Origin of the sequence: Pseudoblastomonas aquimaris (assembly GCF_035481675.1) — a bacterium.
In the GTDB taxonomy this organism is placed as follows: Bacteria; Pseudomonadota; Alphaproteobacteria; order Sphingomonadales; family Sphingomonadaceae; genus Alteriqipengyuania_B.
In genome coordinates this window covers 169,884-222,941 of sequence record NZ_JAYJJW010000002.1, presented here as the reverse complement: position 1 = coordinate 222,941, position 53,058 = coordinate 169,884, and the positions used below count along the sequence as shown (strand labels likewise).

Annotated in this window: 63 protein-coding genes and 1 tRNA gene (2 of these 64 running past the window's edge); 23 read left to right on the top strand and 41 right to left on the bottom strand. The window is 66.0% G+C overall.

Going from position 1 to position 53,058, the window contains the following annotated elements:
• The 5 genes from maiA to VCJ71_RS11110 all read left to right on the top strand — a co-directional run.
• Window positions 1-596 carry the 3' portion of a maleylacetoacetate isomerase gene (maiA, locus tag VCJ71_RS11130; RefSeq protein WP_324641200.1) on the top strand. It extends 58 nt beyond the left edge of the window, so the window shows 596 of its 654 coding nt (coding positions 59-654); its start codon lies off the left edge, out of view; it ends in the stop codon at window positions 594-596.
• A gap of 144 nt (window positions 597-740) precedes the next feature.
• Window positions 741-1,001 carry a 30S ribosomal protein S20 gene (gene rpsT, locus VCJ71_RS11125; protein ID WP_290134305.1) on the top strand — a complete coding sequence of 87 codons (261 nt, stop codon included), beginning with the start codon at window positions 741-743 and terminating at the stop codon, window positions 999-1,001.
• Between the two features lie 517 nt (window positions 1,002-1,518).
• Entirely contained in the window at window positions 1,519-2,931 is a 1,413-nt protein-coding gene (gene dnaA / locus VCJ71_RS11120) for a chromosomal replication initiator protein DnaA (RefSeq protein ID WP_290136887.1), read from the top strand.
• A 61-nt stretch (window positions 2,932-2,992) separates the two neighbouring features.
• The gene (locus VCJ71_RS11115; RefSeq protein WP_324641199.1) at window positions 2,993-3,778 is read left to right on the top strand and encodes a HesA/MoeB/ThiF family protein; all 786 of its coding nucleotides are present in this window, start codon (window positions 2,993-2,995) and stop codon (window positions 3,776-3,778) included.
• 74 nt (window positions 3,779-3,852) lie between these two features.
• Complete coding sequence (locus VCJ71_RS11110) at window positions 3,853-5,403, top strand: catalase (RefSeq protein WP_324641197.1); 1,551 nt, start codon at window positions 3,853-3,855, stop codon at window positions 5,401-5,403.
• Window positions 5,404-5,406: 3 nt separating this feature from the next.
• Here the strand turns inward: VCJ71_RS11110 and VCJ71_RS11105 are convergent, their stop codons facing one another.
• Entirely contained in the window at window positions 5,407-6,108 is a 702-nt protein-coding gene (locus VCJ71_RS11105) for an NAD-dependent deacylase (protein WP_324641196.1), read from the bottom strand.
• A gap of 35 nt (window positions 6,109-6,143) precedes the next feature.
• On the opposite strand from VCJ71_RS11105, the gene dapB reads away from it, so the two are divergent.
• From dapB to VCJ71_RS11090, 3 genes are read left to right on the top strand one after another with little or no spacing between them, the layout of a single operon-like run.
• Window positions 6,144-6,887: a 4-hydroxy-tetrahydrodipicolinate reductase gene (gene dapB / locus VCJ71_RS11100; protein WP_324641195.1), complete on the top strand. Its 744-nt coding sequence runs from the start codon at window positions 6,144-6,146 to the stop codon at window positions 6,885-6,887.
• Between the two features lie 16 nt (window positions 6,888-6,903).
• Window positions 6,904-7,560 carry an endonuclease III gene (nth, locus tag VCJ71_RS11095; protein ID WP_324641193.1) on the top strand — a complete coding sequence of 219 codons (657 nt, stop codon included), beginning with the start codon at window positions 6,904-6,906 and terminating at the stop codon, window positions 7,558-7,560.
• Between the two features lie 47 nt (window positions 7,561-7,607).
• Window positions 7,608-8,045: a hypothetical protein gene (locus tag VCJ71_RS11090; RefSeq protein WP_324641192.1), complete on the top strand. Its 438-nt coding sequence runs from the start codon at window positions 7,608-7,610 to the stop codon at window positions 8,043-8,045.
• Between the two features lie 8 nt (window positions 8,046-8,053).
• Here VCJ71_RS11090 and VCJ71_RS11085 read toward each other — a convergent pair whose 3' ends face one another.
• The 11 genes from VCJ71_RS11085 to VCJ71_RS11035 form a co-directional block, all read right to left on the bottom strand.
• Complete coding sequence (locus VCJ71_RS11085) at window positions 8,054-8,377, bottom strand: hypothetical protein (RefSeq protein WP_324641191.1); 324 nt, start codon at window positions 8,375-8,377, stop codon at window positions 8,054-8,056.
• Window positions 8,367-9,602: a dicarboxylate/amino acid:cation symporter gene (locus tag VCJ71_RS11080; RefSeq protein WP_324641190.1), complete on the bottom strand. Its 1,236-nt coding sequence runs from the start codon at window positions 9,600-9,602 to the stop codon at window positions 8,367-8,369. The genes VCJ71_RS11085 and VCJ71_RS11080 overlap by 11 nt, the downstream gene beginning before the upstream one ends.
• Window positions 9,603-9,621: 19 nt before the next feature.
• Window positions 9,622-10,755 carry a succinyl-diaminopimelate desuccinylase gene (gene dapE, locus VCJ71_RS11075; protein WP_324641189.1) on the bottom strand — a complete coding sequence of 378 codons (1,134 nt, stop codon included), beginning with the start codon at window positions 10,753-10,755 and terminating at the stop codon, window positions 9,622-9,624.
• A complete protein-coding gene (locus VCJ71_RS11070) occupies window positions 10,752-11,669 on the bottom strand; it encodes a S1/P1 nuclease (protein WP_324641188.1) in 918 nt (305 codons plus the stop codon). The genes dapE and VCJ71_RS11070 overlap by 4 nt, the downstream gene beginning before the upstream one ends.
• Entirely contained in the window at window positions 11,630-12,295 is a 666-nt protein-coding gene (locus VCJ71_RS11065; RefSeq protein ID WP_324641187.1) for a glutathione S-transferase family protein, read from the bottom strand. The genes VCJ71_RS11070 and VCJ71_RS11065 overlap by 40 nt, the downstream gene beginning before the upstream one ends.
• Window positions 12,296-12,372: 77 nt before the next feature.
• The gene (yihA, locus tag VCJ71_RS11060; protein WP_324641186.1) at window positions 12,373-13,026 is read right to left on the bottom strand and encodes a ribosome biogenesis GTP-binding protein YihA/YsxC; all 654 of its coding nucleotides are present in this window, start codon (window positions 13,024-13,026) and stop codon (window positions 12,373-12,375) included.
• Window positions 13,027-13,030: 4 nt separating this feature from the next.
• Entirely contained in the window at window positions 13,031-14,803 is a 1,773-nt protein-coding gene (gene yidC, locus VCJ71_RS11055; protein ID WP_324641185.1) for a membrane protein insertase YidC, read from the bottom strand.
• Between the two features lie 62 nt (window positions 14,804-14,865).
• Window positions 14,866-15,075, bottom strand: a complete 210-nt coding sequence (gene yidD, locus VCJ71_RS11050) for a membrane protein insertion efficiency factor YidD (RefSeq protein ID WP_290134293.1) — start codon at window positions 15,073-15,075, stop codon at window positions 14,866-14,868.
• On the bottom strand, window positions 15,072-15,458 hold the full coding sequence (rnpA, locus tag VCJ71_RS11045) for a ribonuclease P protein component (protein WP_324641184.1): 387 nt from the start codon (window positions 15,456-15,458) through the stop codon (window positions 15,072-15,074). Before rnpA ends, yidD begins: the two co-directional genes overlap by 4 nt.
• Window positions 15,459-15,593: 135 nt before the next feature.
• The gene (rpmH, locus tag VCJ71_RS11040) at window positions 15,594-15,728 is read right to left on the bottom strand and encodes a 50S ribosomal protein L34 (RefSeq protein ID WP_108788882.1); all 135 of its coding nucleotides are present in this window, start codon (window positions 15,726-15,728) and stop codon (window positions 15,594-15,596) included.
• A 132-nt stretch (window positions 15,729-15,860) separates the two neighbouring features.
• A complete protein-coding gene (locus VCJ71_RS11035; protein WP_324641183.1) occupies window positions 15,861-16,580 on the bottom strand; it encodes an alpha/beta hydrolase in 720 nt (239 codons plus the stop codon).
• A gap of 122 nt (window positions 16,581-16,702) precedes the next feature.
• On the opposite strand from VCJ71_RS11035, the gene VCJ71_RS11030 reads away from it, so the two are divergent.
• Both VCJ71_RS11030 and VCJ71_RS11025 read left to right on the top strand, forming a co-directional pair.
• Window positions 16,703-18,211: a YifB family Mg chelatase-like AAA ATPase gene (locus VCJ71_RS11030; RefSeq protein WP_324641182.1), complete on the top strand. Its 1,509-nt coding sequence runs from the start codon at window positions 16,703-16,705 to the stop codon at window positions 18,209-18,211.
• Between the two features lie 31 nt (window positions 18,212-18,242).
• Window positions 18,243-18,731: an MgtC/SapB family protein gene (locus VCJ71_RS11025; protein WP_324641181.1), complete on the top strand. Its 489-nt coding sequence runs from the start codon at window positions 18,243-18,245 to the stop codon at window positions 18,729-18,731.
• Window positions 18,732-18,743: 12 nt separating this feature from the next.
• Here VCJ71_RS11025 and VCJ71_RS11020 read toward each other — a convergent pair whose 3' ends face one another.
• Together VCJ71_RS11020 and VCJ71_RS11015 are read right to left on the bottom strand one after the other, a co-directional pair.
• On the bottom strand, window positions 18,744-19,058 hold the full coding sequence (locus VCJ71_RS11020; RefSeq protein ID WP_324641180.1) for a hypothetical protein: 315 nt from the start codon (window positions 19,056-19,058) through the stop codon (window positions 18,744-18,746).
• Window position 19,059: 1 nt separating this feature from the next.
• A complete protein-coding gene (locus VCJ71_RS11015; RefSeq protein WP_324641179.1) occupies window positions 19,060-19,563 on the bottom strand; it encodes a winged helix-turn-helix transcriptional regulator in 504 nt (167 codons plus the stop codon).
• A gap of 185 nt (window positions 19,564-19,748) precedes the next feature.
• Here VCJ71_RS11015 and VCJ71_RS11010 point away from each other — a divergent pair, with 185 nt between their 5' ends.
• The gene (locus tag VCJ71_RS11010) at window positions 19,749-20,084 is read left to right on the top strand and encodes a CC_3452 family protein (RefSeq protein ID WP_324641178.1); all 336 of its coding nucleotides are present in this window, start codon (window positions 19,749-19,751) and stop codon (window positions 20,082-20,084) included.
• 85 nt (window positions 20,085-20,169) lie between these two features.
• Here the strand turns inward: VCJ71_RS11010 and VCJ71_RS11005 are convergent, their stop codons facing one another.
• From VCJ71_RS11005 to galE, 3 genes are all read right to left on the bottom strand, one after another.
• Window positions 20,170-20,784, bottom strand: a complete 615-nt coding sequence (locus tag VCJ71_RS11005; protein WP_324641177.1) for an HAD family hydrolase — start codon at window positions 20,782-20,784, stop codon at window positions 20,170-20,172.
• An 88-nt stretch (window positions 20,785-20,872) separates the two neighbouring features.
• On the bottom strand, window positions 20,873-20,998 hold the full coding sequence (ykgO, locus tag VCJ71_RS11000) for a type B 50S ribosomal protein L36 (RefSeq protein ID WP_007165381.1): 126 nt from the start codon (window positions 20,996-20,998) through the stop codon (window positions 20,873-20,875).
• Window positions 20,999-21,084: 86 nt separating this feature from the next.
• Window positions 21,085-22,116: a UDP-glucose 4-epimerase GalE gene (gene galE / locus VCJ71_RS10995; protein WP_324641176.1), complete on the bottom strand. Its 1,032-nt coding sequence runs from the start codon at window positions 22,114-22,116 to the stop codon at window positions 21,085-21,087.
• A 64-nt stretch (window positions 22,117-22,180) separates the two neighbouring features.
• Here galE and VCJ71_RS10990 point away from each other — a divergent pair, with 64 nt between their 5' ends.
• From VCJ71_RS10990 to VCJ71_RS10980, 3 genes are all read left to right on the top strand, one after another.
• Window positions 22,181-22,765, top strand: a complete 585-nt coding sequence (locus VCJ71_RS10990) for a hypothetical protein (RefSeq protein ID WP_324641174.1) — start codon at window positions 22,181-22,183, stop codon at window positions 22,763-22,765.
• On the top strand, window positions 22,765-23,898 hold the full coding sequence (locus tag VCJ71_RS10985) for a M14 family metallopeptidase (RefSeq protein ID WP_324641173.1): 1,134 nt from the start codon (window positions 22,765-22,767) through the stop codon (window positions 23,896-23,898). Before VCJ71_RS10990 ends, VCJ71_RS10985 begins: the two co-directional genes overlap by 1 nt.
• A 217-nt stretch (window positions 23,899-24,115) precedes the next feature.
• On the top strand, window positions 24,116-24,838 hold the full coding sequence (locus tag VCJ71_RS10980; RefSeq protein WP_324641525.1) for an energy transducer TonB: 723 nt from the start codon (window positions 24,116-24,118) through the stop codon (window positions 24,836-24,838).
• On the opposite strand, the gene VCJ71_RS10975 is transcribed toward VCJ71_RS10980, so the two are convergent.
• Genes VCJ71_RS10975 through VCJ71_RS10965 form a run of 3 tightly spaced genes read right to left on the bottom strand, consistent with a single transcriptional unit; the run spans window position 24,835 to window position 26,511 of the window.
• On the bottom strand, window positions 24,835-25,245 hold the full coding sequence (locus VCJ71_RS10975; protein WP_324641172.1) for a cytidine deaminase: 411 nt from the start codon (window positions 25,243-25,245) through the stop codon (window positions 24,835-24,837). The genes VCJ71_RS10980 and VCJ71_RS10975 overlap by 4 nt on opposite strands.
• 30 nt (window positions 25,246-25,275) lie before the next feature.
• Entirely contained in the window at window positions 25,276-25,980 is a 705-nt protein-coding gene (locus VCJ71_RS10970; protein WP_324641171.1) for a glycoside hydrolase family 25 protein, read from the bottom strand.
• Between the two features lie 21 nt (window positions 25,981-26,001).
• Window positions 26,002-26,511, bottom strand: a complete 510-nt coding sequence (locus tag VCJ71_RS10965) for a UPF0262 family protein (protein ID WP_290136804.1) — start codon at window positions 26,509-26,511, stop codon at window positions 26,002-26,004.
• Window positions 26,512-26,636: 125 nt separating this feature from the next.
• Here VCJ71_RS10965 and VCJ71_RS10960 point away from each other — a divergent pair, with 125 nt between their 5' ends.
• Window positions 26,637-28,163, top strand: coding sequence for a replicative DNA helicase (locus VCJ71_RS10960; protein ID WP_324641170.1), 1,527 nt, complete (start codon window positions 26,637-26,639; stop codon window positions 28,161-28,163).
• On the opposite strand, the gene VCJ71_RS10955 is transcribed toward VCJ71_RS10960, so the two are convergent.
• A complete protein-coding gene (locus VCJ71_RS10955) occupies window positions 28,160-29,332 on the bottom strand; it encodes a phospholipase D-like domain-containing protein (RefSeq protein WP_324641169.1) in 1,173 nt (390 codons plus the stop codon). The genes VCJ71_RS10960 and VCJ71_RS10955 overlap by 4 nt on opposite strands.
• Window positions 29,333-29,450: 118 nt before the next feature.
• Between VCJ71_RS10955 and rpoZ the strand changes: the two genes are divergently transcribed.
• Complete coding sequence (gene rpoZ, locus VCJ71_RS10950) at window positions 29,451-29,795, top strand: DNA-directed RNA polymerase subunit omega (protein WP_324641168.1); 345 nt, start codon at window positions 29,451-29,453, stop codon at window positions 29,793-29,795.
• Between the two features lie 76 nt (window positions 29,796-29,871).
• Here rpoZ and VCJ71_RS10945 read toward each other — a convergent pair whose 3' ends face one another.
• The gene (locus VCJ71_RS10945; RefSeq protein ID WP_290136800.1) at window positions 29,872-30,105 is read right to left on the bottom strand and encodes a DUF3072 domain-containing protein; all 234 of its coding nucleotides are present in this window, start codon (window positions 30,103-30,105) and stop codon (window positions 29,872-29,874) included.
• Between the two features lie 101 nt (window positions 30,106-30,206).
• Here VCJ71_RS10945 and VCJ71_RS10940 point away from each other — a divergent pair, with 101 nt between their 5' ends.
• Complete coding sequence (locus VCJ71_RS10940) at window positions 30,207-31,274, top strand: DUF3667 domain-containing protein (RefSeq protein WP_324641167.1); 1,068 nt, start codon at window positions 30,207-30,209, stop codon at window positions 31,272-31,274.
• Between the two features lie 60 nt (window positions 31,275-31,334).
• Here the strand turns inward: VCJ71_RS10940 and VCJ71_RS10935 are convergent, their stop codons facing one another.
• From VCJ71_RS10935 to VCJ71_RS10905, 7 genes are all read right to left on the bottom strand, one after another.
• Window positions 31,335-31,607, bottom strand: coding sequence for a hypothetical protein (locus tag VCJ71_RS10935; protein ID WP_324641166.1), 273 nt, complete (start codon window positions 31,605-31,607; stop codon window positions 31,335-31,337).
• A gap of 27 nt (window positions 31,608-31,634) precedes the next feature.
• Complete coding sequence (ftsH, locus tag VCJ71_RS10930) at window positions 31,635-33,599, bottom strand: ATP-dependent zinc metalloprotease FtsH (protein WP_324641164.1); 1,965 nt, start codon at window positions 33,597-33,599, stop codon at window positions 31,635-31,637.
• 54 nt (window positions 33,600-33,653) lie between these two features.
• A complete protein-coding gene (locus VCJ71_RS10925) occupies window positions 33,654-34,457 on the bottom strand; it encodes a class I mannose-6-phosphate isomerase (RefSeq protein ID WP_324641163.1) in 804 nt (267 codons plus the stop codon).
• The gene (locus tag VCJ71_RS10920) at window positions 34,454-35,494 is read right to left on the bottom strand and encodes a mannose-1-phosphate guanylyltransferase (RefSeq protein WP_324641162.1); all 1,041 of its coding nucleotides are present in this window, start codon (window positions 35,492-35,494) and stop codon (window positions 34,454-34,456) included. Before VCJ71_RS10920 ends, VCJ71_RS10925 begins: the two co-directional genes overlap by 4 nt.
• Before the next feature lie 86 nt (window positions 35,495-35,580).
• Complete coding sequence (gene galK / locus VCJ71_RS10915) at window positions 35,581-36,609, bottom strand: galactokinase (RefSeq protein ID WP_324641161.1); 1,029 nt, start codon at window positions 36,607-36,609, stop codon at window positions 35,581-35,583.
• A 1-nt stretch (window position 36,610) separates the two neighbouring features.
• The gene (locus VCJ71_RS10910; RefSeq protein ID WP_324641160.1) at window positions 36,611-37,696 is read right to left on the bottom strand and encodes a galactose-1-phosphate uridylyltransferase; all 1,086 of its coding nucleotides are present in this window, start codon (window positions 37,694-37,696) and stop codon (window positions 36,611-36,613) included.
• 132 nt (window positions 37,697-37,828) lie between these two features.
• Window positions 37,829-37,915, bottom strand: a tRNA-Leu gene (locus tag VCJ71_RS10905).
• 240 nt (window positions 37,916-38,155) lie between these two features.
• On the opposite strand from VCJ71_RS10905, the gene VCJ71_RS10900 reads away from it, so the two are divergent.
• The gene (locus VCJ71_RS10900; RefSeq protein WP_324641159.1) at window positions 38,156-39,148 is read left to right on the top strand and encodes a complex I NDUFA9 subunit family protein; all 993 of its coding nucleotides are present in this window, start codon (window positions 38,156-38,158) and stop codon (window positions 39,146-39,148) included.
• A 15-nt stretch (window positions 39,149-39,163) separates the two neighbouring features.
• On the opposite strand, the gene VCJ71_RS10895 is transcribed toward VCJ71_RS10900, so the two are convergent.
• Window positions 39,164-40,021: a dienelactone hydrolase family protein gene (locus tag VCJ71_RS10895; RefSeq protein ID WP_324641158.1), complete on the bottom strand. Its 858-nt coding sequence runs from the start codon at window positions 40,019-40,021 to the stop codon at window positions 39,164-39,166.
• A 139-nt stretch (window positions 40,022-40,160) separates the two neighbouring features.
• Here VCJ71_RS10895 and VCJ71_RS10890 point away from each other — a divergent pair, with 139 nt between their 5' ends.
• Window positions 40,161-41,585 carry an aldehyde dehydrogenase family protein gene (locus VCJ71_RS10890; protein ID WP_324641157.1) on the top strand — a complete coding sequence of 475 codons (1,425 nt, stop codon included), beginning with the start codon at window positions 40,161-40,163 and terminating at the stop codon, window positions 41,583-41,585.
• 3 nt (window positions 41,586-41,588) lie between these two features.
• Here VCJ71_RS10890 and VCJ71_RS10885 read toward each other — a convergent pair whose 3' ends face one another.
• Window positions 41,589-42,803 (bottom strand): FAD-dependent monooxygenase, encoded by a 1,215-nt coding sequence (locus tag VCJ71_RS10885; protein WP_324641155.1) that lies wholly within the window; start codon window positions 42,801-42,803, stop codon window positions 41,589-41,591.
• 33 nt (window positions 42,804-42,836) lie between these two features.
• On the opposite strand from VCJ71_RS10885, the gene VCJ71_RS10880 reads away from it, so the two are divergent.
• Entirely contained in the window at window positions 42,837-43,967 is a 1,131-nt protein-coding gene (locus VCJ71_RS10880) for a WD40/YVTN/BNR-like repeat-containing protein (RefSeq protein WP_324641153.1), read from the top strand.
• A 3-nt stretch (window positions 43,968-43,970) separates the two neighbouring features.
• On the opposite strand, the gene VCJ71_RS10875 is transcribed toward VCJ71_RS10880, so the two are convergent.
• The 5 genes from VCJ71_RS10875 to VCJ71_RS10855 form a co-directional block, all read right to left on the bottom strand.
• Window positions 43,971-44,624 (bottom strand): YceI family protein, encoded by a 654-nt coding sequence (locus VCJ71_RS10875; protein WP_324641151.1) that lies wholly within the window; start codon window positions 44,622-44,624, stop codon window positions 43,971-43,973.
• A 70-nt stretch (window positions 44,625-44,694) separates the two neighbouring features.
• Window positions 44,695-45,549, bottom strand: a complete 855-nt coding sequence (purU, locus tag VCJ71_RS10870) for a formyltetrahydrofolate deformylase (RefSeq protein WP_324641150.1) — start codon at window positions 45,547-45,549, stop codon at window positions 44,695-44,697.
• A 22-nt stretch (window positions 45,550-45,571) separates the two neighbouring features.
• A complete protein-coding gene (locus VCJ71_RS10865) occupies window positions 45,572-46,582 on the bottom strand; it encodes an NAD(P)H-dependent flavin oxidoreductase (protein WP_324641148.1) in 1,011 nt (336 codons plus the stop codon).
• Window positions 46,583-46,604: 22 nt separating this feature from the next.
• The gene (gene purT, locus VCJ71_RS10860) at window positions 46,605-47,762 is read right to left on the bottom strand and encodes a formate-dependent phosphoribosylglycinamide formyltransferase (protein ID WP_324641146.1); all 1,158 of its coding nucleotides are present in this window, start codon (window positions 47,760-47,762) and stop codon (window positions 46,605-46,607) included.
• A 106-nt stretch (window positions 47,763-47,868) separates the two neighbouring features.
• On the bottom strand, window positions 47,869-49,164 hold the full coding sequence (locus VCJ71_RS10855; protein ID WP_324641524.1) for an aspartate kinase: 1,296 nt from the start codon (window positions 49,162-49,164) through the stop codon (window positions 47,869-47,871).
• 52 nt (window positions 49,165-49,216) lie between these two features.
• On the opposite strand from VCJ71_RS10855, the gene ubiG reads away from it, so the two are divergent.
• Together ubiG and VCJ71_RS10845 are read left to right on the top strand one after the other, a co-directional pair.
• Window positions 49,217-49,966 (top strand): bifunctional 2-polyprenyl-6-hydroxyphenol methylase/3-demethylubiquinol 3-O-methyltransferase UbiG, encoded by a 750-nt coding sequence (gene ubiG / locus VCJ71_RS10850; RefSeq protein WP_324641145.1) that lies wholly within the window; start codon window positions 49,217-49,219, stop codon window positions 49,964-49,966.
• Window positions 49,963-50,466, top strand: coding sequence for a DUF2721 domain-containing protein (locus VCJ71_RS10845; RefSeq protein WP_324641143.1), 504 nt, complete (start codon window positions 49,963-49,965; stop codon window positions 50,464-50,466). Before ubiG ends, VCJ71_RS10845 begins: the two co-directional genes overlap by 4 nt.
• Window positions 50,467-50,469: 3 nt before the next feature.
• Here the strand turns inward: VCJ71_RS10845 and VCJ71_RS10840 are convergent, their stop codons facing one another.
• From VCJ71_RS10840 to VCJ71_RS10820, 5 genes are read right to left on the bottom strand one after another with little or no spacing between them, the layout of a single operon-like run.
• Window positions 50,470-50,817, bottom strand: a complete 348-nt coding sequence (locus tag VCJ71_RS10840) for an arsenate reductase (protein WP_324641523.1) — start codon at window positions 50,815-50,817, stop codon at window positions 50,470-50,472.
• Window positions 50,811-51,209 (bottom strand): hypothetical protein, encoded by a 399-nt coding sequence (locus tag VCJ71_RS10835; protein WP_324641141.1) that lies wholly within the window; start codon window positions 51,207-51,209, stop codon window positions 50,811-50,813. The genes VCJ71_RS10840 and VCJ71_RS10835 overlap by 7 nt, the downstream gene beginning before the upstream one ends.
• Complete coding sequence (ruvC, locus tag VCJ71_RS10830; RefSeq protein WP_324641139.1) at window positions 51,206-51,688, bottom strand: crossover junction endodeoxyribonuclease RuvC; 483 nt, start codon at window positions 51,686-51,688, stop codon at window positions 51,206-51,208. The genes VCJ71_RS10835 and ruvC overlap by 4 nt, the downstream gene beginning before the upstream one ends.
• Before the next feature lie 10 nt (window positions 51,689-51,698).
• Complete coding sequence (locus tag VCJ71_RS10825; RefSeq protein WP_324641137.1) at window positions 51,699-52,049, bottom strand: DUF3147 family protein; 351 nt, start codon at window positions 52,047-52,049, stop codon at window positions 51,699-51,701.
• Window positions 52,049-52,795, bottom strand: a complete 747-nt coding sequence (locus VCJ71_RS10820) for a YebC/PmpR family DNA-binding transcriptional regulator (RefSeq protein ID WP_324641135.1) — start codon at window positions 52,793-52,795, stop codon at window positions 52,049-52,051. The genes VCJ71_RS10825 and VCJ71_RS10820 overlap by 1 nt, the downstream gene beginning before the upstream one ends.
• Between VCJ71_RS10820 and VCJ71_RS10815 the strand changes: the two genes are divergently transcribed.
• Window positions 52,794-53,058: the 5' portion of a CPBP family glutamic-type intramembrane protease gene (locus VCJ71_RS10815; protein WP_324641133.1), read on the top strand. Its footprint extends 575 nt past the window's final position; 265 of the gene's 840 nt are visible here — the first part of the coding sequence; it begins with the start codon at window positions 52,794-52,796; the stop codon falls past the right edge of the window. The two genes, VCJ71_RS10820 and VCJ71_RS10815, sit on opposite strands and share 2 nt — an antisense overlap.

The window sequence follows — 53,058 nt, the reverse complement described above, 5'->3', positions numbered from 1 at the left end:
TGGCGCTGGCGCTGAAGGGCATCGATTACGACCAGCAGCCCATCGACCTGCGCGCCGGCGACCAGCTGGACGAGGGCTTTGCCGCCATCAACCCGCAGGCGCAGATCCCGGTGCTGGAGATCGACGGGGTGCGGTTGCACCAGTCTGTGGCGATCATCGACTACCTGGAGGCGACGCGCAGCGAAGTGCCGCTGTTGCCCACGGATCCGCAGGCCGCGGCGCAGGCGCGCGCCTTCGCCCTCACCATCGCGGCCGACATCCACCCGATCCAGAACCTGCGCGTGCTCAAATACGTGAAGAACGAATTCGGGCAGGACCAGGACGGCGTGGACGCCTGGGCGCGGCACTGGATCGCGCTCGGCTTTGCGGCGCTGGAACGGATGGCGAGCCCGCGCGGAACCTCCTATGCCTTCACCCACGAGGCACCGGCCTATGCCGAGTGCTTCCTTGTGCCGCAGGCCTATAATGCGGCGCGCTTCGGCGTCGATATGGGGCCCTTCCCGACCCTTGCGGCCATCGTGGAGCGCTGCGCCGACCATCCCGCCTTCGTCACCGCGCATCCCTCGCGCCAGCCGGATGCGCCGGCGGAGGAGTGAGAACGCACCTGCGCGCTTGACGATTCGCGCCCCCCGCCCTATGTGGCGCGCTTTCCGGCGGCCCTAGGGGCTGCCCATCCTGCTGACCGACAGAAATTTTGGGCCGATCCGGCAGGACGGCCGACAAGGGAACGAACGTACGATATGGCCAACACGCCGCAAGCCAAGAAGCGCATCCGTCGCAACGAGCGCCGCGCCGAAGTGAACACCGCGCGCACCAGCCGCATCCGCACCTTCATCAAGAAGGTCGAACTGGCGCTAGAAGGCGGCGACCAGAAGGAAGCCGCCGAAGCGCTGCGTGCCGCGCAGCCGGAAATCGCGCGCGGCGTCGCCAAGGGCGTGCTCCACAAGAACACTGCGGCTCGCAAGATGAGCCGCCTGAGCAAGCGCGTCGCTTCGCTCTGATTCGCCGATTCTTGCCGCGCGGCCATGGCCGGCGCGGAACGGATTGGGAACGCTAACGGAAACGGGCCGGTGCATTTCGCGCCGGCCTTTTTCGTTTGCGCGGCAGGCCCCGATGGTGCGCTGCAAAAACTCCAGTAGATTCCGCGATTCGCTCGGGCAATCAGCGTAAACCACTCATTAAACACACTATTAACGCAAGTCCGCGCCATAGACCCGAGTCAAGGCGATATATTTCAAAAAAGTTACGCAGGCCCACTGGACAGCAACGCTCGCGTCTTCTTATTACTTCTTACGTCGAGGCGAGAGGGCATCGGCACCCGAAAATCGCGATCGCAAGATTGGCCCGTCCGGATCGGGGGGATTCCGGATGTCGGGAGAGCTGACTCTCGCCTCCACGGGACGAAAACAGGCATCGGCGTCCGCCGGCGCCGGCAACAAAGCAGACGGGGCTATAATGATCAGGATGGGACCTCATGCCGAGCTTTCGAGCCAGGTACGAAAGCAGGCGGAAGACGACATGACCAATGAGGAAAAAGAAGCCATCGATCTCGCCGCGGACTGGGCGGACATAAGCCAGGGCCTGCGCAAGGACCTGGGCCACCAGCTGCACAGCCAGTGGATCAAGCCGATCCGCCTCGGCAAGTTCTGCAAGGAGACCGGCACGCTCGATCTCTACCTGCCGACCGAATTCTCCGCCAACTGGGTGCAGGACCGTTTCCACGACCGCCTGTCGCTCGCCTGGAAAATCGCGCGCGGCGAAGTGCGCCAGGTCAATGTAGCGGTCCACCCGGGCCGGCGCCAGCTGGGCGACCTGCCGATGGGGCAGGCCGGCGGCCAGCGCAGCGCCGCGAACGACGGTGCGCCGATCATGCTCGGCGGCGGCATGGTGGAAGACGGCTTCACCAGCTCGGTCGGCCTCGACCCGTCGCTGACGTTCGCCGCCTTCGTCACCGGCAGCACCAACATCCTCGCCTGCAACGCCGCGCAGCGCATGGCCGCGCCGGAACAGCCGCAGTTCTCGCCGCTGTATCTCAAGGCGGCGACGGGCCAGGGCAAGACTCACCTGCTGCACGCCATCGGCCACGCCTATCTCGCCAGCCATCCGCGCGCGCGCATCTTCTACTGCAGCGCCGAACGTTTCATGATCGAGTTCGTGCAGGCCCTGCGCGAAAACCAGATGATCGAATTCAAGGCCCGGCTGCGCGGTTTCGACCTGCTGCTGGTGGACGATATCCAGTTCATCATCGGCAAGGCGAGCGCACAGGAAGAGCTGCTCTACACGATCGACGCGCTGCTGGCCGAAGGCAAGCGGCTGGTCTTTGCCGCCGACCGCGCCCCGCAGGCGCTGGACGGGGTGGAACCGCGCCTGCTCAGCCGCCTCAGCATGGGGCTCGTCGCCGACATCCAGCCGGCCGATATTGAACTGCGCCGTGCCGTGCTGGAAGCCAAGCTGGCCAAGTTCGCCCCGCTCGATGTGCCGGGCGACGTGATCGAATTCCTCGCCCGCACCGTCAGCCGCAATGTCCGCGAACTTGTCGGCGGGCTCAACAAGCTGATCGCCTACGCCCAGCTGACGGGCCAGGAAGTCTCGCTCAACCTCGCCGAAGAGCAGCTGACCGATATCCTGTCGGCCAACCGCAAGCGGATCACGATCGACGAAATCCAGCGCACCGTGTGCCAGTTCTACCGCATCGACCGCAGCGAGATGTCGAGCAAGCGCCGCGCCCGCGCCGTGGTTCGACCGCGGCAGGTTGCGATGTACCTCGCCAAGGTGCTCACCCCGCGCTCCTATCCGGAGATCGGGCGCAAGTTCGGCGGGCGCGATCATTCCACCGTGATCCACGCGGTGCGCCTGATCGAGGACCTGCGCGAACGCGACGCCGACATGGACGGCGACGTGCGCAGCCTGCTCCGCCAGCTCGAAAGCTAAGCGCAACCGCAGCTACGGGGACTATCGACAGGCCTTCCACAGCCTGCCAACAGGCTTGCCCATGGCCCTGACACCAGCCCCGCTTACCCCGGCCCGCATCGATCGCTTCCAGCGCCAGATCATCGTGCCCGAAATCGGCGGCGCGGGGCAGGCGGCGCTGGCGGGGAAGCGCGTCGCCATCGTCGGGCTGGGCGGGATCGGAAGCCCGGCGCTGCAATATCTCGCCGCAGCCGGGATCGGCGCCCTGACGGTGATCGACGATGGCGACGTGGAGCTGTCCAACCTCCAGCGCCAGACCATCTATGCGCAGCGCGACATCGGCCATGGCAAGGCCGTGTCGGCCCGCCGCTGGCTCGCCAATTTCGATGCCGCGATCGACGTCGCCGTGCACGACGCGCGGATCGATGGTGGCAATGCGGACACGCTGCTGCAAGGCCACGACCTCGTGCTTGACGGGACGGACAATTTCGCCACCCGGCTTACCGTCTCGGATGCATGCGTGCGCACGGCCTTACCACTGCTGAGCGCCGCCGTCGGGCGCTTCCAGGGGCAGGTCGGCGCCTTCGCCGGGCATCTGGAGGGCGAGGCCTGCTACCGCTGCTTCGTGGGCGATGCCTTCGACACCGACGACTGCGACACCTGCGCGGACGACGGCATGCTGGGCGCCATGGTCGGCTGGGCAGGCACTTTCGGCGCGCTGCAGGCAATCCGTGTGCTGCTGGCCGGTCATGCCACTCTCGGCGCGCCCGACTGGGGCCGCGTCTTCCTCATGGACGGCCTGAAAGGCGAGATGCGCAGCTTCACAATCGCGAAGGACCCCGCCTGCAAGGTGTGTAACTCACTTTGATCCGATTTCGTCCGGTAGGCTAGGAACGGCCACTCCGGGCAAGGGTTGATGTCCTGCACAGCAGGAGAGTCGCGATGAGCAAGACCGTACCCCCGACCACAACCGATGCCGGCATCCCGGTCCAGAGCGACGAGCATTCCCTGACCATCGGGCCGGATGGCCCCATCGTTCTCAACGATCATTACCTCATCGAGCAGATGGCCAACTTCAACCGGGAGCGGATCCCGGAGCGACAGCCCCATGCGAAAGGGTCCGGCGCGTTCGGTTATTTCGAGACTACGCACGATGTCTCGCAATATACCAAGGCGAAGGTCTTCCAGAAGGGCGCGAAGACCGACACGGCCATGCGATTTTCGACCGTGGCCGGCGAGCGCGGCAGCCCGGACACGTGGCGCGACCCGCGCGGGTTCAGCGTCAAATTCTACACCGAGGATGGCAACTTCGACATGGTCGGCAACAACACGCCGATCTTCTTCATCCGCGACCCGCTGAAGTTCCAGCACTTCATCCGAAGCCAGAAGCGGCGCGCCGACAACGGCCTGCGCGATCACGACATGATGTGGGATTTCTGGACGCTGTCGCCCGAAAGCGCACATCAGGTCACATACCTGATGGGCGATCGCGGCGTGCCCAAGAACTGGCGCGAGATGAATGGCTACGGCAGCCACACCTACATGCTGATCAACGAGGATGGCGAGAAATTCTGGGTGAAGTTCCACTTCATGACCGATGTCGGCGAGATGAGCGGCAACGCACATTTGACGCAGGAAGAGGCGGTCAAGAAGGCTGGCGAGGACAGCGACTACCACCGCCGCGACCTGTTCGATGCGATCCATGACGGTGACTATCCCAGCTGGACCCTGAAATGGCAGGTGATGCCGTACGAGGACGCCAAGACCTACCGCATCAACCCCTTCGACCTCACCAAGACCTGGCCGCACGCAGACTATCCGCTGATCGAGGTCGGTAAGCTGGTGCTCAACGAAAATCCGGTGGATTGGGACACGCAGATCGAACAGCTCGCCTTCGAGCCCAACAATATGGTGCCTGGCATCGGCCTGTCACCGGACAAAATGCTGCTGGCCCGCGGGTTCTCCTATGCCGATGCGCACCGCCACCGGCTGGGGGTCAATTACAAGCAGATTCCGGTGAATTCGCCCAAGAACGCAGAACAGGTCAATTCCTATTCGCGCGCCGGCGCCATGCGGGTGAAAAACGCGGTCGATCCGGTTTACGCACCCAATTCATATGGCGGCCCTGCGGCGCAGCCACAGGTCGGCGGCGAGGCAACATGGATGTCCGATGGCGACATGGTGCGCCAGGCATACACCTTGCGCGAGGACGACGATGAGGTCAGCCAGCCCCGCGCGCTGATCAACGATGTTATGGACGACGCACAGCGCGACCGCTTCGTCGCCAACGTCGCCGGGCATCTTGCCGACGGGGTCAGCGAGGGTGTGCTGCTGCGCGCGTTCGATTACTGGCGGGCGGTCGACGAGAAGATCGCCGCACGCATTGAGAAAGCCGTTCGCGAAAAGCTCGGCGGAAAGTCCGACGCTCCCGGATTGGCCTCGGCCCTGTCGATCTCCGGCGGCGGCGACAGCCTGCGCGTGGCAGCCGAATAAGGCCTAACCGGCGAGTATCCGGTCGACCCATTCGGGGACAAGGACACTCGCCCGGCCCTGCCGCGATTCGTGGAACCAGTGCGAGCCTTCGCTGCGTTCGAGGTTCAACTCGAGGGTCTGCGCGCCCAGTTCGCGCGCATCGCGCACGAAGCCTGCCGCAGGGTAGACCGCGCCGCTGGTGCCGATGCTGACGAACAGGTCGGCAGCGCGCAGCGCGGCGTAGATGCGGTCCATCTCGTACGGCATCTCCCCGAACCAGACGACATCGGGGCGCAGGCTGCGCGATTCGCACATCGGGCAGGCGGGCCGATCGCGCATCGTGCCCTCGAACGGTGTGCGGCGTTCGCAGATCCGGCACAGGGCGCTCTTCAATTCCCCGTGCATGTGCAGTACGCGGCGGGCACCCGCCCGCTCGTGCAAATCGTCGACATTCTGCGTGACGATCAGCAGCTCGCCATCGAATTCGGCGTCCAGCCAGGCGAGCGCTTCATGCGCCGGATTGGGCGCAACCGTCGCCAGCGCGGCGCGGCGCATGTCGTAGAAATTGAGCACCAGGCCCGGGTCGCGTTCAAAGCCTTCCGGCGTCGCGACATCCTCGATCCGATGCTGTTCCCACAAGCCGCCCTCGGCGCGGAACGTGTCGATGCCGCTCTCCGCGCTGATTCCGGCACCGGTCAGGATCACGATATTGCGCGGGGCAGCCATGTCGCCCATGAAGCACGCAACACGAGGGGGTGGCAATGGCCGAAGACGCACTGCGCATTGGTATCATCGGGAGCGAGGGGCGCATGGGGCAGGCCATCCGCGCGGTCCTGGACGCGGGCGAGCACGTATTTGCGGGCGGGGTCGACCACGGCGAGCAGCCCGGTCCGCTGGCGACAGAATGCGATGCGCTGGTCGATTTTTCCGCGCCCGATGCGCTTGCCGCCAATATCGCCGCCGCCCGCGTCGCCGACATCCCGATCCTGATCGGCACCACCGGCCTCGGCGAAGAGCATCACCGGATGATCGACGAAGCGGCGGACGTGCTGCCCATCCTGCAGACCGGCAATACCTCGCTGGGCGTCACGCTGCTGGCGCACCTGGTCGAAGAGGCGGCGAGTAGGTTGGGGCCGGATTGGGACATCGAGATCGTGGAAATGCACCACCGGATGAAAATCGACGCCCCCAGCGGCACGGCGGTGCTCCTAGGAGAGGCCGCGGCAAAGGGGCGCGGCATCGAGCTTGCCGCCAATCGCGAGAGCGGGCGTGACGGGCACACGGGCAAGCGGGCCGAGGGCGCAATCGGCTTTGCCGCCCTGCGTGGCGGCACGGTCGCCGGGGAACACAGCGTCATCCTGGCCGGGGAACAGGAGCGCATCACCTTGTCCCACAGCGCCGAAGACCGCGCGATCTTCGCCCGCGGGGCCGTGGCCGGCGCGGCATGGCTCGTGGGCAAACCTGCCGGCCGCTACACGATGAATGACGTTCTGGGGCTGTCCTGACCATGGGCAGGATTGCATGACCAAGGACCAGATCTTCGAGTTCTTCCGCAGGCTTGCAGAGGATAATCCGAACCCAGAGACCGAGCTCGAGTACGGGAACTGCTACCAGCTCGTCGTTGCGGTGGCCTTGTCGGCGCAAGCGACGGACGTCGGGGTCAACAAGGCCACGCGGCGCCTGTTCGCCGAAGTCGAAACGCCGCAGCAGATGCTCGACCTCGGCGAAGAGGGGCTGCGCGAGCACATCAAGACCATCGGCCTGTTCAATTCGAAGGCCAAGAACGTCATCGCGCTCTCGCAATTGCTGGTCGACGAATATGGCGGAGAGGTGCCGGACACGCGCGACGACCTAGTCCGCCTGCCGGGGGTCGGCCGCAAGACGGCGAATGTCGTGCTCAATTGCTGGTTCCGGCAGGAAACCTTCGCCGTCGACACCCATATCTTCCGCGTCGGCAACCGCACCGGCCTCGCCAAGGGCAAGACGCCCGAAGCGGTCGAAGCGAAACTGGAAAAGCGCGTACCGCAGCCCTTCCGGCTCGATTCGCACCACTGGCTGATCCTGCACGGCCGCTATGTCTGCAAGGCGCGCACGCCCGAATGCTGGCGCTGCAAGGTCGCCGACCTGTGCAGCTTCCGAAAGAAGACCTCGGAACCCAAGGGCCGCGCCAAGGCTTGATTAAGGTGGGCGCGCACAGGATGATGCCGCTTATGAGGAGACCGGCCATGATCCGCACCGCACTTGCCCTTTGCGCCCTGCCCGCCCTTGCCGCCTGCGCCGCGCAGGCCGGCATGGAGGAAGAACCCGATATCCGCGCCCCGCTGGCAGTCGCGACGGGAGAGCCGCAGCGCTGCCTGCCGAACGGGTCGATCACCCGCCAGACCGTGCATGACGATTACACCATCGATTTCCAGGTCGGCGGCAGGCTGTATCGCTCGACCCTGCCGCAGCGCTGCCCGCGCCTGGGTTTCGAGAAGGCGATCACTTACGAGGTGCGCGGCGGCCAGCTGTGCACGCCGCAGATCTTCTACGTCCTCGACGGCGTCGGCGGCGGCTTCCAGCGCGGCCCGGCCTGCGCCTTCGGCGACTTCGTGCCGATCGAGCTCTCCGAGGACGGCGTGACCGAAGCTGGCGACGCCCCGCGCATTATGGGAGCTGAATAGTTCGCCTTCTAAAGACACTCCTTGTAGAACGTGCACGCTGCCCAAATAAGGCCGAAGAGGACACCTGCTGACGCTAATGGGACGTAAATCGCCATAAGGATCGCCTTCGTCGTCCGCCAGACAGGCATCATCTCAATCCCGACCAACCCAGGCACCAGGCTAATCACCAACAATACGCACCAAGGTAGATCGACCGCCACTTCGCCCGATGCCGGGCTGATTGCCATAAACGCGCCGAGAACAAGAGCCGGTCCAAATAGCGCAAGCGCGACGCCCGCTAAAATTCGGCGGGACGCATACTGCTCCGGCTCGGCTCCGTCTTCAGACATCATCCGCGCTGATCATCTCGGCGCGGTCGATCTCGTTCGTAAGCACCGCCACGGTCGTCGCGACGGCAGCATCACCGCTGACATTGGTGGTGGTGCGCATCATGTCCATGATCCGGTCAACCCCGGCGACGAAGGCGATGGTTTCCAGCGGCACGCCGACCGCGCCGAACACCAGCGCCATCATGATGAGGCCCGCGCCCGGGATGCCGGCCGCGCCCACAGCGCCCAGCGTGCCGAGGATCGAGATCAGGAAATACTGCGCCCATGACAGTTCGACGCCGAAGATCTGCGCCCCGAACAGCGTGGCAAGGCCGAGATACATCGCGGTGCCGTTCATGTTGATCGTGGCGCCGAGGGAGATGACGAAGCTCGCCACCGAATTGCTCACCCCAAGGTTGCGCTCCGCGCAGCGCAGCGTGACCGGCAAAGTGGCGTTGGAACTCGCGGTGGAATAGCTCACCGCGATCGCATCGATGATGCCGCGGAAGAAATCGATCACCGGCAGGCGCGCGATGAACTTGATCATCGCCGAATACATCACTCCGATGATCAGCAGGCAGCCGACATAGTTCAGCAACACCAGCTTGCCGAGCGCGGCGAGCGCATCGAGCCCCAGCGTGCCGGCCACCCAAGCCATCAGCGCGAAGACGCCGAAGGGGGTCAGCTCCATCACGATGATGGTCACCTTCTGCATGATGACCGCGCCCGAATCGAATATCTTCTGGACCGGCTTGCCGTCCTCTTCCGCCATCAGGATGCCGATGCCGATCAGCAAAGCGAAGACGATCAGCGGCAGGACGTTGACGTCGGCCATGACCTGCACCGGGCTTTGCGGGATCATGCCCATGACCATGTCGCGCCAGCCGGTCTCGTTGGGTTCGGGGATCGCGCCCATTTCGATGGCCGAGGTGTCCACGCCGACGCCGGGCTGGATCACCGTGCCGAGGAACAGGCCGAGCCAGACCGCGATCTGGCCGGTGACGACGAACAGCAGCAGCGCCCGCCAGCCGACGCTGCCGAGCTTGCGCAAATCGCCGATCGCGGCGACCCCGGCAACGAGGCTGAAGAAGATCAGCGGGACCACCAGCATCTTGATGAAGGCGACGAAGACATCGCCGATGATCTTGATGCTTTCCGCGCCCGGCCCCCACAGCCAGCCGGTCAATATGCCGAGGACCAGCGCGGCGATGACGCGCTGCCACAGCGGAATGCGGAACCAGGTTTTCATGCGCGGACCCCTCTCGCCCTTATGCCTTCAGCGCCGCCTCGGCGATGCGCCTGTAGATGCGGCTTAGCGTATCGAGGTCGGCAATGGCCACAGCTTCGTCGCGCTTGTGCATTGTCGCGTTGACGAGGCCGAATTCGATCACCGGGCACACGGCGCGCAGGAACCGCGCGTCGGAGGTGCCGCCGGTCGTGCTGGGCTCCGGCTCGACGCCGGTTTCCGCCTTCACCGCCGCCGCGACGATCTCGGAGAACGTGCCCGGCGGGGTAAGGAACGGCTCGCCGCTGATGATCGGCTTGGCGATACCGCCATGCTTTTCGGCAATCGCCATGATTTTTTCGGACAGCGACGCGCCCGAATGCGTGTCGTTGAAGCGGATCGAAATGCGCGCCTTGGCGAGCGCGGGGATGACGTTGTGCGCGCGGTTGCCGACTTCGATATCGGTAATCTCGAGGTTCGACGGCTGGAACCAGTCGGTCCCTTCGTCGAGCACGAGCGCGTCGAGATCGGCCAGCATCGCGACCAGCCGCGGGATCGGGTTGTCGGCGAGGTGGGGGTAGGCGACGTGACCCTGCGTGCCCTCCACCTCCAGCCAGATGTTGACCGAGCCGCGGCGCCCGATCTTCATCATGTCGCCCAGCCGGTTCACGCTGGTGGGTTCGCCGACGAGGCACAGGTCCGCCCGCTCGCCCGCTTCGGCCATGTGGTCGATCAGCGCACGGGTCCCGTGGAGCGCAGGGCCTTCCTCGTCGCCGGTAATGATGAAGCTGATGGTGCCGGCATCGGTAGGCACATGGGCGACCGCCTCCACCATGCAGGCGATCGCGCCTTTCATGTCGACGGCACCGCGCCCGTACAGCAATTCGCCGCGCTCCTCCGGCGCGAACGCCCCGCTGGACCAGCCATCGCCCGGGGGCACCACGTCGAGATGGCCGGCAAAGGCGAAATGCCTGCTGCCTTCGGGTCCGCGGCGGATGGCGAAAAGGTTCTCGACCGCTTCTTCGGGCGAGCCCTCGTTGCCCTCGCCGCGCGTGAAGCGATGGATTTCGAAGCCCAGCGGCGCGAGCATCGCCTCCATCGCATCGAACACGGCCCCGCGCGCCGGGGTCACGCTTTCGCAGGCGATCAGTCGCCTGGCATGAGCGAGCGCGCTCATCGGGCAGGTTCCGGCAGGGGCCCCGGCGCAAAGGCGGCGTCGAGATATTCGGCGATGCGGATGCCGGCCTGGCGGATGCGGCGATTGGCCACCGGTGCCGCCGCCACGATGGCGCGCTGGGTCAGGACGGTGCTGTCCGCCAATTCCTGCCCACAGGCATCCTCTATCTCGAAGGCGTTGGGATAGACGATCTCGCGCGCGATGGACCAGCTTTCCCGGCCCCATTCCGCGCTGCCGCCGCCGCCGAGTGCCGCGCGCTCTTCCGCCGAGTAGCGCCGCACCACACTGTCGCGCGTGTCGGTGATGGCGCGTTCGGCCAGCGGCCCGTCCCACACCCAGTGCAGGTTCAGGCCTGGGACGATCCCGTATTGCGCCGCGCGGTCGTTGCCGCCGCGATCGTCCTTGTCGCCGGAATGGAGCGGCATGTGCACGTCGCCGATGAAATGGACGAGGAAGGCCATGGCTTCCAGCCGCACATTGGCGGGCAGGCTCTCGTCGGCGAGGATGCGCTGGTTGCGCTCGATCTGGGCGAGGATGCAGTTGCCGCCGCTGCAATTGGCGCGCGGGTTGTAGGCCTCGCAGATCGGGGCGGTGCGGTAATGCCAGGCGAAGGTGTAGCCCCAGCGCCAGCCGTCGCGGCGCAGGCAATCGGGCCAGTAGGTCGCATCGGCCAGGCTGCGGATAGCGCAATTCGGCGTGCCGAGCTGGCTGCTCGCCTTGACGAGGTCGAGGATGCCGGCGCGCGTCTGCGGCTGCACGTTGGCCCAGGCGATTTCGCCGGTGGTGCGATGGCCGAATTCGCCCCAGGCCGCCGCGGGCTGCGGCGCCAGCATGGCGAGGAATGCGATCAGGGGAAGGAGCAGGCGCAAGGCGATCATCCCGTCAGCGCCGTGTCGTATTGCGCGATGGTCCATTCCTCGTCCTCCGCCGCGTTGATCCACGCCTGCATCCAGTCATGCTCCCACACCGCTTCCATATAGGCTTCGGCAAAGCCCGGCACCTTGACGCCGTAGGTGACGAAGCGGCTGACCACAGGGGCATAGAATATGTCGGCGGCGCAGAAACTGCCGAACAGGAACGGCCCGCCCTTCCCGAAGCGCGCGCGGGCTTCGGCCCACAGGCCGAGGATGCGTACGATATCGCTGCGGGTGCGCGCGCTGATGGTGGCGCCTTCGACCCGGCGGCGCACGTTCATCGGCAATTCCTGCCGCAGGTCGGCATAGGCGCTGTGCATTTCGGCCACCAGCGAACGCGCCATGCCGCGCGCAACCGGGTCTTTCGGCCAGAACCGGTCCGCGCCCACCTTGTCGCCGAGATATTCGAGGATGGCGAGACTGTCCCACACCACGACCTCGTCGTCCCAAAGGATGGGCACCTTCCCGCTGGAAGGCTGGAGGTCGTTTTCGTCCTTCTGCGCTTCCCAGTTCTCGCCGAACAGGGGGACGATGATTTCCTCGAACGAGAGGCCCGATTGCTTGGCCGCGAGCCAGGCGCGCAGGCTCCAGCTCGAATAGTTGCGGTTTCCCAGAATCAATTTCATCGCGCTGCCCCTGCTGAATGGCCTGCGCCTAGGCGTTCAGGGATGCGCTGTCGAGACTGAACGGACGGCCGCGCCGCCTAGAGCTCCACATCGGCGAGGATCGCGGCCCGCAGGTCGTCGATCCCCATGCCCTTCTCGCTGCTGGTGACGTGGATTTCGGGAAATGCGGCCGGATGCTTGCGGGCGGCCTCGGCCACTTCTTCGCGCATTTCGGTGAGCGCGCTCGCCTTGATCTTGTCCGCCTTGGTGAGAACGACGCGGTAGCTTGCCGCCGCCTCGTCAAGCATGGTCATCATCTCGATATCGACCGGCTTCAGCCCGTGGCGGCTGTCCACCAGCACCAGCGTGCGTTTCAGCACCGCGCGGCCGCGCAGGTAGGTGCGGACCAGCTGCTTCCACCGTTCGACCACTTTCACCGGCGCCTTGGCAAAGCCGTAACCCGGCATGTCGACGAGGCGAAACTGCGTCGGCTCGCCCACCTCGAAGAAGTTGAGCTCCTGCGTGCGGCCCGGCGTCACCGAGGTGCGGGCGATAGAGCGCCGCCCGGTGATGGCGTTGAGCAGGGAGGACTTGCCGACGTTCGAGCGGCCGCAGAACGCGATTTCCGGCACCGTCGGTTCGGGCAGGAACTTCAGCTGCGGCGCCGAAAGGAGGAAGTCGACCCGGCGCGAGAACAGCTTGTTCGCCTTGTCGACCAGCTCCTGTCCGATCTCTCCGTCCGATCCTTCCATGGCCTTACGACTTGCCCCTCGCTTCGCGCGCGGCGGCACGTTCCGCGTCGGCCTTGTCCTTGTCCGCCTGGGCCTTCAATTGCGGGTGGCGCGAATAGAGGAACCACTGCTGCGCGATGGTGAGGATGTTCGAGGTGGCCCAGTAAAGCAGAAGGCCGGCCGCGAAGGGTGCCATCACGAACATCAGGATCCACGGCATGAACATGAAGATCTTCTGCTGCGCCGGGTCCATCTGGCTCGGGTTCAGCTTGAACTGCAGGTACATGGTGATGCCCAGGATCAGCGCCAGCACGCCGATCCCGAAGAAGAACATCAGGAAGCCCGGCACGGTGATGCCCATGGCTTCCATCAGATTGGCCAGGTTCGCCGGGTCGCGCGCCGACAAATCCTTGATCCACAGCGCAAACGGCTGGTGGCGCATTTCGATGGCCAGGATCAGCACTTTATAAAGCGCGAAGAAAATCGGCATCTGGAGCAGCAAGGGCAGGCAACCGGCCAGCGGGTTCACCTTTTCCCGCTTGTACAGCTCCATGATCTCCTGCTGCTGCTTCTGCTTGTCGTCCTTGTAGCGTTCCTGGATCGCCTTCATCTTCGGCTGGATGGCGCGCATCGCGGCGAAGCTCTTGAACTGCTTCTGCGCGATCGGGAACATCAGCCCGCGGATGATGAACGTCAGCGCGATGATCGCAACGCCGAAGTTACCGAACAGGTAAAACAGCTGGCGCAGTACCCAGAAGATCGGCTTTTCGAACCAGCGGAACCAGCCCCAGTCGATGGCGAGGCCGAAATTGGGAATGCCGTCCGCCTCGTACATGTCGAGGACTTCGGTTTCCTTGGCCCCGGCGAACAGCTTGGTCGTGCGGCTGACCTGCCGGCCGTCGGCCACCGTGACCGGGTCGTAGATCATTCCGGAGCGGAAAAGTCCTCCACCGAAACTGCGGAAATTTGCTTCTGTGCGAGCCCCGGCTTCGGGCACAAGCGCGGAAAGCCAATAAACATCGGTGAAGCCGAGCCAGTCTGCCCGCCCCGCGGGGGTCACGAGTCCAGCTTCGGCAACATCATCGTAGTCATTCCCGAATTCGACCGACCCATCGAAGGCGCCGATGGGCCCGGAATGCACGAGCCACAAATCCTGGCTCGCGCTCCCGCTATCTCGAACAATCGATGCATAAGGGCGAAGCACGATAGGTCCGCCCGATGTGTTGGCGACCGTCTGCTCGGCCGTGATCATGTAATGCTCGTCGATCGCGAGCGCGATGGTGAAGAGCTGGCCCTGGCCGTTGTTCCAGCGCAGCGTTACCGGATTGCCAGGCGAAAGCGTGCCGCCCTCCGCCGTCCACACGGTCTGCCCGTCGGGCACGCGAACGCCTTCGCCGACCCAGCCGAACTGCGCGAACTGCTGCGCAGGCGTGCCGGCGGGCGCGAAAAGGCGCACCGGGCCGCTGTCTTTCTCAACCTCCTGCCGGTGGGTCTTGAGCGAGATATCGTCGATCCGCGCGCCGACCGGATTGATCGAGCCGGTGACTTCCGGCGCATCGATCCGCACCCGGCCCGCGCTGCCGAGCGCCTGGCCGAGGTCGACCGGTGCGGCCACCGGCGTGCTGCCCACATCCCCTGTTTCGGTATTGGCCGCGGCCCGCTCCGCCGGCGTGTCGGCGCGGCCTTCGGTCGCCATCACTTCGGGCTGGGGATAGAGCCGCTGCATGACCAGGTCCCAGCCGAGCAGCAGGGCCGCGCACAGCGCGATGGTCAGGAACAGGTTACGCTGGTTGTCCACTTCGAGTCCTTCGAATTCGGTCGATCGCGTGCGGGGTACGGGGCCGGTCGCTGCCGCGTGCCTTACGGCACCGGGTCGTGGCCTTGTCCCCCCCAGGGATGGCAGCGCCCTATACGCTTAAGCGCCAGCCATCCACCCTTGATCGCGCCATATTTGCGCAAGGCCTGGATGGCGTATTCGCTGCAGCTTGGGGCATAGCGGCAGCTGGGCGGCAGGATGCGGCTGGGGCCGATCTGCCAGAACCGCGCAATCAGGATGAAGACCTGCTTCATGCGCGCCTGCTGCGCGGTTTCGTGCGCCGCCGGCGCGGCGGGTCGGGCCGGCCCGCCTCCATCCGCTCAAGCGCGGCCGCGAGCTCGCAGCGCAGCGCGTCGAAGTCCCGCTCGACCCCGCCGTCGCGGCCGATGAGGATATGGTCGTGATCGTCCAGGCCGTTATCCGGCAGGAGCTCGCGGGCGATGGCGCGGAAGCGGCGCTTCATTCGGTTGCGCACCACGGCATTGCCGATCTTCTTGGTGACGGTGATGCCCAGCCGCTTGCCGCGCTCGCCATTGGGTTTCGCCAGCAGCACGAAGCCCGGCCGCGCGACCCGCATGCCCGAATTCGCGGCGAGGAAATCGCTGCGCTTGGTAATGGTGGTGAGGCTGTCGGGCACGATTACCCCTCATACGACAACGGGCCCCCGATGGGAGCCCGCAGAGGCCAACCGGCCCGTGGTGCCAATTGCGGGAAGGAATCGTCCCGCCAAATACCGACACCGATAAGCGCGCCGCTCAGGGCGCGCGGGAAATCAGGCGCAGAGGTTCTTGCGGCCGCGGTTGCGGCGGGCGCGCAGGACCTTGCGGCCACCCGGGGTCTTCTTGCGGGCGAAGAAACCGTGGCGACGGGCGCGGACGAGGTTGCTGGGCTGGAAAGTACGCTTCATGATTGCCTCTGATCGAAAACTTCGAAAGTGCCCCGGCATAGCCGATGCGCACCAATAAAAAGGGCCGCCCGCGAAGGCAGCCGCCTGTATGGACCGCGCGGTTAGGGCAGGCCCTTGCGCGAGTCAAGCCGTTTAGAGCGCCGCATAGGCGATCTGCGGCGCGTTTTGGGCCTTCCCCTCCAAGCCGAGCCAGCCGCGCATTTCCGCCGCATCGAGCCAGCGCGGGGCTTCGAACGGCGCGGCATTGGTCATCGCGTAGAACGCCTGCGCCTGCGCCGGATCGAGGCCCATTTCGGCATAATAGGCGAGATACTTGCGATGCTCCGGCGCATCGGCGGCATAGTCGGCTGCGCCCTGCCCCAGGTCATCCTCCCACGCGTGGACGGCGAATTCCGCCCCTTCGTCGATCCGCCAGGCGGTCCCGGCGAACACAAGTTCGACCGCACCCGACCGGACCGAGCCGCCTGCCGGCACGTGGGTTTCGAGCCCGGCTGCACGGATCATCCGCCCCAGTGCAAGGTTCGCGCGGTCATCGTAAGTGCCCGGCGCCTCGACCAGCCGGAGCACCTGCAAACCCGGATAGGCTTCCAGCATCGCGCCGAACGCCGCCGGGCTCGCCTCGTCAGTGACGCCGACCAGCGCTGCGTGCTTGCCGTCGATCACGCGGAAGGGTCCGAATGTGTCGATCGCCGCAGGGGCGAGGTCGGCCCCTGCGACGAAGCGTGTGGCCGGCACTTCCACCCATTCCTCGACGATGACCGTCACGGTCTCCCGCTCGTCGGCCCGGGCAGGCGCGGCGATCAGGACCAGTGCGGTGGCGAGCACGGTGAAAATGCGGGCGAATTCCTTCATCGAACGCCAGTGTGGAGCCCCGCGCGCTACCGCCTCGCCAACAGAAAGCGTTACTTTGGAGTGAATCGCTCGACATCGCGGCGCGGGCCGCTAAGCCTCTCGGCCACAGGGGGAATTCGTACGTGGTCGCACTCGTCAGGACGGTCGCCTATCTCGGGCTCGATGCGCGCAGCGTGGAGGTGCAGTGCCAGCTCGCGCCCGGACTGCCGCGCTTCAACATCGTCGGGCTTGCCGACAAGGCCGTCGGCGAAAGCCGGGAACGCGTGCAGGCCGCCCTTGCCGCGATGGGCCTCGCGTTGCCGCCCAAGCGGATCACCATCAACCTATCGCCAGCGGATTTGCCGAAGGAAGGCAGCCATTACGACCTGCCGATCGCGCTCGCCCTGCTGGCGGCGATGGGCGTCACCGATGCGGAACAGCTGGAAGATTACGTCGTGGTGGGCGAGCTCGCGCTCGATGCGCGGGTGGTGCCATCGCCCGGCGTCCTCCTCGCCGCGATCCATGCGAGCGAAGCGGACAAGGGACTGATCTGCCCGGCGGCGCAGGGAGCAGAGGCGAAATGGGCGAGCGACGTGCCGGTCCTCGCCGCGCCGGACCTGCTTGGCCTGCTCAACCACCTGAAGGGGGAAACGCAGCTGGCGCAGCCCGAACCGGGCGAAATCGACGAGCCCGCGCCGGGGCCGGACCTCAAGCGCGTGAAGGGGCAGGAAACCGCCAAGCGCGCGCTGGAGATCGCGGCGGCGGGCGGCCACAATTTGCTGATGCTGGGGCCGCCGGGTGCGGGCAAGAGCCTGCTGGCAAGCTGCCTGCCGGGTATCCTCCCCCCACTCACACCGGGCGAGGCGCTGGAAACCAGCATGATCGCCAGCGTCGCAGGCACGCTGGAAGGCGGCCGGATCAGCCGCGCACGGCCGTTCCGCGATCCGCACCATTCGGCGAGCATGGCGGCGCTGACCGGGGGCGGCCTGAAAGTGAAGCCGGGCGAAGTCAGCCTCGCGCACCTGGGCGTGCTGTTCCTCGACGAATTGCCCGAATTCCAGCGCGCGGTGCTCGATTCGCTGCGCCAGCCATTGGAAACGGGCGAGGTCAGCGTGGCGCGGGCCAATGCGCATGTGACGTTCCCGGCGCGCGTGCAGCTGATCGCGGCGATGAACCCGTGCCGCTGCGGCCACCTCGGTGACCCGGCGCTCGCTTGCAGCCGCGCACCGCGCTGTGCTGCCGATTACCAGAGCAAGGTATCGGGCCCGCTGCTCGACCGGATCGACCTGCATGTGGAGGTCGATCCGGTCAGCGCAGCCGATCTCGCCTTGCCGCCGCCTGCCGAAGGAAGCGCCGAAGTCGCAGCCCGCGTGGCCGCCGCGCGCGCCGTCCAGACCGCACGCCTCGAAGGCACAGGTGCGCGCACCAATGCGGAGATGGACGGCGACACGCTGGAAGCCCACGCCACGCCCGACGAGGCGGGCCGGAAGCTGCTGCTGCAGGCCGCCGACGCGATGCGCCTGTCCGCGCGCGGATATACCCGCATGCTCAGGGTCGCCCGCACCATCGCCGATCTGGCCGGAGCGCAGCAGGTCGGCCGCATCCACGTGGCCGAAGCGCTCAGCTACCGCAGGCAACCGCCAAGGGCTTGAAACCATCGCCGAATACGGCGGTTGGTGAACTATGCCGGACTATCTCACACCAAATACCCTGACCTGGACCGAAGCGCTGATCCGGATCGGGGCTGCGACTTTCCTTCCGTTCCTGATAGGACTGGAGCGCTTCCTCCGGAACAAGCCAATCGACTTCCGCCCTTTCATCATCATCTCGGTGAGCGCGGCAGGCTTGCTGATGTCGGCAGTCGAGCTGCTGTCCTCGTCGACCGATTCGAACACGCAGATCGACCCGACCCGGGTCATCGAAGGAGTCATCACCGGGATCGGCTTCCTCGGTGCAGGTGCCATGTTCCGGCAGGGAAATTTCGTTCAGGGTGCCGGTTCGGCAGCATCGATCTGGAGCGCGGGAGCCATCGGCCTCGCTTGCGGCATGGGTGAGATATGGCTCGCGATCCTCATGGCGCTGGTCGTCCTGATCGTGCTGGTGGCGAGTGGTCCTTTTACTGCCAAGTGGGATGCCGAACACGGCCCGGACGAGGGCGATGGTAACGATTAGCTTCGGCACCGGTCATTTCGCGTAAGGCGTGTTCTCCACCATCTTGCGGTTATAGTCCGGCGCGCCGTCGGTCCACCAAACTGGGCCGCGTTCGCCCAAGCCAACCTTCGCTGCGTGGACTTCGGCGCGGGCAGCCTTGAGCACCGCATCGTCGCCCGACGCCTTGGCGGCCTTCACGGCTCGGCGGGCGTCCATCAGCGTGTCGACGAGGCGCTGGCGCTCTTTTTCCTGCAGGTTAGGATTGGCGGCGCGCCACAGGCGGCCTTTCACGATGATGTAGCGGCCGTCCGGCGTTCGCTTCGGGCCGCCGCCTGACTGTCCGGACAATCTATTCGGCCGCCTCGGCGACCTCGGCGTCCTCGTCTTCGGGCACCATGCCGATGCAGTTGCAATCCTGCAGCCACAGGTCTTCGTGCGTGAGTTCGCGCCCGTCATGTGCGGTGATGATGACGGGGCCGATAGGTAGCCGGTCGCGCTTGTCCACCAGCACGGGGTTCTCGATGAATTCTGCGCCGTATTTCATGCCCCACTGGCGCAGCGCGAGCATGGCGGGCAGCAGGTCGAAGCCCTTTTCGGTCAGTCGGTATTCGATCTTGCGGCGGTCGTCCGGGCACGGCGTGCGCGCGAGGATGCCGTGCTCGACCAGCTTCGTCAGGCGACTGGAAAGGATGTTGCGGGCGATGCCGAGTTCGTCGAGAAACTCCTCGAAATGGTGCACGCCGTTGAAGCTGGCGCGCAGGATCATGAAGCTCCAGCGTTCGCCCATCACTTCCAGCGCACCGGGAAGGCCGCACGCCGCAAGCTCGCCCAGGGGTTCTCTCAACTCGCCCATAAAAATCCTTTCCCGGGCCGCGATATAGCGCGCAAAGCGCCGGGCTGCACATTTATTCCAGTTTTAGGTTGCAACTTAAAATCTATTGCAATAGGTAGCGATTCGCAACTGGAAATTGCGGTCGACGCAAGATCGGCCGGAGGACCGGTAGGCACTCTCTCCAAACCCTCTCCAGGGAGCTGACCATGACTGCATCGAAGATTTTCCGCCCCACCGCCGGCTTGGCCCTCGCCGCGCTGTATACTGCCGCCAGCTTCGGCGCCGTGACGACACCCGCCGAGGCCAAGGCTCCCGAGGTGTTCTACCGCGCCGAGCTGGCACAGCCGGTTTCCGAAGGCCGCACCGAAATCGTGCGCGGCGTGATGTGGCGCTGCGAAGGGACCAAGTGCATCGGCACGCAGGGTCGCTCGCGCGCGGTGATCGATTGCGAGCGGTTCGCTCGCGAATTCGGCGAAGTGACCGCGTTTTCCGCGAAGGACGAAGCGCTGGATGCCGCCGACCTGGCGCGCTGCAACGGCTGAACCGCTTCCATCTCCGCCGCGCCTCCCTCTCTCGCGCGGCGACCTCGTGGCCCCTCGCTGGCAGATCGCCGGCGAGGGGCTATTTCTATGCGGGCAGGAATCCGCGCGCGACGAGATCCGCTTCCAGAGCGTCCGCATCGGTAAACAGGTGGCCGGTCCAGCCCCGCGCCTCGGCAGCGGCGATGTTCGCGGCATTGTCGTCGATGAAGAAGAGGTCCGCAGGCGCGCGGCCGCTGCGCTGCTCGACGATGCGGTAGATCGCTTCATCTGGCTTCGCGACCCGTTCGGTGCCCGAAACGATGATGTCCCGGAAGCGGTCGAAGATCGGGGCGGTCGGGCGGAAGCCGGCCCAGAATTCCTCGCCGAAATTGGTCAGCGCGAACAAGGGGACGCCCGCCGCGTCCAGCCGCTCGACCAGCTCGTGCGAGCCTTCCACCGGGCCCGGAATGCTTTCGTTGAAGCGCGTCGCATAGGCGTGGAGCGCGTCCTCGTATTCGGGGAATTCGGCGATACGCTGCGGCACCATGTCGGCCACCCGCTCGCCCTGGTCGGCGCGGAAATGCCATTCCTCGGTGACGACATGCTCCAGCGCAAAGGCGAGGCGCACGGGATCGTCCACCACCTTTTCGAGCAGGCCCGAAAGCTGCCAGCGATACAGCACCCGCCCGACATCGAAGACCACCGTGTTCGGCTGGCTCATATGCAGTCTCTCCAAACACAAAAAGCCCCCGCACGCGCGGAGGCCCTTCGTTCGACCATCGCCGCGGCAAACGCGCGGCGGGCGCCGGTCAGCCCTGGCGGGCCTTGAAGCGGCGGTTGGTCTTGTTGATCACATAGGTCCGCCCGCGACGACGAATCACGCGGCAATCGCGGTGGCGGTTCTTGAGCGACTTGAGGCTATTGCGGATTTTCATGGTCTTTTTCCAAAAAGTTACGCGCCAGAAATGGGGTCCGGCGCGTCAAATTCAAGGCGGGCTGCTAAGGTCCGGTCGCGGATAAGTCAACCGGAAGAGCGAATATCGGAGAGTTTGCGTTCCCACTGAAGCGCATGGGCGACGATCGTTTCGAGGTCGTCGTGCTGCGGGCGCCACGGCAGCGCCTCCAGGATGCGCGCATTATCGGCGGTGAGCGCGGGCGGATCCCCGGCCCGGCGCGGCTGCATCCGCCGCTCGATCCTGGAATTGGTCACGCGGTCCACGGCGTCGAGAACCTCCAGCACGGAAAACCCGCGCCCATACCCGCAATTCATCGTCAGCGAGCGGCCGGGCTGCGCCAGCAACGCCTCCAGCGCATGGACATGGGCGGCGGCAAGATCGCTGACATGGATGTAGTCGCGCACCCCCGTCCCGTCGGGCGTGTCGTAATCGGTGCCGAAGACGTCGACCCCGTCGCGCTGGCCGAGCGCAGCCTCCACCGCCACCTTGATCAGGTGCGTCGCGCCCGCCGTGGACTGGCCCGTCCGCCCCTGCGGATCGGCGCCCGCCACGTTGAAATAGCGCAGCGCACAAAAAGAGAAATCGTGCGCGGCGGCGGTATCAGCCAGCATCGCCTCGCTCATCAGCTTGGACATGCCGTAGGGGTTGATCGGGCGCTGCGGCGCATCTTCCGCCACGGGCGTTTCCTCCGGAATGCCATAGGTCGCGGCGGTGGAGCTGAAGATCATGTGGGGCACGCCGGCAGCGATCGCGCTTTCCAGCAAGTCGCGCGTGCGGGCGGTGTTGTTGCGATAATACTTGAGCGGATCGGCGACCGATTCCGGCACCACGACGGAGCCGGCGAAATGCATGATCGCACCCCTGCCTTCCCCCTGGCCGCCGCCCATCCCCTGTTCTGCAAAGATACGCGCGAGCAGCGCGCTGTCGCCGATATCGCCTTCGTAGAACGGCACATCGTCCGGCACGGCGAAGCGGAAGCCGGTGGCAAGGTTGTCGATCACCGCGACCGGCCAGCCGGCATCCTTCAGCGCCAGCACCGCGTGGCTGCCGATGTACCCGGCCCCGCCGGTAACCAGAACGGGTGTTTTCGAAATCATCTGCCTATCCTGCTCCAATCAAACGCGAATTGCGGCATTCGGTGGCCGGCGCTATGCACGCGCCATGAAAGCCTACCTCCCCCTGGCGCTTGCCGCCCTTACCGTCCTTCCCGGGTGCACGACACCCTATACCTCCCCCGTCGCGGTCGACCGCTTCGTGGCCGACGATCGCAGCGCCCTTTCGGCGAACGATTCCATCGTCGTGGAGGCTGCCAACCTCAACGTCCCGCCCGAGTTCGTCAGCGCCGTAGCACGCGAAGTCGAAAAATCCGGTTACGCGGTCACCAATCGCAGCGGCCGCTACCTGACGGCGCGGGTGACCGTGGACGTGACGCCGATCGACGGCGCCTATCGCCGCTCCCCCGTCACCGTGGGCGCGGGCGGGTCCACCGGCACCTATGGTTCGGGCGTGGGCGCAGGCGTCGGCATCTCGCTCGGCGGGCGTGAGGCCCCGAACCGGGAGACGCAGCTTTCGGTCTCGATCCGCGATTCGCTGGGCGCCGCCGTGTGGGAAGGCCGCGCCACGCTCGCGACCGGGCCCAACTCCGATTACGCCAGCCAGGCCGCCGCGGCCGATGCGCTTGCCGCCGCCCTGTTCGAAGGGTTCCCCGGCGAAAACGGCGTCTCCTACGAAGTGGAGCTCGACTGATGGCCGGCATTGCAATCAATTCCGCGTTCGACAGCGGCAATATCGAGGTTCTGTCGATCGACGGCGACAGCGCGAAGCTCGCCATACCCTATGACGCGGGCGGCGAATTCAAGCAGTGGTTCCATTTCCGCGTCTCCGGCGCGGGCGGGCGCGAACTGACGCTGAAGATCACCGGCCTCAACGACAGCGCCTATCCCAAGGGGTGGGAGGATTACGACGCCGTCGTGTCGGAAGACCGCGATTACTGGACCCGCGCGAAAAGCAGCTTCGACGCCGGCGAGGACGGCGGCACGCTGACCATCCGCCACGCGCCCGCCGGCGACATCGCCTGGTTCGCCTATTTCGCGCCCTATTCGATGGAACGGCACCATGACCTCGTGGCCGAAGCGGCGGCGAGCGAAGGCGTGACGCACCACAATCTCGGCAACTCGGTCGACGGCCAGCCGCTCGACTGCCTCGAGATGGGCGAAGGCGAGACGACCGTGTGGCTCTATGCCCGCCAGCATCCGGGCGAAACGCAGGCCGAATGGTGGATGGAGGGCGCACTCGATTGCCTGACCGATCCCGCCGATCCGGTCGGCATGCACCTGCGCAAGCGCTGCCGTTTCTTCGTGGTGCCCAACGTCAACCCGGACGGATCGCGCCGCGGGCACCTGCGCACCAATGCCGCGGGCCGCAACCTCAACCGCGAATGGGCCGAGCCGAGCGAGGAGCATTCGCCCGAAGTCTTCCACCTGCTGAAAGCGATGGATGCCAACCCGCCCGTTTTCGCGATGGACGTGCACGGCGACGAGGCAATCCCGGTCAGCTTCCTGGCCGGCTACGAAGGCATTCCCGGCTGGACCGACGAGCACGGCCAGCGCTTCTACGATTACGAAGCGATCCTCGAGCGCCGCACACCGGACTTCCAGACCGAGCAGGGCTACACCAAGTCCGCGCCCGGCAAGGCGAACCTCTCCATGAGCACGAACCAGGTGGCCGAGCGTTTCGGGGCGACCGCGATGACGCTGGAAATGCCGTACAAGGACAATCCCGCCAGTCCGGAGCCGGAGCAGGGCTGGAGCCCGGAACGCTGCCGCATGCTGGCGCGCGACTGCCTGGCCGCGCTGCTCGAATGGCTGGACCGGAAATAGGCCGATGAGAGTGCTGCGTGTCGCTGGGACCTGCCTCGCCATCGGATGGGCGGTGCCTGTCGCGGCGCAGGACGCAACGGAGCCGCAGTCCCGCACCGAACCGGTGCCGATCCCGGTTTCCATCCCGCGAACCCTCCCCCCTCTGACGCGGCAAGACCCGCCTCCCCCACGCATGGTGGCGCAATGGCGACGGTTGGCGGCCGATGACCGGTGTGTGATGGTCAGCTCGCTCCAACGGGTCGGCATCGACACACTTACAATCACCATGCCTTTCCGCGGGACGCCGTCGATGGAGATGCTCACCCTTCAGGTCGACCCTGCCGAGAACGGCAACCTGCCGCCCCTGCCTTCGCCCGCCTCCCTCGCCACGTTGGATGGCGAGCCGATCGTGACGGGGTTTGTCGGCTACAGGACCGCAATTCCCACGAGCTATCGCATAACCTGGACGCTCACCGACGAGGTCACCGGGCAGCTGCATGCCGTCATGCACGACGGAGCGCAGCTGTACGTCGACGTGCCCGGGGTGACGCGCGGCCGATTCCCGCTCGACCTGCATTCTGACTTTCTGGTTTCGCTGGAGACGTGCCGCGGGCTTCTCGGCGAAAGGCTCAAAGCCGCGCGTCCGCCCGGCGAGGCGCTGGACGTGGTGGACCGCGATCCGGTGCTCAACCAGCAGACGAGTCGGCTCGACCTGATGCAATATCCGTCGCGCGCCATGCGCGAAGGTGTGGAGGGCACGGTCAAGGCTTCGATGCAGGTCGACGAGTACGGCTATATCGCCGAATGCACGGTCGCGGTCTCGTCCGGCTCGACCTATCTCGACGATGCGACCTGCCGCGACCTCAAGCGGTATGCGCGATTCTATCCGGCCCGCGACGCTTCCGGTGAGGCAACGCCCGGCACCTATGTCCGCGACGTGCGCTGGGAGCTGGAAGACTAGGTCAGGCTGGCCGGGCCGAAAGCGCGGGGGAGCAGGCCGGACAGCTGCGTCTCGCGTACTTCCTCGCTGCCGACGCACAGCACCAGCGGATCCGTGTCGCCGAGCGCGGCCAATTCGTTGAGAACCTGGCGGCAGCGTCCGCACGGGGTAATAGGCTCCACAGCGGGTCCGGTGACGGCAACCGCGATCAGCCCGCCGCGCACCCCATCGTTCATCGCCTTGGAAACCGCCACGGTTTCCGCGCATAGCGACAGGCCGTAGCTCGCGTTCTCGACATTGCTGCCGGTCACGATGCTGCCGTCGGCAAAGGCAAGCGCCGCACCGACGTTGAAGGCGGAATAGGGCGCATAGGCCCGCGTCGCCGCGTCACGCGCCGCTTCGATCAGGGCCTGCTTGTCGAAATTCATCGGGGCATCATCCTCAAGGGCAAAACGGTCCTATGGCCGCGCGACGACCCAGCGCAGCGCATCCTCGCTCGCTTCGGTCTGCAGCATGGTGTTGGCGGTCCATAGCGTGAAGGGCCGGCCTGCGTAATCGGGCGGGACATACTCGCCCGTCAGCCACAGGTTGCGCTCGATCATGGCAACCTGCGGATGCTTCGCGGCAAAGGCGGGCGACAGTTTCAGGATCGCTGGCTGTCCGGTGTGGCTTTCGATCTGGTTGAGCAGCGTCATCAGCTCGCTTTCGACCGCCGCGTCGCTGATCCGCACCTCGCAGACCTCCGCCCCGTCTTCCAGCGCAACTGCCGGGGGCAGCAGATCGCCATCGCGCGGGACGACGGTGACGAAATTCGCTGCCTGCCGCTCTGCCGGGGTGCACGGGTCGAAGGCGTGCACAGCGCCATAACGCAAGCCCGCAGCGCGCGCGGCGTCATAGTTCCGCGCGAAGGAAGGATCACGCCCGTCCGCGCCGCGGCTGGCATCGAGATAGACGAAATCGGCCCCCACCGCTTTCAGCGAGCCAAGATTGATCCAGCCGTCGCCCTCGCCGATCTCCGCGCCCTGGGCGGGAAATGCGCTGCGCTCCGGCGTCCAGTGCACGAAGCGCCAATAGGCGTATGCGCCGCCAACGATGGCGAAGAGCAGCAGCAGCGCGAGCAGGCGCAGCCCCCAGCGCGGTTTCGATCGTCCTTTACGTCCCATGTGTTCCTGCCGCCCTGCCCCTCAGCCCCGGATATGCAGCACGCAGATCAGCGTGAACAGCCGCCGGGCGGTCGGAAAGTCGGTTTCGATCTTGCCGTCGAGCTTGTCCATCAGCAGCTGCGCGGCATCGTTGTGGATGGCGCGCCGGGCCATGTCGATGGTTTCGATTTCCGCCGCCGTCGCCTTGCGGATCGCTTGGTAATAGCTGTCGCAAATGGCGAAATATTCGCGGATCGGCCGGCGGAAGCGCGCAAGGCCGAGGATGATCGTATCGAGCGGCTGCTCGCCGCCCTCAGCTGAAATCGCCAGCGCCAGCCGCCCTTCGGGCACCGACAGCTCCAGCTTCCACGGCCCGTCATGGTGCTCGGCAGCGCGCAGCGGCTTGAACGTGTTTTCCTCGATCAAATCGAAGATCGCGACGCGGCGTTCCTGCTCGATATCGGCATTGCGCCACAGGATCGTGGCATCGTCCAGCTCGATCGTCGCAATCCGGTGATCGCCTTCGGTCGGGGGGGAGGAATCGGTCGCCATGATGCTCGGGCAAGCCTTCGCACCTGCAGCGAATCCCGGCAAGGGTGCATCCATCCCCGCTATCCACAAGGGCTGCGGCGCGTTGCCCTGTTGCACACCTCGGACGGCTCACGCATCAGGGGCGGATGGCCGAAACCGATCTCATCACCCGCCCCGCCAATGATTCGGACAGCGCGAAGCCCGGCGAGCCTGCCGGCCGCGCGCTGCCGACCAATGTCGAGGCCGAAGCCGCCTTCATCGGCGCGGTGCTGATCGACAACAAGGTGCTGGAAGAACTGCCCGTGCCGATCCGCGCGGACCATTTCTTCGAGCCGGTGCACCAGCGCATCATGGGCCGTATCATGCTGCTGATCGAGCGCGGCGCGATCGTGACGCCGGTGACGCTGAAGCCCTATTTCGAAGCGGACGAGGCGCTTAAGGAACTGGGCGGGGCGAGCTACCTCGCCAGGCTGACGGGCGACGGGGCCGGCCTCCTCGCGCCGCGCGAACTTTCCCAGCAGATCTACGACCTCGCCTTGCTGCGCGAGCTGGTAATGGTCGGCCGCAACCTGGTGGAAGGGGCGACCGATACGTCGGAAGAGGTCGCGCCGGTCGAACAGATCGAGCAGGCCGAACAGGCGCTCTACAAGGTGGCCGAAGGGGCGACGACGGGGGCCGAAGCCCAATCGTTCCGCTCCGCTGCGCTGTCGTCGCTGAAGATGGCCGAGGCCGCGCTCAATTCCGGCGGCAAGTTTTCCGGCAAGACCACCGGGCTCGACGATCTCAACGCCAAGGTCGGCGGCCTGCACGACAGCGACCTCATCATCCTCGCCGGGCGTCCCGCCATGGGCAAGACCTCGCTTGCGACCAACATCGCCTTCAACTGCGCGGCGCGGTACTTGCGCGACATCAACGACGGGATCGCGCCCGAAGACAGCTATGGCGCGCCGACCGCCTTCTTCAGCCTGGAAATGAGCGCCGACCAGCTTGCCACGCGTATCCTGTCCGAACAGGCCGAGGTGTCGAGCGAAGGCATCCGGTCCGGCCAGATCAGCAAGGACCAGTTCCAGAAACTGTCTTTCGCCAGCCAGCAGCTGATGGAACTGCCGCTGTATATCGACGATACGCCCGCGCTCACTATCGCCGGCCTGCGCACCCGTGCGCGGCGGCTGAAGCGGCGCCACGGCATCGGCCTGATCGTGGTCGATTACCTGCAGCTGCTGCAGGGCAGCGGCCGCGCGCAGGACAACCGCGTCAACGAAATCTCGGAAATCAGCCGCGGGCTCAAGACGCTCGCCAAGGAACTGAGCTGCCCGGTGATCGCGCTCTCGCAGCTCAGCCGTGCGGTCGAGCAGCGCGAGGACAAGCGGCCGATGCTGTCCGACCTGCGCGAATCCGGCTCGATCGAGCAGGACGCCGACCAGGTTTGGTTCATCTATCGCGGCGAGTACTACCACAACGCCATCCGGCCGGAGGAGCCGAGCGAAACGAGCAGCGCCGATGCCATCGCCAAGTACGACGAATGGATGGCCCGCCACATGGAACTGGTAAACAAGGCCACGGTCATCGTCGCCAAACAGCGCCACGGCGCGACCGGCATGGTCGACCTGCTGTTCGAAAGCGAATTTACCCGCTTCGGCAATCTCGAAAGGCGCGAGGCGCCCGGTTACTAAAGCCCCAGGTTCAGGCGCCGGCTGACGGTGTAGTCGGCAACGGAGACGAGGAACCAGCTGGCGTTCCAGCGAATCCGGTTCCACAGCGTGTTACGCTTCGCGTGCAGTTCTTTCGAGATATGCCGGCTGGCCGGCAGGTGGTCCTCGATAAAACTGCGCATCCGGTCGGCGAAGTCGGCGTCCTCCACCCGCAGCATGATTTCCAGGTTGATGAACAGGCTGCGCATGTCGAAATTGGCGCTGCCGATATAGGTCACGTCGTCCACCACCAGCAGCTTCGTGTGCATCTTGCAGGCCATGAACTCATGGACGTGCGCGCCGCTTTCGAGAAGGTCGTGATAAAGCGAGCGCGACGCTCCGATGGTGGCGCCGTTGTCCGACTTGCCCGCCATGATCAGCGTTGCCTCCCCCCGCTTCGCAATGCCGCCGATGCGCTGCATCAGCGATTTGGGCGGGGAGAAATAGGCCATCATCAGGTGCAGGCTGTTCCCGCTCGACAGGTCCTGGCCGACCTGTTTCGCCCAAGACGAGATGCCGCGCGTCGGCCCGCCGACCACCCAGCGCACATCGCCATCGCCCGGCGACCAGCTCTTGACCTCGCGCCGGACCTGTCGCCACTCGACCCCGTCGGCATCGGTCCATTCGATGAGCTTGGCATACCAGTCGAGCAGCGGCTTCATCGCATCGCCGGTGATGCGCACGGCGAGGTCGTTCCAGCCGTTGACCGCGGGCGGGGCGAAGTAATCGTCTTCCACGTTGAAGCCGCCGATGATCGCCTGCTTGTCGTCGGCGATGGCCATCTTCTGGTGGTTGCGGATGAGATAGCGCAGCGACCGGCGCGAGGAGAAGCTGCGGAAGTCGCCGCCCGCATCGCAGAAGGGGCGCACGAATTCTCGGTCCGCTTCCGCGCCGTAGCCGTCGACGATCAGCGTCGTCGCGACGCCGCGTTCCGCCGCGCGGGCGAGCGCATCGCGCACCGCGGTGCCGGTGTCGTCCTTGGCAAAGATGTAGAAACACAGCTTGAGCGAGGATTTCGCGCCGTCAATCAGTTCCAGCAGGGCGCGCAGCCGCTCCTGCCCGTCGGGGATTACCAGCAGTTCGAGGCCATCCACCGATGCCGGAAAGGCGCCTGGGTCGCGGTAGTCGTAAGTCTTGGTTTCCTGCCCCATGGCCGCGCTCTATCGGGCGCGCGGCGGCACCGCAAGCGAAGCCGATTTCCTTGACTCCGTGGCGTGCCCCGCCTAGGTAGCCCGCTTCCCGAGCTTTAGCCGAATTTGGAGTAGCCGCATGGCGCGCGTGACCGTCGAAGACTGCGTCGACAAGATTCCCAACCGTTTCGACCTGGTGCTGCTGGCAGCCCAGCGCGCCCGCGAGATTTCCGGCGGTGCCGAACTCCTCGTCGAACGCGACCGCGACAAGAACCCGGTGGTCGCCCTGCGCGAAATCGCCGACCAGCAGATCAAGCCGGCCGAACTGAACGAAGCGCTCGTCCAGTCGCTGCAGCGAGTTCTGCCGGAAGACGACGACGAATTCGACGAAGTCGGCTCGCTGAGCCAGTCGGCCGAAGCCATGCGGATCACCGCGGCGGCACCGGCCCGCTCGACCTCGATCGGCGGCGACTACGAAGGCTGAGCGGCCTTCGATCTCCACATGAAAAAGGGCCGCCCGATTGGGCGGCCCTTTTCGTTTCGGCTGGCGAAGACCGGCCTTACTCGCCCCGACCGGTTTCCGATTGCAATTCGTCGATCCGCTTCGATGCTTCCGCCTTGGTAAGCTCCGCATCGTAGGCGTCGGGCTTGCCTGCCTCTTCGCTCAGGGTTTTCAGATAGCTCGCCTGCGCGCCGGTCATGCGCTCGTCGCCGGTCGTCCAGTTGTCCGGATCCTTCTGCGCGTTCCCGACGGAATCGCTTTTCGGGGCTTCGGTTGCCTGCGGTGCACTCATCCTTTGTCTCCTTTCCCGGTCAACGACTTCGTTCGTCAAATGTTCCGAGTTGCGGCGCGGCCGAACCGCCCTATGCTTGGCCGCATGACGGGGGCAGCGGCATGAGCGATATCGGCGACGCATTGGGCACGGCAGCCGAAGGCGGGCTGTTTGCCAGGGCGGTCAGCGGCGAGAAGGGCCCGGCGCGCGACGCCACGGGACATTTCGCGGAAGGCCAGTGCCTGAATTGCGGAACCGAGCTGATCGGCGATCACTGCCACGAGTGCGGACAGAAAGCGCACCTGCACCGCACGCTGGGTGCCTTCCTGCACGACCTGCTCCACGGCGCGTTGCATTTTGAAGGCAAGACCTGGCGCACCCTGCCCGAACTTGCCTTGCGGCCCGGCAAGCTCACCCGCCGCTATATCGAAGGCGAACGGCGCAAGTTCGTTAGCCCGATGGCGCTGTTCCTGTTCTCGGTCTTCCTGATGTTCGCGGTGTTCCAGGCGGCCGGCCTGTCGGTCCCGCCGGACATCGAGAACACCCAGATGGCGGCCGAAGTGCGCGCGATCGATGCCATCGGCCTGGCGCGCGACGAACTCGAGGACTTGCCTGCCGAGGATGCCGAAGCGAGGGCCGAGGCCGAAGCGCGGATCGACGAACTCGAAGCCACGCTTAAGAAGATCAAGGCGGGAGAAAACTACGAATTCGTCGATGCAGAGGGCAATCGCGCTTACCAGCAATTCAATCTCACCGGCCTCGATTTCATCGACCGGACGATCGTGAAGAAGTGGCGCACCAACCCCAGCCTCATGCTCTACAAGCTGCAAGCGAACGGCTACAAATTCAGTTGGCTCCTGATCCCGCTATCGATCCCGTTCGTGTGGCTGCTGTTCGCATGGAAACGCCGTTTCCGCGCCTACGATCACGCGATTTTCGTGACATACTCCATTGCCTTCATGTCGCTGCTCTTCATTGCCGTGTCGCTGCTGGCGGTGGCGGGGCTGAAAGCCGGATGGCTGGTCTGGGCCGTGCTGCTGATCCCGCCGATCCACATCTACAAACAACTGCGCTACGCTTACGGCCTCTCGCGCCTGTCGACGATCTGGCGGCTCGTCTTCCTCCTGCTCTTCATCTCGGTCGTGCTGATCCTGTTCCTGCTGATCCTGACGGTGCTGGGCGCCTTCTGAACGAAGAAGGGCGCGGAAGCCGAAGCCGCCGCGCCCTTGTCGTCAATTTTCCGCAAAAGGTCAGTCGGTGCCGTCGAGCGCGCCATCGCCCTGGTCGGGGTCGGTCGCCTCGTCCTCGGCCAGTTCGGCCTGCAGGTTGTCGGCGCCCTGCTTGATGCCCTCGGCGGCGTCCATCGTGCCTTCGCGAACCGCGTTCTCGACCACTTCGGCATTCGCCTCCGTATCGGCGGCAGCACGCTCCAGCGTGTCCTGCGCATTGCTTTGCGTTTCCTCGGAGCAGGCGGCAGCGAGGACCAGCAGCGACGCGGCCCCGGCAAGTTTGAGATAGGTCATCGGCAATCTCCCTTTCGCAAGGGCAAACTACGCGCCTTGCGGTGCCGTTCCCCCGTCGCCGAACTTCTTGCCGGCTTTCGGGATGGCGGACCCGCGGATCGGGCGCGCGGGCGCGTTGCCGCCGGCCGGCTGGTCGGGCCGGTCGAGCTTGCCCGTTTCCATCAGCTGGTTGATCTCGTCGCCGGTCAGCGTCTCGTATTCGAGCATCGCCTGAGCGAGCAGGTGGAGCTTGTCCTCCTGGTCGGTCAGGATTTCCGTCGCACGCTTCAGGCCGCCTTCGACCAGCGCCTTGATCTCCGCATCGATCAGCTTGTTGGTTTCGGCGCCGCCCATGGTGCGTGACGACTGGCCCATGCCGAGATAGCCTTCCTGCTGCTGTTCGTACTGCAGCGGGCCGAGCTTGTCCGACATGCCCCACTTGGTGACCATGTTCTTGGCAAGGTCGGTGGCGTACTGGATGTCGCCACTGGCCCCGCTGGACACCTTGTCGTGGCCGAAGATGATTTCTTCCGCCACGCGGCCACCCATCGCCACGGCAAGGTTCGCGTGCATCTTGTCGCGGTGATAGGAATAGCTGTCGCGTTCCGGCAGGCGCATCACCATGCCCAGCGCGCGGCCGCGCGGGATGATCGTGGCCTTGTGGATGGGGTCGGACGCAGGCTCGTTCAGGCTGACGAGGGCGTGACCTGCCTCGTGATAGGCGGTCATCTTCTTCTCGTCATCGGTCATGACCATGCTGCGGCGTTCCGCGCCCATCATGACCTTGTCCTTGGCGTCCTCGAATTCCTGCATCGCGACCAGGCGCTTGTTGCGCCGCGCGGCCAGCAGCGCCGCCTCGTTGACGAGGTTGGCGAGGTCCGCGCCGGAGAAGCCGGGCGTACCGCGTGCGATCGTGCGGCTGTTCACGTCGGGCGCCAGCGGCACCTTCTTCATGTGGACCTGGAGGATCTTCTCGCGCCCGTCGATATCGGGCACCGGCACCACGACCTGGCGGTCGAAGCGGCCCGGGCGCAGCAGCGCGGGGTCGAGGACGTCGGGCCGGTTGGTGGCGGCGACGATAATGATGCCTTCGTTGGCTTCGAAGCCGTCCATCTCGACCAGCAGCTGGTTCAGCGTCTGTTCCCGCTCGTCGTTCGAGTTGCCGAGGCCGTGGCCACGACTGCGACCGACCGCATCGATCTCGTCGATGAAGACGATGCAGGGCGCATTCTTCTTCGCCTGTTCGAACATGTCGCGCACGCGGCTGGCGCCGACGCCGACGAACATTTCAACGAAGTCCGAACCCGAAATAGTGAAGAACGGCACCCCCGCCTCACCCGCGATGGCGCGGGCGAGCAAGGTCTTGCCGGTACCGGGGCTGCCGACCAGCAGTGCGCCCTTGGGGATCTGCCCGCCGAGCTTGGAGAAACGCTGCGGGTCTTTCAGGAACTCGACGACTTCCTCCAGCTCCTCGCGCGCCTCGTCGATGCCGGCGACATCGGCAAAGGTCACCTTGCCCTGCTTTTCGGTCAGCATCTTGGCTTTCGACTTGCCGAAGCCCATCGCCCCGCCGGCGCCGCCGCCCTTCTGCATCTGGCGCAGGGCGAAAAAGGCGATGCCGAGAATGAGGATGAACGGCAGCGACTGGGCCAGGATCCACAGCAGCATGTTCGGCTGCTCGCTTGCCTCGACCGAATATTCGACTCCGTTCTGGGTCATCAAGTCGGGCAAGTTGACGTCGCTTTCCAGCGGCACGGTCGTGAACGTCTCGTCGTTCTTGAGCTTGCCGGTGATCAGGTCCTGCGAGATGTCGACCGATTCCACCGAACCTTCGGCCACGCGGTTACGGAAATCGGAATAGGCGATGCGGTTGCCGGCATCGGCGTTGTTGTTGCCGAACAGCGAAACCACCAACAGCAGGCCCAGGAAGATCCCGCCCCACACGAACAGGCTTTTCACCCACGGATTGCCGCCATTTTCCGGCTCGCCGCCGGGCCGATTGTCGTCGCTCATCGCAATAAATCCCTTTCAGGCAACCAATGTAGGCGCAGGCACATGAATGACAAGCTAAGCGCCGCCGACAGGAACGGCGATCAGGCCAGACGCGCCTTGTCCGGATTCGAGTGCCGCAGCATCGTGGATCCAGGCGCAGTCGCCCGCCATCACCGGGCCGATCCTGCCCGTCGTGGGCAGCACGAGCGCCCGGCGACCCGCCAGCCGCTCGCGCGCAGGCCCGGATAGCGGACCGTCGTAGCGCAGGAGGTAGAAGTGCGGACCTTCCACCAGCCAATCCTCGCCCGTCGCCGCAATCCTGCGCCTCAGCGCGGCCGGATGCGGCCCGCGCCGGGCGATAGGAAGCGCAGCATCGAGGTGCAGTTCGCGCGGGCGGCCGTAGTCGTAGAGGCGATAGGTCACGTCGCTGTTCTGCTGGATCTCGATCAGGCTGACGCCGGCGCCGATGGCATGGATCGTCCCTGCCGGGATGTAGAGGAAATCGCCCGCTTCGACCCTGTGCCATTCGAGCAGGTCCTCGATCCGGCCATCGAGCGAAGCGGCACGCAATTCCTCCTCGCTCACCGCTTCGCGCAAGCCTACGCCAAGCCGCGCGTCGCCGTCAGCCGCGATGACCAGCCAGCATTCTTCCTTCCCCGTCCGGCCCAGCCCTGCGGCTTCCGCCTGGTCGTCGTCGGGGTGAAGCTGGATCGAAAGTTTGTCGCAGGCGAAGATGTACTTGGCGAGTAGCTCGGGGAGCTCGTCCGGCGGCTCGAACCAGATTTCGCCGGTCGGTTCGCTGCAGGCGCGGTCGAACGGCGTAGGCAAGTGCATACAGCCCCAGATCTTGGCCACTTCGCGGGTCGGTAGGCGCTTCACTTGCCGTTCGCTCCGTCCAGCGTGCCGACGGCTTGCGCGCCGTCCATCGTCGTCACCAGCACCTCGCCGCCGTTCACGACGATGACGATGTTCTCCAGCCCGATGGCCGAAACGCGCGGACCGTCGCTGTCGATGGCGACGTTGTGGCAGTCGACCAGCTGCGCGCTGCCTGACACCGAATTGCCGGAAGCGTCGTGTGGCCGGGCGTCATGGAGGGCTTGCCAGTTTCCGATGTCGGACCAGCCCATACTGACCGGCACCATCGCGGCGCGGTCGGTCCGTTCCATCACGGCGTAGTCGATCGACGTGCCATCGATCCGGGCGAAGCTGTCGGCGCCCGGCCTGAGGATCCGCCCGTCGCGTGTCGCTTCATCGACTGCTGCCTTGGACAGTTCGGCGATATCAGCGCGTTTGGCAGCCAGTTCTTCGAGGAAGCGGTCGGCGCGGAAGAGGAATATCCCCCCATTCCAGTCGTGCCTTCCGCCGGCGAGGAATTCGGCGGCGCGCGCGGCATCGGGCTTCTCGGTAAATTGCGCGACCCGGTAGGCGCCATCGCCGAGGCTTTCGCCCCGGGCGATATAGCCGAAGCCCGTCTCGGCCCGTGTCGGTTCTATCCCGAACGTCACCAGCCAGCCATCCTGCGCCAGCCCGGCAGCCCGCGAAACAGCAGCGTCGAAAGCCGCGGTGTCGGCGACATGCTGGTCGCTGGGGCAAACGAGCAACAGCGTGTCGCCGGGCACGCGCAGGGCCGCCAGCGCGATCGCCGCAGCGGTGTTGCGCGCGCACGGTTCGACGATGATCAAAGCGTCGGCGTGGCTGCATTGCGCCTCCACGAGTGGCTGGTGCGCCGCACCGGTGACGATGATTGGCGGGCCGAAACGCATTGCATCTGCGCAGCGCGAAAGTGCCTCTTCGAACAGGGTCGTTTCGCCGACAAGCTTCTGGAAAGGCTTGGGATTGTCCGGGCGGCTGCGCGGCCACAAACGCGTGCCGCTGCCGCCGCACAGGATCACCGGGGTAATGCGCGCTTCGTCCATGGGGCGCGTGATAGCGCAAAACGGGCAACAAGCGGTAAACGTGTCGTGAACCATCGCACGCCCCGAGGGGCGGTAGCCGCCTCGCTTCAAACGCTCGCGACGAAGCGGGCGTCCGGATGCGCGGCCAGGACGCTGCCCAGCCAGTCCTCCCTCGCGCCTTTATCGACCAGAGCCACGATGCACCCGCCGAACCCGCCGCCGGTCAGCCGGGCGCCGTCCGCCCCCATCGTCATCGCATCGGCAACCAGCGCGTCGATAGGGGGCAGCGAAACGGCGAAATCGTCGCGCATCGAGGCATGGCTTTGCGCCATCGCGCCGGCCAGTGTGCCGATGTCGCCGGCCTTGATCGCCGCGAGAGCAGCAAGCACGCGGCGGTGTTCGGTCGCGCAGTGGAGTGCCCGGCTGCGATAGGGCTCTTCGAGGGCGGAGCCGGCGATGTCTTCGGGCTCGAGCGAACACAGGTTCGCGGTCCCGAAAAACGCCTTGGCCCGGTCGCATTCCAGCTTGCGCTCCTTGTAGCGTCCGTCGGCAAGCTTGCGGGTCACGCCGGAGTGCAGGACCACGAAGTCGTGGCTCTGTGGCAAGACGGCTATCTCGTAATCCAGGCTCTCGGTATCGAGCGCGATTGCGGTGCCCGGCGCGGCCACCGCGACCGCCATCTGGTCCATGATGCCGCATGGCACGCCCATGTAGTCGTTCTCTACCCGGCGCGCGGCGACGGCGAGTTCGACATCGCCTTGCGTCCCCTGCCCCGCATCGCGCGCCGCCTTGAGGATGGCCACGATCAACGCTGCCGAGGAGGACAGGCCGGAACCCTGCGGGATGGTCGAACGGATGGTGAGGCTTGCGCCGCCATCGACGAGGCCGAGCGCACGCGCCTCCCGCACGGCGCCGACCGCGGGGTCCGACCAGTGTCCGTTCGCCCCGTCGTCGATCGATCGCCGTGCGACCTCGTCGTAAGAATCGGCAGCAACCGTCACCACCCCGTCGGTGCGAGGCGCAAGTTCGACTTCGAGACCGATCGAAAGCGCCGCGGGCAGGACCATGCCGCCGTTGTAGTCGATGTGCTCGCCGATCAGGTTGACCCGCCCGGGCGCATATCCGGCGAATGCCATACTAGAGCTCCCTCAGCCGCGACGCCGCGCTTTCGGGCATCACGTCGACCGTGAACAGGCCGGTGTGCTGTTCCACCGAAGCGAGATATTTCACCCGCCCCGGCGCGCGCAGCAGCGGATAGAACTGCACGGTAAAGTGGTAATTAGCAGAGCCACCGCGCGGCGCGGCATGGAACGCCATCATCGTCGCGGCAGGCCGCTCGAAAAGCGCATCGTAGCGGCGCGTGACCTCGCCGAGCCAGTGGGCCAGGCTTTCGAGTTCCTCGTCGGTGCAGTCCCACGGGCCTTCACGCCGCTGCGTGGGGGCGAGCCATATCTCGTAGGGAAACCGGGCGAAACGCGGCACGAAGGCGGCAATCCCGCCGGCGCTGCCGATGCCGTAATCGGGCTGGGCCTCGGCGATTTCGCCCGCGAGATCGAAGCCGTCGGCAAAGGCTGAAACGGCGCGCTGCTGCGCTTCGGGGATCCGTTCGAAGCCGTAGATCTGGCCATGCGGATGGTGCAGCGTCACGCCCACCTCGTCGCCCCGGTTCTCGAACGGCAGCACATATTCGCACCCTTGGGCGAACATGGTGCGATAGCGATCGATCAGCGCGGCCAGCAGCACCTGCCGCCGGTCCGTGCCGATCGAATGCAAATTGCCTTCCGCTTCCGGGGCATAGACCACGACGTCGCAAGCCCCGCGAGCAGGCTCCGTGGCCATACCCCCAAGGCGGGTGGCGCCTTGCGCTGCAGGATGGAACGCGGCGAACTTGTTTTCGAACACCGCCAGCTCGAAATCCTCGAAGGGAATTTCCGTCGCCGGCCCGCTTGGAGTGCCGGGCGCCAGCGGATCGTCCGCCGTCGCCGGCTTGAACGTCCGGTTCTGCCGGTGCGCGGCATAGACATTCCATTCCCGGCGCAGCGGATGGAACCGCAGTTCGCCGCCCTGAGCGATGTCGTCGGACGGTTCCGGCAGGGGATCGAGCCGATGCGGCGAGCGCCCGTACAGGTGCAGCATCCGCCCGTCGGCCTTGCGCCAGTCGCGCCGGAAGACCGGCCCGGGTCCGACGCTGCGCTCAAGTTCGAAATTTTCGCTTCGGCTCATACCGACACGTGCCGCGCTCCCATGCGGCCTAGCGCCGCGAGATTGCGGATTAGAACACGGATGCCGCCGTGACCAGCCGGACATGCGCCCGCCGATCCACGACGTGCCGCGAAGGATGCTGGAAGTGATGAGTGGTGCCCAGAAGAGGACTCGAACCTCCACGACCTTGCGATCGCCGCCACCTGAAGACGGTGCGTCTACCAATTCCGCCATCTGGGCACACTGTGCAGGTCCGGTCGTCGAATGCCGGGCTGCCGGGTAGGCGCGGGCCACTAGCGAAGGGGTGGCGGGGTTGTCAACGCAAGATCGCCCCGACACCGGACAATTCTGCGCCTGACAATTCCCCGCCCAGCGGGCTGCCGGATTGCCGACCTTGCGGTCCGGCGCGGCTTTGGGCAAAGGCGGCGGCGAAGAAAGCCGCGCGGCACATAACCCATTCCCGCGCATTGAAAGGGCATCATGGCAACGCGCAATCCTTTGAACGGCAAGCTCGTCACGCTGATCGGCGGGAGCGGCTTTTTCGGCACCCATATCGCGCAGGCGCTGCTGGAGCGCGGGGCGCGGGTGCGCATCGCCAGCCGGTCGCCGCAAAGCGCTTTCAAGCTGAAGGCGATGGCGAACCTGGGGCAGATACAGTTCATGCGCTGCGACGTCACCAACGAGGCGAGCCTGCGCCACGCCGTCGCCGATGCGCACGGCGTGGTCTATCTCGTCGGGGCCTTTAGCGGCAATCTCGACGCCCTGATGCGCGATGGCGCGGGCGATGCGGCGCGCTTCGCGCACGAGGCCGGCGCCAGCAGCTTCGTGCAGGTCAGTGCGCTCGGCGTCGATGCCGATTCCGATGTCGATTACTCACGCACCAAGGCGCAGGGCGAGGAACTGGTCCGGGAGGCTTTCCCGAAAGCGACCATCGTCCGCCCGTCGATCATTTTCGGCGAGGACGACGATTTCCTGAACATGTTCGCCAAGCTGATCCAGGCCTTCCCGGCCCTTCCGGTCTTCGGGCCGGACGCGCAGATGCAGGTCGTGAATGTCGACGACGCGGCAGAGGCGGTCGCCAATGCGTTGGCAGACCCCGGCAAGCATGGCGGCAAGACTTACGAGCTGGCCGGCCCCGAAGTCCTCACCATGGCCGAGATCAACCGCATGATCGCCGATGCGCAGAACCGCGACCGGACCTTCATCGAATTGCCCGACTTCGTCAGCCGCAACTTTGCCAAGTTCACCGGCTGGCTGCCGTTTGCGCCGATGACGATGGACCAGTGGAAGCTGCTGAAACGGGGCAGCGTGGCAAGCGGCGATTTTCCGGGGATCGAGAAGCTGGGCGTGACCCCGCGACCGTTGTCGCTGTTCCTCGACCGCTGGATGACCACCTTCCGCAAGCACGGCCGCTTCGGCAAGGCCAGCGCATCGCGACCCACCGCCACGGGCGGCGGGACGATCGGCACCTGACCGGCTGCCCGCGCGCTACAGCGCGCGGGCGTAGGTCTCCAGCAACAGCGCATAGGCGCGTTCTGCCGCGGCGCGGTCGTATGCCGGCGAGTCCGGCACGGTCCACCCATGGTCGCCTGCAAATACGTCGACCTGTCCTGCGGCTCCCGCATCAGCCATCGCGCGGCGCAGGATTGCCTTGTGATCGGGATTTTCCGCATCGTCATCCTGCGCGATGGCGATGAGATAGTTCGCATCCCCGCGCAGCATCGTGTGCGGACTGTTCTCCGCTTCGCGGACGAGGCCGCCGCCATGGAAACTGGCGGCCGCGCGAATGCCCGGCACTGCCGCGGCGCTCCAGATCGTGAACGGGCCGCCCATGCAATAGCCCTGCGTGCCCATTCCGCGCGCGCCATCGACCGCCGACTGCTCCATCAGCCAGCCGGCTGCGGCGCGCGCGGTGCGCTGCACGCTTCCGGCAGTGAGCTGGTCGCGCCAGGGCTTCACCTTTTCGAAGCCGTCCTGCTCCACGAAGGCCGCGAAATCGGCGAACTGTTCGCCCGATACGCTCTGGTAATAAGGGTTGAGGACGAGCACGGCATAGCCCTCGCCCGCCAGCCGCCGCGCCATGGCGCGCTTCGCATCGCGCAGCCCGGCGATGTCCGGCCACATGATGACCGCCGGCGATTCGCTGTCGGCGGGATGGACGAAGAAGGCGTCCATCGTGTCGTCGCCAATAGCGAAGGATACGCTGCGTTCTGCAAGCCTGCCAATATCACCGCCGCCATAGGTTGTGCAGGCGGACAGGCCCACGGCCCCGCCGGCGAGAGCGGCCCCCGCCCCGAACTTGCGGCGGTCCATCGCCCATCTTGCCAGCAAATCGCGATCGCACATCGTCTCGTCTCCCCGAATGAAGCAGCTTCGCCTTCGTTTAATTGAACGCTTAAACTCCCGCCGCGTGCATGCTATCTACGCATGGAAAGCCATTCGGTGCCGGAGCGCGAAAAGCCCTGGCCCGCCAGAGGAGAGCGCGATGCCCACTGCCTACAAGAACCTGATCGACGGCGAGATGATCGAGACCGCCGACACGCTGGACGTGGTGAACCCCGCGAACGAGGAAGTCATCGGCGTGGTACCAGCCTGCGGCAGGGACGAGCTCGACCGCGCGGTCGCCGCCGCGCGCCGGGCGTTCAGGACCTGGTCGAAGACGCCGATCGAGGAACGGCGCCAGGCGGTGCAGGCCGTCGCCAAGATCATCTCCGACAATCACGAGGAGCTCTATCGCCTCCTGACCAGCGAGCAGGGCAAGCCGCACGGCCAGGCCAAGGGCGAAATCCTCGGCGCCGCCTACATGGCAGGCAACCAGGCCACGCTGGAGCTGGAAGACGAGATCAACGAGGACAGCGACACCCGCCTGTCGCGCACGCGCCGCGTGCCGGTGGGCGTGGTCGGCGGCATCGTGCCGTGGAACTTCCCGGTGATGATGGCGATGCAGAAGATCGCGCCTGCCATGCTGTCGGGCTGCACCATCGTGCTGAAGCCCAGCCCCTTCACCCCGCTCGCCACGCTGCGTCTGGCGGAGCTGATCAAGGATGCGATGCCCGCAGGCGTCGTCAACATCATCACCGGCGAGGATGCGCTCGGCCCGATGATCACCGGCCACCCGGACATCGACAAGATCACCTTCACCGGCTCCACCGCGACTGGCAAGAAGATCATGGAAGGCGCGAGCGCGGACCTGAAGCGCATCACGCTGGAACTGGGCGGCAACGATGCGGCCATAGTCCTGCCCGATGCCGACGTGGAGAAGGTCGCCGAAAAGCTCTTCTGGTCGAGCTTTTCCAACGCCGGCCAGGTCTGCATCGCATCCAAGCGGATCTACATCCACGAGGATATCTACGACGAGCTGTCCGCCGCCATCGCGGAGTATGCGAAGGGCGTGACCGTGGGCGACGGATCGCAGCAGGGCACCGGCGTCGGTCCGATCCAGAACAGGAAGCAGTTCGAACGGGTATGCGAGCTGATCCAGGATGCGAGGGACAACGGCTACAAGTTCCTGCTCGGCGGTGACACCGATCCTTCGGGGTCCGGCTATTACGTGCCGATCACCATCCTCGACAACCCGCCCGAAGACGCGCGGATCGTGGCGGAAGAGCAGTTCGGCCCGGTCATGCCGCTGATGAAGTTCTCGACCGAGGAAGAGGTGCTGGAGCGGGCCAACAACTCCGAGTACGGCCTCGCCGGGTCGGTTTGGACGCGCGATACCGATCGCGGCGTGAAGCTGGCCGAGCAGATGGAGACCGGCACGGTCTGGATCAACGAGAGCCAGCACCTGTCGCCCTTCGCCCCGTTCGGCGGGCACAAGCAGTCGGGCTTCGGCGCGGAATACGGCAAGGAAGGCCTGCTCGAATTCACCTATCCGCAGGTGATCACCGTGAACAAGAAGGCGATGGCCTAGCGATCAGCGATAGTCCGGCGGCGCGGGGCGCTGCCGGATCTGCCACGCGTCGACACGCTTCGGGACAGCGCGAAAGATCGCGGATACACCGCGCCGCAGCCACGGCCTGCCGTGGGCGATCGCGCCCATCGTGGCGCTGTCGCGGTGGATGCGGGCGACGCGTTTCAGGCGCAGTCGGTCGAATTCCGGCAGGATCCTGTCGGGCGGGAGACGCCCTGCCAGGATGCCGAGCGCCCATGCATCTTCGATGCCCTGGCAGGCGCCTTGCCCCTGGTTCGGTTCCATCGCGTGAGCGGCGTCGCCGATGCAGATGACCCTGCCGCGCCCGAAGGATTTCGGCATCGGACGGGCGTGGATTGGAATGGTGATCAGGGCTGCGGGATCGGATGCGGCGACAGCCTCCCGGATTCGCTCGGGGAAAGAGTGCGAGCGGCGGAGAAGTTCGGCATGGTCGAGCGCGGCAATCCCGGCCTGAGTGCCCGTTGCCATGTAGAACCAGTATCCCGAGCCGCCGGCATCGAACAGGCCGAAGCGGTCGCCTTCGCCCCAGATTTCCTCGCCGTGCCCGGTCGCTTGCGGGGCGGCATCGACCAGGTTCAGGACCCCGCCGTACCCGCGATACACAGGCGGATTGCCAAGCAGCGAAGTGGCGATGTCGGAATGGATGCCGTCTGCGACGATTAGGAGGTCGAAGTCTCCCAGCAATGTCCCGTCCCGCGCAGCCAAAGCAACGCGCCCGCCTTCCTCCTGCGCGCGCCCGACCGCGACGCCGAGGCGTACGTTTCCGGCCCCAAGCCGTTCCAGTAATATCGCCTGGAGATCGGTCCGCAGCGGCAGCCAGCTGTCGCTGCCGGACAGGTCGACGGGCCCGAAAAGGTCGCGTCCCTGCACGTCCCGCAGCGCAAGCCGTTCGACCCCGGCGGCCTTGGCGCGTACCGCATTCCCGCACCCGAGCCAGTCGAGGCCGGCCATCGCGTTGCCCCAGATCGACAATGCCGCGCCCATCGGGCGGATGTCTTCCGCCTGTTCGAACAAGGTCACGCCGAAACCTGCCTTGCGCAGGGCAATGCCCGCAGACAATCCGGCGATGCCGCCCCCGATTACTGCCGCCGACGAAGCCATGCGCTTCTCCCCGTTTGCGCACAGGCTACCGAATTTGCCTTCCGTTTCCAGTGCATTGGACACATCGTTCCATGCGGCGGAGCGAACGATGGCCACAGGGCGACTTTGCCGGACAAGAAAGGATCGCGCATGAACGGGAAAATCCACGCACTCTCCGCAGCTCTGGCCGCGTCGCTGATGGCCTCTTGCGCCGCTGTGCCACCCGCGCCTGTTCAAGCCCCAGCCGAGCGGGCAATCGCCCCCGTCGACCTTGCCGCATGGCAGACCCTGCCGACCGAGGCCTTTCCCGGAAAGCGCGACTCCATCTCCTTCGGCAACACGATGCACGGGTGGTACGGAACCGGCGCGGGCGACCTGTTCCGCACGCAGGATGGCGGCGCGAGCTGGAGCAAGGTGGCGAGCCGGCCCGGCACTTTCGTGCGCGCCGTTGCCTTCCTCGATGCCGAGAACGGCTTCATCGGCAATGTCGGCACCGATTATTACCCGGGCGTCGAGGACGAGACCCCGCTTTATCGCACGCGCGACGGCGGCGCGACATGGCAGGCGGTCGATCTGGGCGGACAGACGATCAAGGGCGTCTGCGCGATCGACATCGTGACCTCCGAGCGGATTTACCAGGGCAACCTGGAGCCGCGCACGGTCATACATGCCGCCGGGCGCGTGGGCGGGCCGACCGGCATCCTGCGCTCGGTCGACGGCGGCGAGACATGGAGCGTGATCGACATGAGCGCGCAGGCGGGCATGATCCTCGACATCAAGTTCTTCGACGAGAACACCGGCCTCGTCTTCGCGGCGACCACCTCCAGCAGCCGCGATGCCGAGGGGCTGGTCCTGCGCACGACGGACGGCGGACGGACGTGGAGCGAAGTCTATCGCTCCGGCCGGCCGCACGAATTGATCTGGAAGGCCAGCTTCCCGGGCGGCGGCGATGTCGGCTATGCCACCGTGCAATCCTACGACCAGGAGCGCGCCACCCAGCTCGTCATCAAGACGACGGATGGCGGGCGCAGCTGGCAGGAGCTGGAGATGGCGCAGAACGCGCAGGCGCGGCAGTTCGGCATCGGCTTCATCGACGAGAGCACGGGCTTCGTCGGCACGTTCGCCGGCGGCTATGCCACGAACGACGGCGGCGCAAGCTGGCGCGAAGTGCCCATCGCCCGCGCCGCCAACAAGTTCGACGTGGTGCGGACGCCTTCCGGCGGTCGCATCTATGCCATCGGCACCGAAGTCCAAGTGCTGGACTTCGGTTTCGCCGACTGAGCCCTACTGCTTCTCGAACGCGGCGCTGATCGTCAATTCGACCGCGTCGCCGACGACCGGCAGTGCATAGTCGATACCGAAGTCGGACCGCATGATCGTGGTCGTGCCGTGGAAGCCGATGGTCTCGGCCTGGCTCATCGGGTTGCTGCCGGCGCCGGTGAAGCGGGCCTCGATCGTGACGGGCTTCGTCACGCCGTTCATCGACAGATTGCCCGCAACGATGGCGCGGGTGCCATCGCCGTAGACGGTGACAGCAGTCGATTCGAATGTGGCGGGTGCAGGCTCGGCGCCGAAGAAGTCGGGCGATCCGCCGTCCTTGCCGGGCCGCAGCAGGTGATTGCGCAGGCCTTCGCTCGGCACGGCGACGCTGGTGATCGGCACGCTGACCGAAACGCGCGCGCCCTGCGGATTGGCAGGATCGATGACCAGCGTGCCTTCCGCGTCGCCGAACACGCCGTGATAGTCGTTGAAGCCGAAGTGGTTGACGCTCCAGCCCACCAGCGTGTGGGCCGGGTCGGTCTGGTAGGTTCCGGCGGCGACGCGGCTGACGTCCATCTGGCCGGGCAGGTCCGCGCCGTGATGGTCGGCAGATGCGGGCAGCGTTGCGATGGCGGCAAGGCTTCCCGCTGCGGCAAGGGCGATGGCGTATTTCTTCATGGTGTCCTCCGGAGTGTTGCGCTCGGCCTTCCAATGCAGGAGCCGCGCCGTGCGTTCCGGTTGCCCCGCCTCAGCCGGAGAAGACCACGGTCCGCCCGCCGTTGACGAGCACCCGGTCGGCAAGATGCAGACGGACCGCCTCGGCAAGCACGCGGCTTTCGATGTCGCGGCCCTTGCGGATCAGGTCTTCGGGGCTGTCGGCATGGCCGATGGCCTCGGCATCCTGGTGGATGATCGGCCCTTCGTCGAGATCGCTGGTAACGTAATGCGCGGTGGCGCCGATCATCTTCACCCCGCGCGCATGGGCCTGGTGATAGGGTTTTGCGCCCTTGAAGCCGGGCAGGAAGCTGTGGTGGATGTTGATGCAGCGCGCGGCAAAATGGGCCGCCTGTTCGTCCGACAGGATCTGCATGTAGCGCGCCAGCACGACCAGTTCCGCGCCGGTTTCCTGCGCCAGGCGCCGCACTTGCGCCTCCTGCGCTGCCTTGGTGTCCGGCGTGATGGGCAGGTGGTGGAACGGCAGGTCGCCCAGCTCCGTATGCTCGATCGCCTCGCGCGGATGGTTGGAGACGATGGCGACCGGCTCCATCGCCAGTTCGCCGATGCGCCAGCGATAGAGCAGGCTGGCGAGGCAATGGTCGAACTTGCTGACCATGATCATCACCCGGCGCGGGCGATCGCGCTGAACCAGCTTCCATTCCATGCCGAACCGGTCGGCGATGGGGGCGAAGCAGCTGCGCAGCTCCTCGCGGGTGGCCTCGCCGGGGTCGAACTCCACCCGCATGAAGAACGCGCCCGCGCCAGTGTCGTTGAACTGCTGCGCTTCCAGCACGTTGCCGCCGCGCTCGAACAGGAAGCCCGTCACCTTCGCCGTGATGCCGGGGCGGTCCGCGCAGGACAGGGTGATGACGAGGGGTGCGCTCATTCGGGGCCTTCGGAACCGTTGCCTAGCGCCGCGACAGCGCCTCTTCGCACTGGGTCATCAGCTTGGCGATGATGTCGGCGGCGGGTTCCTCTTCCTTCAGCATCCCGACCGACTGTCCGGCCATCAGGCTGCCGTTCTCGACATCGCCGTCGATCACCGCGCGGCGCAGCGCGCCGGCCCAGTAGTGCTCGATCTGCAGCTGCGCTTCGGCCATCGCGATCTCCTCGCGGTCGAGCACGGCGGCGACTTCGCGCTGCTTGGCAGTGAATTCTTCCGTGCCCTTGTTCTTCAGCGCCCGGACGGGGATCACCGGCAAGCGCGCATCGACCTGGACCGATGCGACCGCATCGCGCGCGCTGGCGCGGAAGAATGCCTTCTTGAAATCGGGATGGGCAATGCTCTCCGTCGCGCAGGCGAAGCGGGTGCCCAGCTGCACGCCCACCGCGCCCATTTCGAGATAGCCCGCGATTGCCTGCCCGCGGCCGATCCCGCCGGCCACGAAGACGAGGTGGTCTTCGGCCAGTTCGGGCAGGAATTCCTGCGCCAGCACGCTGGTCGAGACGGGGCCGATGTGGCCGCCCGCTTCCATCCCTTCGATCACCAGCGCGTCCCCGCCGCTGCGCAACAGCTTCTTTGCCAGCGCGAGCGTGGGGGCGAAGACGATGACCCTGGCGCCGCCTTCCTTGATCTTTTCGACGCTGCCCTTGGGCGGGATGCCGCCGGCGAGCACGACATGGCCGACACCGTGCCGCGTGCAGACCTCGATCAGGTCGAACAGCTGCGGGTGCATGGTGATCAGGTTCACACCGAAGGGCTTGTCCGTCAGCTTCTTCGTTTCGGCAATCTCGGTATCGAGCAGTTCCGGCGTCATCGCGCCGCAGGCGATCACGCCGAAGCCGCCGCCGTTGGAGATGGCGGAAACGAGGTTGCGCTCCGACACCCAGCTCATCGCGCCGCACAGGATGGCGTGTTCCGAACCGAGGAATTCGCGGCCGCGCCGCATCAACGCGTGTGATCGTTTGTAATCTGTCATGACCCGGCCTTTAGGGTTCGCCTCAGCGGTAGGCAATCCGCACCTTGGCTGCGGCGGAGCTGGCGGCAGCGCGCGCCGCATCGGTATCCGGCCCGCTGGCGAGGGCCACACCCATGCGCCGGTAGGAGCGCGTCATGGGTTTGCCGAAGATGCGCAGGTCCGCGCCTTCCGCCATCGCATCGGCAAGCCCTTCGAAACCGAAGTCGTCGCTCTCCCGGTCGGCGAGGATCACGGCGGAGGCGCTGGCCCGCGCGCGGATATCGTCCGGCAGCGGCAGGCCCAGGATCGCCCGGGCATGGAGGTCGAATTCGGTCAGGTCCTGGCTGACCAGCGTTACCATGCCGGTATCGTGCGGGCGCGGGCTGAGTTCGGAAAAGATGACCTCCTCACCCTTCACGAAGAATTCGACGCCGAACAGGCCGTGTCCGCCAAGCTCGTCCACCACCCTGCGCGCCATGGCCTGCGCGGCGCCGATGGCGGCGTCGGTCATGGCGGCGGGCTGCCAGCTTTCGCGGTAATCGCCGCGTTCCTGCCGGTGGCCGATGGGCGGGCAGAAGCTGACCCCGCCGGCATGGCGCACGGTCAGGAGCGTGATCTCGTAGTCGAAGTCGACGAACTGCTCGACGATGACGCGCCGCCGGTCGCCGCGCATGTTTTCTGCGGCATAGGTCCACGCCGCTTCCAGGTCGCCCGGATCGCGCACGGTGGACTGGCCCTTGCCGCTGGAGGACATGACGGGCTTGATGACGCAGGGCAGGCCGACATGCTCGGCCGCCGTCAGCACCTCGTCCAGACTCTCGGCATAGCGATAGCGCGAGGTGACGAGGCCCAGCTCGTCGGCGGCGAGATCGCGGATGCCGTCACGGTTCATGGTCAGCTGCGTCGCGCGCGCGGTCGGCACCACGTTGAAACCGTCCGCCTCCAGCTCGGCGAGCACTTCGGTGCGGATCGCCTCCACTTCGGGCACGATGAAATCCGGGCGGTGCCTTTCGGCGACCGCGCGCAAGGCCTCCCCGTCGAGCATCGAGAACACCTCGCGCCCGTCGGCCAGCTGCATCGCGGGCGCGTCGTCGTAACTGTCGCAAGCGATCACCCGCGCGCCCAGCCGCTTTGCGGAAATGACGAATTCCCGCCCCAGCTCGCCGGACCCGAGCAGCAGGATGGTGGCGATGTGGCTCATCGCGTGGAGGTGGCCGCTTCACCCAGACTGAAGCCCGCCGAGTATCCAAGCCAGGCCAAGGCCACGAGCGCCACGAGAAACGCTACGACCCAAACAGCGCGCCGGCTCATGCGGCCTCGTCTTCCGCATCGAGGCCGTAGGCGGTGTGGAGGACGCGGACGGCGAGTTCGGTTTCGTCTTCGTCGATCAGCACGCTGATCTTGATCTCGCTGGTGGTGATCGCCTGGATGTTGATCCCGCGCTCGGCCAGCGCGGCGAACATGTCCGCCGCAACGCCCGCATGGCTTTTCATGCCCACGCCGACGACGCTGATCTTGGCGATCTGGCTGTCGGTGATGATGCGGTTGAAACCGATTTCTCCGCGGTGTTCCTCCAGCAGCGCCTGCGCGCGCGGCAGGTCTGCCTGCGGGACGGTGAAGGTGACGTCGGTCTCCCCCTTGTCGCGCCCCACGTTCTGGATGATCATGTCGACATTGATGCTGGCCGCCGCCAGCGGGCCGAAGATATGCGCCACCGCGCCGGGCTTGTCCGGTACGCGGGTCAGGATCACCTTCGCTTCGGTCTTGTCGTGGGCGATGCCGGTAACCAGCTGCCGTTCCATATCCAGCTTCTCCTCGAGCGCCGTCATTTCCTCTTCCGACACGATCAGCGTGCCGGGCAAATCGTCCGCCGACGGGCCGTCGCCGTCGGTAAAGCTGCTGAGCACCTGCACGCGCACGCCGGACTTCATCGCCAGGCTGACGCTTCGGGTCTGCAGCACCTTGGCGCCGACGCTGGCGAGCTCCAGCATTTCCTCGTGCGTCACCGCCTTCAGCTTGCGCGCCTTGGCCACGATGCGCGGGTCGGTGGTATAGACCCCGTCCACGTCGGTATAGATGTCGCACCGGTCGGCGCCGATAGCCGCTGCCACCGCCACGGCAGAGGTATCGGACCCGCCGCGGCCCATGGTGGTGATGCGCCCTTCGTCCGAAACGCCCTGGAAGCCCGGGATCACCGCGATCTGGCCCTCGCCCATCGCCGCCAGCAGGCCTTCCGCATCGATGGCTTCGACCCGCGCCTTGGCATGGGCTTCGATAGTGCGGACCGGCAATTGCCAGCCAAGCCAGCTGCGCGCCTGCATGCCCATGCCCTGCAGCGTGAGCGCGAGGAGCCCGCTGGTGACCTGCTCCCCGCTCGCCACGACGACGTCGTATTCGGCCGGATCGTAAAGCGGATTCGCCTCGCGTGCGAAATTGACCAGCCGGTCGGTCTCGCCAGCCATGGCGGATACGACCACCGCCACCTCGTCGCGCGTGCCGTCGGGCTTTGGCGCGGCCTGCCGGCGCACGATGTTGGCGACCCGGCGAATGCGCTCGGTCCCGGCCATCGAAGTGCCGCCGAATTTCATCACGATCCGGGCCAAAGTCGCCATGCTCCTGCTGGTGCGGGTTGAACGGCGCTGTTAGAGAGCCGTCATGGCGAATGCAAATGTCTCGGATGCAACCAGTGGCGCAACGATCCGTCCCGAAGAGGCGCAGCACTTCGGCGCCCTGGCGCGGGACTGGTGGGACCCGAAGGGCTCCTCCGCCATGCTGCACCGCCTAAACCCGGTGCGCCTCGGCTTCATCCGCGAGGCGGTGGACCTCCATTTCGGGAGCGACGCCTACGGCTACGCGCCGCTTTCGGGAAAGAGCGCGCTCGACGTCGGTTGCGGGGCTGGCTTGCTGTGCGAACCGCTGTCGCGGCTCGGCGCGGACGTCACCGGGGTGGACGCGGCGGCGGAAAATGTCGCGGTGGCGCAGGCGCATGCCGATGCGATGGGACTTGCCATCGCATACCGCCACGGGGAGCTGGGCGAGCTAGGCCTCGGCCAGTTCGACCTCGTCACCTCGATGGAAGTGATCGAGCACGTGGCGGACAAGGGCGCCTTCATCGCCGCGCTGACGGACTGCGTGGCCGATGACGGCCTGCTCGTGCTTTCCACCCCGAACCGCACGCTCGCCAGCCGCGCGCTGCTGGTCGGCGCGGCGGAAGCGGTCGGCGCAGTGCCCAGGGGCACGCATCACTGGGAAGATTTCATCACGCCCGACGAGCTCGAACAATTGCTGCACGCCGCCGGTTTCACGGTCACGGACTGCAGGGGCATCGCCTTCAACCCCGCGAAGGGCTTCACCCTCTCCGCCAATCGCGACCTCAATTACATCCTTTCGGCCCGCCGCGCATGATTGCAGAACTGCTCGCCGCAGCTGGCGACAGCCTGATCGAACGGACATCCAGCACGCTGCGGGTGCAGAACATCGTTCAGCTGTCGCTCGCGCCGGTGTTCATGCTCGCAGCGATCGGCGCGGTGCTCAACGTCATGAACATGCGCCTGACGTGGATCGTGGAGCGGGTCGACAAGCTCGAGAAGCGCGAGGAAGAAGGGCGCACCGATCGCGAGATCGAGGAGCTGCCGGCGCTGCGCCGCCGCCAGAAATATGCCCACGACGCAATCAACCTCAGCACCGGGGCCGGCCTGCTGATCTGCGTGGTCATCATCCTGCTGTTTGTCAGCGCCTTCATCCGCACCGCCATCGGGACATGGGTCGCCGCCACGTGGATCACCGCGATGGTGCTGGTGTCGGGCGCGCTGCTGATGTTCCTGCTGGAAACGCGCCTCGCCACGCGTTCGGCCCGCGAGATGCGCAGCCTTTCCCGCCGCATCGAACGGCGCGAGCGGGACTGAAGTTCAGAGGTAGGCGTTTTCCCAGATCGTCTCGTTGAAGCCGACATCGGTCTGCCCGTCATGCGCGACGACGGGCCGCTTGATCATGCTGGGATGCGCCACCATCAGTTCGACCGCCTTGTCGCGGTCCAGCCCTTCCTTGTCGGCGTCGTCCAGCTTGCGGAAAGTGGTTCCGCGGCGGTTGAGCAGCACTTGCCAGCCGACCGCATCGGCCCACTCGCCGACCATGTCGCGGGACGGCGGCTCCTTCTTGAAGTCGTGGAACGTGTGGTCGAGACCCTTCGCCTCCAACCACTTGCGCGCCTTTTTCACCGTGTCGCAATTGGGAATGCCGTAAAGGTCGATCATGATCCGTTTCCTTCGGGGGGAGCCTGAAGCCCGATGGCTTTCATCGCCACCGTCTGCACCATCATTACGGCCAGCCAGTGCAGTACGATGCTCAGGATGGCCCACCATTCCAGGCGGGCCATGGCGAGATAGACGACGGCCGATGGCGCGACGAAGCCGATCCAGATGATGAACGCGGTGCCGAGCGCCATCGTCCATGGCCCGGCCTTGTCCGGCGCGAGGATCAGGGCCCCGGCGAGTATTGCGGCAATCCAGAATTCGCACAGGGCGATCAGGGCGAAAGTGCCGACAGAGGGCGCCGGCACTTCGAAGAACGCCACGAAGGCCCAGCCGATGGCCAGGCCGAGCAGCGTTGCCACACCGATCGGCAGCAGGTTCTTCAGGATATAGATCATCGATGCGGTTCCGTGATGCCCAGATGCGCGCTCGCGATGGCGACGGCAAGCGCGTCGGCCGCGTCGGCACCCGCCACCTGGGCGCCGGGGAGCAGCACTTTCAGCATGGCCTGCACCTGTGCCTTGTCCGCGGCGCCGGTGCCGACGACCGCTTTCTTGACCAGCCGCGCGGCGTGTTCGCTGACCGGGATCGATGCGCGGCCGCATGCGGCAAGCACCGCTCCGCGGGCCTGCGCCAGCTTCAGCGTCGACTGCGGGTTCTTGTTGAGGAAGACTTCCTCGATCGCAGCGCGGTCCGGCGCGTGTGAGGCCAGTACCGCGTAAATGGCATCGTGCAGGTGGTGCAGCCGGTCCGCCATCGGCGCCTTCGCGTCCGTCTTCACCTGCCCGTTGGCGACATGGCTCAGCCGCGCGCCCTCGCTGCGCACCACGCCCCAACCGGTACAGCTGAGCGAGGGATCTAGGCCGATGATGATCACAAGACAGCGATCACAGGCGGATGCCGAGCCGCGGCCCGAAATGCGCCATGAGGAGGTACAGCACGATCGTGAGCGCACAGCCCGCGGCGAGTGCCAGCCAGAAGCCGACCCCGCTGCGCATCAGCCACGGGATCAGCAGGAACATCGGCAGGCTGGGCAGGACGAACCAGAAGGTCGCCTCGCTATGGCGCGCCATGTTCTCCATGTCGGGCCGGGCATGCCATAGGAATATCATGCCTAGGATCGATACGAGCGGCAGGCTGGCGACCAGCGCCGCCATGGCCGGCAATCGCTTGCCGATCTCGGCAATCGCGGCGATCATCGCCCCGGCCAGCAGGGCCTTGGCGATGAGGGTCCACATTATCCGCCGACCTGCTCCATCACCTCGTCGGAAATGTCGTAATTGCCCCACACGGTCTGCACATCGTCGTCGTCGTCCAGCACGTCGATGAGCTTGAGCAGCGTGGCGGCGTTCTTTTCGTCCATATCGACGGTGAGGTTGGGCTTCCACGCCAGCTTGACCGTCTCCGCCTCGCCCAGCGTCCCTTCGAGGTCGCTCGCGACCTGGTGGAGATCGTCGGCCGCGGTCCAGATCTCGTGGCCGTCATCCGTGCTGGCGATATCCTCCGCGCCCGCTTCCATTGCCGCTTCCAGCACCTTGTCCTCGCTCCCGGCATCGGCGGGATAGACGATCAGCCCCAGCCGCTCGAAACCGTGGACCACGCTGCCTTCGGTGCCGAGATTGCCGCCGTGCTTGGAAAAGGCGGTGCGCACGGCGGTGGCGGTGCGGTTGCGGTTGTCGGTCAGCGTTTCGACGATGATCGCGCTGCCGCCGGGGCCGTAGCCTTCGTAACGCACTTCCTCATAATTATCGCCGTCGGTCGCCGACGCCTTGTCGATCGCGCGCTGGATGTTGTCCTTCGGCATCGACTGGGCCTTGGCCGCGTTCACCGCGAGGCGCAGGCGCGGGTTCATGTCCGGATCGGGCATGCCCATCTTCGCCGCCACGGTGATTTCGCGGCTGAGCTTGGAGAAGAGGTTGGAACGCTTCTTGTCCTGCGCACCCTTGCGGTGCATGATATTCTTGAACTTGGAATGGCCTGCCATGGTATCGCTTGAACCTGTGGTGGATGAAATCGGGGGCCGCAATAGCCGCATGACGATGGATACGACAAGCCCGCCGATGGGCGCGGACGGGGCTGCGTCCGGCAAGCCCGCCATAGCTGCAACGATGCGCGATGAATGGCGCCGCTTTGCCGGCTTCCTGCGCCGGCCCGTCCTGCCGGAAGAACAGGTGCGGGTCGGTGGCAGCGGGTTGGCCGCGATCTTCCGGATGCTGGGGCTCGACCTGCTGCTAATGGCAGGCCTGG

Excerpts from the sequence above, each read along its gene's own strand:
- VCJ71_RS10875 (WP_324641151.1), bottom strand. The coding sequence starts at position 44,624 with ATGAAGAAATACGCCATCGCCCTTGCCGCAGCGGGAAGCCTTGCCGCC.
- VCJ71_RS10880 (WP_324641153.1), top strand. The coding sequence starts at position 42,837 with ATGAACGGGAAAATCCACGCACTCTCCGCAGCTCTGGCCGCGTCGCTG.
- VCJ71_RS11105 (WP_324641196.1), bottom strand. The coding sequence starts at position 6,108 with ATGGCTGCCCCGCGCAATATCGTGATCCTGACCGGTGCCGGAATCAGC.
- VCJ71_RS10890 (WP_324641157.1), top strand. The coding sequence starts at position 40,161 with ATGCCCACTGCCTACAAGAACCTGATCGACGGCGAGATGATCGAGACC.
- VCJ71_RS11085 (WP_324641191.1), bottom strand. The coding sequence starts at position 8,377 with ATGATGTCTGAAGACGGAGCCGAGCCGGAGCAGTATGCGTCCCGCCGA.
- purU (WP_324641150.1), bottom strand. The coding sequence starts at position 45,549 with ATGAGCGCACCCCTCGTCATCACCCTGTCCTGCGCGGACCGCCCCGGC.
- ykgO (WP_007165381.1), bottom strand. The coding sequence starts at position 20,998 with ATGAAAATCCGCAATAGCCTCAAGTCGCTCAAGAACCGCCACCGCGAT.
- VCJ71_RS10865 (WP_324641148.1), bottom strand. The coding sequence starts at position 46,582 with ATGACAGATTACAAACGATCACACGCGTTGATGCGGCGCGGCCGCGAA.
- VCJ71_RS11065 (WP_324641187.1), bottom strand. The coding sequence starts at position 12,295 with ATGAAATTGATTCTGGGAAACCGCAACTATTCGAGCTGGAGCCTGCGC.
- ubiG (WP_324641145.1), top strand. The coding sequence starts at position 49,217 with ATGGCGAATGCAAATGTCTCGGATGCAACCAGTGGCGCAACGATCCGT.
- VCJ71_RS10835 (WP_324641141.1), bottom strand. The coding sequence starts at position 51,209 with ATGATCTATATCCTGAAGAACCTGCTGCCGATCGGTGTGGCAACGCTG.
- VCJ71_RS11110 (WP_324641197.1), top strand. The coding sequence starts at position 3,853 with ATGAGCAAGACCGTACCCCCGACCACAACCGATGCCGGCATCCCGGTC.
- VCJ71_RS10980 (WP_324641525.1), top strand. The coding sequence starts at position 24,116 with ATGGTCAGCTCGCTCCAACGGGTCGGCATCGACACACTTACAATCACC.
- VCJ71_RS11115 (WP_324641199.1), top strand. The coding sequence starts at position 2,993 with ATGGCCCTGACACCAGCCCCGCTTACCCCGGCCCGCATCGATCGCTTC.
- VCJ71_RS10845 (WP_324641143.1), top strand. The coding sequence starts at position 49,963 with ATGATTGCAGAACTGCTCGCCGCAGCTGGCGACAGCCTGATCGAACGG.
- VCJ71_RS11025 (WP_324641181.1), top strand. The coding sequence starts at position 18,243 with ATGCCGGACTATCTCACACCAAATACCCTGACCTGGACCGAAGCGCTG.
- VCJ71_RS11070 (WP_324641188.1), bottom strand. The coding sequence starts at position 11,669 with ATGGACCATCGCGCAATACGACACGGCGCTGACGGGATGATCGCCTTG.
- VCJ71_RS10920 (WP_324641162.1), bottom strand. The coding sequence starts at position 35,494 with ATGGACGAAGCGCGCATTACCCCGGTGATCCTGTGCGGCGGCAGCGGC.
- VCJ71_RS10900 (WP_324641159.1), top strand. The coding sequence starts at position 38,156 with ATGGCAACGCGCAATCCTTTGAACGGCAAGCTCGTCACGCTGATCGGC.
- VCJ71_RS10935 (WP_324641166.1), bottom strand. The coding sequence starts at position 31,607 with ATGACCTATCTCAAACTTGCCGGGGCCGCGTCGCTGCTGGTCCTCGCT.
- VCJ71_RS10960 (WP_324641170.1), top strand. The coding sequence starts at position 26,637 with ATGGCCGAAACCGATCTCATCACCCGCCCCGCCAATGATTCGGACAGC.
- galK (WP_324641161.1), bottom strand. The coding sequence starts at position 36,609 with ATGGCATTCGCCGGATATGCGCCCGGGCGGGTCAACCTGATCGGCGAG.
- VCJ71_RS10910 (WP_324641160.1), bottom strand. The coding sequence starts at position 37,696 with ATGAGCCGAAGCGAAAATTTCGAACTTGAGCGCAGCGTCGGACCCGGG.
- VCJ71_RS10965 (WP_290136804.1), bottom strand. The coding sequence starts at position 26,511 with ATGGCGACCGATTCCTCCCCCCCGACCGAAGGCGATCACCGGATTGCG.
- VCJ71_RS10820 (WP_324641135.1), bottom strand. The coding sequence starts at position 52,795 with ATGGCAGGCCATTCCAAGTTCAAGAATATCATGCACCGCAAGGGTGCG.
- VCJ71_RS11080 (WP_324641190.1), bottom strand. The coding sequence starts at position 9,602 with ATGAAAACCTGGTTCCGCATTCCGCTGTGGCAGCGCGTCATCGCCGCG.
- VCJ71_RS10825 (WP_324641137.1), bottom strand. The coding sequence starts at position 52,049 with ATGTGGACCCTCATCGCCAAGGCCCTGCTGGCCGGGGCGATGATCGCC.
- VCJ71_RS11010 (WP_324641178.1), top strand. The coding sequence starts at position 19,749 with ATGACTGCATCGAAGATTTTCCGCCCCACCGCCGGCTTGGCCCTCGCC.
- dapB (WP_324641195.1), top strand. The coding sequence starts at position 6,144 with ATGGCCGAAGACGCACTGCGCATTGGTATCATCGGGAGCGAGGGGCGC.
- rpoZ (WP_324641168.1), top strand. The coding sequence starts at position 29,451 with ATGGCGCGCGTGACCGTCGAAGACTGCGTCGACAAGATTCCCAACCGT.
- VCJ71_RS10990 (WP_324641174.1), top strand. The coding sequence starts at position 22,181 with ATGAAAGCCTACCTCCCCCTGGCGCTTGCCGCCCTTACCGTCCTTCCC.
- VCJ71_RS10895 (WP_324641158.1), bottom strand. The coding sequence starts at position 40,021 with ATGTGCGATCGCGATTTGCTGGCAAGATGGGCGATGGACCGCCGCAAG.
- VCJ71_RS10955 (WP_324641169.1), bottom strand. The coding sequence starts at position 29,332 with ATGGGGCAGGAAACCAAGACTTACGACTACCGCGACCCAGGCGCCTTT.
- galE (WP_324641176.1), bottom strand. The coding sequence starts at position 22,116 with ATGATTTCGAAAACACCCGTTCTGGTTACCGGCGGGGCCGGGTACATC.
- VCJ71_RS10975 (WP_324641172.1), bottom strand. The coding sequence starts at position 25,245 with ATGAATTTCGACAAGCAGGCCCTGATCGAAGCGGCGCGTGACGCGGCG.
- yihA (WP_324641186.1), bottom strand. The coding sequence starts at position 13,026 with ATGGAAGGATCGGACGGAGAGATCGGACAGGAGCTGGTCGACAAGGCG.
- VCJ71_RS10940 (WP_324641167.1), top strand. The coding sequence starts at position 30,207 with ATGAGCGATATCGGCGACGCATTGGGCACGGCAGCCGAAGGCGGGCTG.
- purT (WP_324641146.1), bottom strand. The coding sequence starts at position 47,762 with ATGAGCCACATCGCCACCATCCTGCTGCTCGGGTCCGGCGAGCTGGGG.
- VCJ71_RS11005 (WP_324641177.1), bottom strand. The coding sequence starts at position 20,784 with ATGAGCCAGCCGAACACGGTGGTCTTCGATGTCGGGCGGGTGCTGTAT.
- VCJ71_RS11015 (WP_324641179.1), bottom strand. The coding sequence starts at position 19,563 with ATGGGCGAGTTGAGAGAACCCCTGGGCGAGCTTGCGGCGTGCGGCCTT.
- dapE (WP_324641189.1), bottom strand. The coding sequence starts at position 10,755 with ATGAGCGCGCTCGCTCATGCCAGGCGACTGATCGCCTGCGAAAGCGTG.
- rpmH (WP_108788882.1), bottom strand. The coding sequence starts at position 15,728 with ATGAAGCGTACTTTCCAGCCCAGCAACCTCGTCCGCGCCCGTCGCCAC.
- rpsT (WP_290134305.1), top strand. The coding sequence starts at position 741 with ATGGCCAACACGCCGCAAGCCAAGAAGCGCATCCGTCGCAACGAGCGC.
- VCJ71_RS11035 (WP_324641183.1), bottom strand. The coding sequence starts at position 16,580 with ATGAAGGAATTCGCCCGCATTTTCACCGTGCTCGCCACCGCACTGGTC.
- yidD (WP_290134293.1), bottom strand. The coding sequence starts at position 15,075 with ATGAAGCAGGTCTTCATCCTGATTGCGCGGTTCTGGCAGATCGGCCCC.
- VCJ71_RS10970 (WP_324641171.1), bottom strand. The coding sequence starts at position 25,980 with ATGGGACGTAAAGGACGATCGAAACCGCGCTGGGGGCTGCGCCTGCTC.
- nth (WP_324641193.1), top strand. The coding sequence starts at position 6,904 with ATGACCAAGGACCAGATCTTCGAGTTCTTCCGCAGGCTTGCAGAGGAT.
- VCJ71_RS10985 (WP_324641173.1), top strand. The coding sequence starts at position 22,765 with ATGGCCGGCATTGCAATCAATTCCGCGTTCGACAGCGGCAATATCGAG.
- ftsH (WP_324641164.1), bottom strand. The coding sequence starts at position 33,599 with ATGAGCGACGACAATCGGCCCGGCGGCGAGCCGGAAAATGGCGGCAAT.
- dnaA (WP_290136887.1), top strand. The coding sequence starts at position 1,519 with ATGACCAATGAGGAAAAAGAAGCCATCGATCTCGCCGCGGACTGGGCG.
- VCJ71_RS10945 (WP_290136800.1), bottom strand. The coding sequence starts at position 30,105 with ATGAGTGCACCGCAGGCAACCGAAGCCCCGAAAAGCGATTCCGTCGGG.
- VCJ71_RS11090 (WP_324641192.1), top strand. The coding sequence starts at position 7,608 with ATGATCCGCACCGCACTTGCCCTTTGCGCCCTGCCCGCCCTTGCCGCC.